The following is a 57671-nucleotide window of genomic DNA, read 5'->3' as shown; positions in this document are numbered from 1 at the left end:
ATTCTCTCTATCTTTAAGTTAAGACGTTACCATGCTCTTAGTGCATCACCTTTATACATTTCTTTAAACTTCAACTCGATTTGTCGTGAGTGAAGCACTGAAATCAACTTCTTTATATTTTCATCATCTTTGTTATCTTCACGGGTCACGATAACATTGGCATAAGGTGAGTTTTTATTTTCTAGAATTAATCCATCTCGAGTTGCAATTAACCCAATTTGAGACGAAAAATTATTATTAATAATGGCTATTGTGATTGCTGGATCATTTAGTGCTTCAGTGAGCTGTGGCGTATCAACTTCAATAAACTTAATTTCTTTGGGGTTATAGATAATGTCGTCTACTGTTGGGGTGAAACCTACGCCCTCATTGAGAGTAATAAGATGGTTTTCTGCTAATAATAGAAGTGCTCGGCCTCTCATACTAGCTTCATTTGAGATAGCAACAAGAGATCCTAATTGTAACTCATTTATATCGCTAATTTTTTTAGAGTATGCAGCTAAAGGAAAAATATAGGTTTTACCCGCGATATGAAATTTATAACCATTTTCTTTCATTTGTGTTTGAAGGTAAGGAATGGATTGGAATGCATTCGCATCAACTTCTTTATTATTTAATGCCTTATTAGGAAGTACATAGTCATTAAAAGCGACAACTTCAACGTCTAACCCTTCCGTTAATTTCGCTAAACGAATAACCTCATCCCAAATCACTTGATCAGGCCCTGTATTAATTGCCACTTTTACTTTATGCGTATCTTCTTGTGTACAAGATACAGTAAATAATGATATTGAGGCTAGAAGTAAACCTGTAATAATTTCCTTCATATCTCCCTCTAAAACAAACTTTGATAAAACAGTGCCATAAAAATTATTTTGATTAAGAATCATCCTAACAATAGATTAATAACAAGGAATAAGAAATGATACAAGTCCCAAATGCATATAAAGAAAAGAATATTGCTTATATTTTTACAATACATTGTTTTATAAAATAAAAAAATAACACATCATAATATGATGTGTTTGCAATTTAATTTGTAAATTTATTCATTAATGATTTTGTTTATACAATTATCAGAATATGCATCTTCTACGCTGAGATAGGCTGATTCAGTTACACAATAAGTATTAAATTGCCATTTAAACTGAGTTTCATCACTTTTTTTATTTTCTGAAATAGAATGGCTTGAAAAGCGAACTGGAGTGGGTTTTTGTAGATTGTTTCCTATCTTTTCAGCACTTAACAATATAATGTGTGTTTTTTTCTCAATAAATTTGAAATCAGAGATGGTGATATTTGTACCTTTAATCTTATTGTTAAAAAGACTCAAAGCGTTAGCATAGATAGACGGAACAATATAAACCTTTTGATCACTTCCTTTGATATAAACAGTTGTCATATCAACAGATGTTGAATCATCAAATGATCGTCTAGATTTAACAACAACATCAGGAATACCATCACCATTAAAATCGATAAGATTTACGCCATATTCGAGTTTAATATCTGATGATACTGAAGCAAATGGTAGCGATAAAAAAAGTAATCCTAGCCCAAGTTTTAATATCTTATTCATTATATTCTGTTCTTTTTTGCTTGTTACTTGCGCATCAGACTACTTTGTGATAATGATTAGTCAAGATTTTTTATGTTTCAAAATAATACAGAATTTACATTTTCACCATTTATAAAATATTTTTATGACGATCACTATATTTATTTAACCATTATAAAAAGAAGATATTTTTAATATATATTTTTTTAGGTTTAATGTTTCCAGTTAATATAGAGCAATGTAATTTTTAAGATCACTAATTCTTTCTGTTGTTTTATCTTTTAAACAACTGCTATACACCATTGGTGCTAAACTACCACCTTGATAATAATCAGCTTCATATTGGCAAGAGAGATCTCTAAAATTAATCCAAACCAACTGAGCTTGTTTAAGTTGATCTTTTCGAACACCTTCTAACTTAGCATAATATTGCTGATAAATATGGTTAAGCTCTTCATCTTTCTGCTGAAAATCTTGATATACACATTGGTTAATTTCAGTTTGAGTCGCAGCATTTCGACAATCAAAATTATCTGCTTGTAAATGTATAGACCAAAATAGTATACCGCCAGATATTGTACCGAATAGGATAAGTTTTTTCATCGCACCGTCCATTTTTTGATTAAAAACATAGTTTTAGAAGATAAAAAATAAGTTCTTTATCATTTTAACAAAGTTTTTATATGGCAATTAAGTAAAGACAAGGAAAAATAACTCTATTATTGGATAATAAGTATTAACGCTGAATAACCATGTTAATACTTTTAAATATTTATGTTTTTTAGAAATAAATATCGTTTGCAAAAAAAATTAAGCAAAATGTTTGATTATCATGATTCGTAGTCAGCATTCTGATTTTGAATTGAATACATCAACAATAACACCAATTAGCTTTTCTTCTAAAATAGACACATTATCTGGAACATTGATTTTATCTAATCAGAACTATCAAGGACGAGATAGTTATTCCCTTTATGCTCTATCCCTACTTGATGAATATTTATTTTTTGAGAGCCAAAAGTGAGTGCTTTGCGTACTTCTTTAAACGTAATAACGTTAAAGCCTGCTAATATGCGATGATAAAAATTACAGGTTATCTGAATACCAGCAACAGTTAATACTAAATTGATTGAGATATGTAATTTTTATCAAGCACCCACTTTTTATACATCAATTAAAGTTCACACTTCGTTTTTAAAACAGCCGTTTTTCTATGGTGGTCTAGTGCTAACTCAATTAATTTAGTAATTAATGATTGATAGCCTAAACCTGCACTCTGCCATAATTTAGGATACATGCTGATATTAGTAAAACCAGGCAGCGTGTTTATTTCATTAATCACAACACGATTATCTTGTGTTAAGAACACATCTACACGAGCCATACCTAAGCAATTAAGAACACGGTATGCTTTTAAGGCAACTTGGCGAATATGCAAACTTGTGTTTTCATCCATTACTGCAGGAACAACAACTTTAGCACCATCTTCATCAATATATTTTGTGTTATAAGCATAGAAAGCATCGTTTAATACGATTTCACCACAAGGACTAACTTCTGGATCTTCATTACCCAAAACAGCACACTCTATTTCACGACCTACAATAGCACTTTCAACAATTACTTTAAGATCGTATTCAAAAGCCATTTCTAATGCAGCGTTGAATTCTTCTTCATTATTAACTTTGCTAATTCCTACTGAAGAGCCTAGGTTCGCAGGTTTAATAAATAAAGGAAGTCCTAATTGACGCACCATTTCATTGTAATGAATATCATTAATTTGATGTGCCATAATGGTAATAAATGGTGCAACCGCTAATCCTGCACCATCAAGTAGACGTTTAGTAATATCTTTATCCATACAAGCTGCTGAACTCATGATATTAGGCCCCACATAAGGCATATCAATCATGTGTAATAAGCCTTGGAGTGTCCCATCTTCACCGTATGCACCATGGACAATTGGGAATACCACGTCGATTTGAGGTAATGCCTGACCATCTTCAAGTGAAATAAATTGTTTTTTTACACTACCTGGAATAATAGCAACTGCCCTTAAAGGTTTACTTAATGAAATAGTTTTAGGATTATCGCTATTTAGTAAATAATCAGTTTCTGAATATTCATGCCACTGACCTTGTTCATTAATACCGATTAAGCAAAGGTCGAATTTCGTTCGATCTAATTCATTAATAATATTTTTTGCTGACTGTAATGAAACTTGATGTTCTGTGGATTTACCACCAAAAATAATAGCGACTCTTAATTTACTCATTTTCTAACCTTTTATAGGACAGCTATAGCGAATAGGTAGCAATATATCATGATAAAAACCCCCAATGTAGGTAGATAGTTCTTATCTGAGAAAAATTACGATAAAATGATGAAATTCTATGATTTAGAGTGTTAAAACGTCACTATTTCAAGATATAGTGATGCAATAACAAGATCAATTCTATTGGTGTAAGGTAAACACCATGGCTGATGTAAACCAACCGAAATGAAAATTATTGATTATTCACACTTAAGATAATTTAAGAAGATTTTGCTTAAGCAAAAAGGATCACGATGCGATCCTTTCTTTTTTCTTATTTTATTAGCTGATATTCAATAAGATATAAAGATTGTGTCGTCGGATAAATATCTTTAATAAGCGCTTTCAATACTGGGAGTGTCATGCCTTCCTGTTGCGCGTGATACTCATTGATTTCGTCATAACGTAAAGGTGATACCGTTATGATTTTCAATTTTCCATAATAAGTACGATGTTCATTAGCAAATAATTCAACAATGCTTCCTGGCTTGTAATTACTTTCACTCTCATCTCGGATAGTAATCACTTTTTTTTCTTCAAGAATAGAAGGAATTAAACGCTCGAAAAAAGTAATTTCTGTTGGTATTGCCGACATAATATTGACTCATAAAATTATTGATAATCTGCTGATTATCTTATCATGCAATAATGACTTATTATTCTTTTTTGCCAAAATTAGGGTTATTCAACGCCTCTGTCTGAAGCAACTTAGCTTTGCGCTCAATTCCCCAACGATAACCTGATAATTCACCATTTTGTCGAATAACACGATGACACGGAATAGCAACTGCTAACTTATTAGCCGCACAGGCATTAGCGACAGCACGATATGCCTTAGGCGCCCCAATTTTATCGGCAATTTCCTGGTAAGTCATCGTGCTTCCAAAAGGAATATCTAATAATGCCCGCCAAACTTTCTGTTGAAATACAGTACCTTGGATATCAAGAGGTAAAGATAAGGGTTGTTTGGGTAACTCAATAAAGCCGATAACTTGTGCAATGACTTGCTCAAATTCTTCATTCGCACCAATTAATTCAGCCAGAGGGAATTGTTTTTGTAAATCGTCTAATAGCAACGCCGCATCATCACCTAACATAATGGCACAAATCCCCTTTTCACTTTGCGCCACAAGAATACTTCCTAAAGAACACTGCGCGATAGCAAAAAAGATAGCAATATTCTTGCCCCCTGTACGCCAATTCGTTGGCGTCATACCTAATATTGCTTTTGCATTTTCATAGAAACGACTATTAGCATTGAAGCCAGCTTGATAAATCGCATCTGTAATACTGCCATCTTGAACTAACGCCTTTTTTATTAATTTTTGACGATAAGCATTAGCATAATCTTTTGGAGTGATCCCCATCGTTGATTTAAATAAGCGATGGAAATGATATGGGCTTGCCATCACATGCTCTGCAATACTGCTTAGCGACACGTCACCGTTATTTTTTTCAATAAAACGGCAGGCTTGCTCAATAAGTTGGTTATGTTTATTTTCCATTATGGTAGTCCTTTAAATGCAGAATTATAGCTATTAGTAACAAAATATAATGAATAAAGAACTCCGTTTATTGCTCAATTACTCTGGTTCTTTAGATAGTGCCCATAGATAAAGCGATGCCGTAGAACCATAGGGTGAATAGCGTTTTCGATAACGAGCAAAGCGTATTTTATCTAATGTTTTATGACGATAAAGACGCATAATTCCACGTTGAATAGCTAAATCTCCCCAACTTAAAATATCTGGCCGATTAAGCGAAGAGATTAATAGCATTTCTGCAGTCCAAACCCCAATACCTTTTAATTGAATTAAAGTATCGATAACTTCTTTATCTGTCATATCAGGAATTTTATTTAGATTTAGTTTTTCTGAAATAACTGCGTCCGCAATACCGATAATATAACCGGCTTTGCGCATAGTCATTCCACACTGCTGTATCTCTTGTTCTGATAATTTTGCAATACGTTCTGGTGTGTAAATCCCCTCACATAATTTGAGTAATCGTAAATTAACGGTTTCGGCAGCAGAAACTGAAATTTGTTGTTCAATAATGTTTTTAACTAATGCTGTAAATAAATCAGGAGTAAGAGGCCGTTTAATATCCCCTATTCTTTCAATAAGCGCGGCTAAACGCTTATCACGATTTTTTAAAGTATTTATCTCTTTCTCGCCATATTGAAAATACATAGCTATCTCATATTAAAATATACTAGATGACAGTATAACTTGAGAAATAAGGTATTATGCACTCCATTTCTTGCTTTTTTATTTTCAGTTATTAATGGGTGATTTATTAAAAGAAGGGCCTAAAGATATAAATGAACTTGCAAAAAAACGAATTCAATTCCTTATGTTCTAAATAGAATATTAAGAATGTTAGCATCTGAAAGTATATTTTATGAATCGGAAGCTTCTCGTTATTCTCCTGCTCCAGCAAATAAAGTGATTAAAACAGAAACATACAACTCAATATTAGAAGTTGTATTAAATAATTTATTGAAATGAACATTTATTTTTAGCTAAAAAAAACCACTTTTTAAAGTGGCTTTTTTGTTTAATAAAATTATGCAGTTAATGCCAGTTTTGCACCAAAAAGCAAGAACACAGCACCGATACAACTATTTGATAATGAAGCTAACCGTTTGTTATGTTTTACTTTATTGGTAATTGCAACACCGCCAAAAATAAGGACTGATAAATAAAGCATACTGCATATTTCTAAAATAACACCTAATACAAAGAATGGTATACCTGCATTTTCATACTTAGGATCGATAAACTGAATAAAGAAAGAAACATAAAAAATGATCATTTTTGGGTTAAGCATGCTCAAAAATAACGCCTTAACATAAAGACCATCTTTTGCTTTTACTGTAACTTCAGTAACTTGCTCTGGTGTCTCATTTTTCTTTTGAAACGTTGTATATAACGTTTTTAATCCTAAATAGGTTAAGTAAAGAGCACCTGCATACTTAATAATAATAAAGAAAACGGGTGAAGTCTTGACTAATGAAGCAACCCCCAAAAATGCCAAAAAGATTAATAATGCATCACCCGTAAAAACACCAAGAGCGGCTTTATACCCCCCTTTTACGCCATGCTTCGCACTGGAAGTAAGAACGAAAATCGAGTTTGGACCTGGTACTAAGGTAATAAAAATAACGCCTAAAAGGTATGTCCAAATATTTGAAATACCGATACTTTCTAACATACGACGCCTTTTTCAAAAAAATAACATGCTGAATATGTGAGCCATCATATCCATAATAATATTTTTGTAAAACAATAATCTTCATAATCAATAAAGATAAGTTAATTAATCTACCTTCAAATATAAAAAGCAGTTTATAAGTCTTTTTTTATTTTATTTTTTAGAGTTAAAAACCAGTTTAAACATGCGTTATAGTATGATGCTGAAATTAAATTTTATACAGATTTAATAATTACCTAAAAACTAATATGTGGAATTATAATCTGTATTTTTGGTTATCTTTGGATGTAATATTCTATTGTTTGTTTTTTGTTATAGTTTATTATTCTTTTTGTGATCTTGAACCTATGTACTACTTTTAAAACCCAAACAATCTCACCTATTACATTGATAATAGTGATAAACATCACCCTGAACGTATTGTATGCCATGTATAAACGATTTTTTATGATAATTTTATGTAAACAGGTAAACTAACAATAAAACAGTTAGTGAAAGGTCTATGCCTAAAGATCAAATGCTAATTATTGGAGAAATGTCTCCTTATCTGAGGGGATATATTGTTACTATGCACGCTATCGTGACATTGTCACCTTTATTTTACAAATGCGTTGCACAACACGCATTTACAAAAAGCGGAACCTTTATTAACGCCATATCGCGTATCACGACTCAGCTAGAGAACCATTATGGATGCACAACTGTATAAAGAATTTAAAATAGTAGAAAAAGCTTTTTGGTCAGAAATTTGTGAAAACAATATTCGTATTGGTGATCATACTCATTGCTTTATGACACCTATGGATGCTGCCATTTTTAACTTTATTTATCTACGCCAAGGCGCAACAGAAAGCTCATTTCAGCAAGCCAGCATCCTTTTTACTTCACAGAAAAAAGACCATATTTTGGTATTACCAGAGGCATTATTACCTGAATTTGAAGGAATAATAAAAAATGCAGGTTATACTGGTGATGGTATGACAACAGCAATGTATTTAACATTATCGGAAGCAATATTCCCGTCTTATAGTAATAATCCTTGCGATATTATTTTAACCAATCACAATCTTGAGCAGTGGGCGCGCCCATTAAAAACAGCGTTTCCAGTGGGAGATGATAGTGATGATACGATTGTTAATGAATATATTCGCTATCACCAGAAAGCATTAGATAATGGTGCCACTATTTTCCATTATGCTTTATTAGTTGACGGTCAACCTGTATCGTCATTAACGCTAACATTACATGATAAATTAGCGCGATTTGACGATATTGGAACCGATATTGCTTATCAAGGCAATGGTTATGCAACTCATTTGATTAAGCATGTGTTAGAGTTTTGTCGTGAACAAGGTGTAGAACGCTGCTTTTTAGATGCATCAGCAGATGGTTTGGCACTCTATCGTAAATTTGGTTTTAAACCACTCTTTAACTATTTAAGCTTTATTAACAAATAATTTCATAAGAAGGTTCAATTACTCTATTGAGCCTTCTTTTTTAATGCACAAATTTACTTATAAAATACTACACATCTTACTTAACAATATAAAAATTTAACTAATTGATAATTCCATTAATAAACAGTGAACTACCTGCAAAGATCAACATGGCATCCAATAACCATTGAAAAAGCCTTGGTGTTAGTTTTAATACCAGTTTCTTGCCAAGATAATTTCCTACTGTTAAGCCACAACCTACTAATACCCCGCTAATTAAGATAAAGCTATTAACTGCACCAAGTTGGCTAAATGTCAGGGCTTTGGTGAGATAGATAACAAATGAGGCAGCAGCTTCAGTCGCAAGTAATGGCCCTAATGTTAGACCATATGCCGAGAATATGGGAATAGTTAATGGTCCTGTGGAAAACACCACTCCCGTTAAATAGCCGATAACAGCACCAGCCATAATAACTTGGTAGGTTTTCATTTGGATTTGATATTTGCGTAGTAAGTGGAGCACGGGGATCATCAAAATGAAGAACAGCCCCATCCCGACATTGAGCCATTTTTCAGGCATAACCCATAATGTATTGGCACCTAAAATAACCGCAGGAATACCAGGTAATAAATAATAAAAAAGTGGCTTAAAACGGATACTATGACGCCATAAGTATATGCGAGACAAATTTCCCATTACTGAAGCTAATGCCATGATAGGTACGGCTTCCTTGGCACCAAATACATAAGTCAAAGCAGGTATTAATAAAATAGAAGATCCCGTTCCCACAACGCCACTGATTAAACCAGACAAGATTGCCAATAAAATAACTGCGATAAAACTCATTATCATCCTTAAAGTTCAATAAGTTAAAGACGCTGTATCATACCTATCTTCTTTATTTTTACCTGTGATAAAATGTCACGGTATTGTGAATTTTAATCAGATAGTCGCTTTATTTATGATAAATAAACCATAATGAGAAATTATGATGAGAAATCTTCCTCCACTACCTTCATTGCGTGCTTTCTTAGTCGCTTGTCATAGCCAAAGTTATACTGAAGCCGCACAAACATTATGTGTCACTCATGGAGCGATCAGTCGCCATATCCAAGTTATAGAAAAATGGTTTGGTGTCACTTTATTCAATAAACAAGGTTTACGTCGAGTCCCCACTCCTTATGCATTGACACTGGCGCAAGAGTTAAGTGACGTTTTTGATAAATTAAATGATATTGGTTTTCGTTATGGTAATGGTGGAAAAAACGATATTTTAAATATCAGTGTTCCTACAACACTTTGTTTAAAATGGCTTATTCCGCGAATGGAGGATTTTTATCTTCAATACCCTAATGCAAATATCCAAATTGCCTCTGCAAATAGTGAACGATTTCATTTAATTAGTCATGATGATCTGATTATTCGCCCTCAACCTCAGCAACAAGAGTATTCATCTGTTGTTTTTTTAGAGGATAAGCATTGTTTAATTGCTTCTGAAAAACTCTTAAGACGTTACAGTGTCACTAAATTTGAAGATGTTTTTGACTGTCCTGTTATCGATACACTTACTCGTCCTGGTCATTGGCAGCAATGGTTAATGGCAACCCATCTTAATACACAACGCTCATTCTTACGTCACTATCGCTTTGATCACTTTCATATTTCTCTTCAAGCCATTATTGAAGGATTAGGTCTAGGTATTGGTCCTGTTTCTATTTTATCGAATGAAATAAATAACGGTACTTTAAAAGTATTATTTCCTGATATCCAAATTGCACCGATAAGTTACTACGCTTTAACACCATTAGGAGTACAAAAAAACAAAACACATCTTGATTTTGAACAATGGCTCACCCAACAGAAAAGTTAATAATTATTAATGAAATAATTGATTTTTTTTCATAAAAATGGCGATTTAAATCCTATTAATGACACTTTTTAGAACTATCCACCAGCCAATTTATTAAAAATACCTAATGATAACTTCTTTTTTTATGAATATCTGAAAAAGCTAATTGTGCTATTTTTATAATTCATCCCCCCTCTATACCAAATACATTAAAATTGTTTTAATTCAATTAAATATTGTCAATAAATAAGAAAATTAACCTATATAAATTATTTTAATTTTAAATAATCGGTTATAGACACTTATTGTTTAACTTAAATTAACGTTCTATGCTGATATCTAAATATAAATTTTATTAATTTATTTACTGACAACGAAGGACGATAAGATGTCTGTAGCTGTAACCAAAAAATCAGTAGAAAAACTAATTAATGGATATGAGCCTGATCCTTTTGCACTTCTTGGTATGCATGAAACATCAGTTGGCTTAGAGGTTCGTGCTTTTTTACCAGATGCAGCTGCAGTTAGTGTTATTGATAGAAAGAATGGACGAAAAGTCGCAACACTAGAGCGTATACACCCCAGTGTTTTTTTTTTGTGGCGCGATCCCTCGACGTAAACGTCGTTAAAGATGGCGAACAACATGAAGTTGCGGATAACTGGCTTGAAAAAGGTAATCCTTGGGAATTCCCTCGTTATGATCTGCAATTTGAAGTCGATTTTGGTGGGCGTTTACAACAGGAATATTTTTTAGTGAGTGCTTCTGTTCAAGATATTTTGCAACGTCTTACAGTTTCTAAAATAGATTCAAAAAGAGATGTTATATCTTCACTTCTTTTTTATTAATAAAATTTGTTTTATTTATGAAATATTTTATTATTTTTTCTGTCAAAATTTCTTTTAATAAAAAAAGGAGTTTTTATGAAAAGTATTTCAAATATCTTTTCAATTAAAAGACAAAATACAGAAAATGTTTTTAATAACGATAATTTAAAAGGTTATGTGAAACTTTTAAATAATATTAAAGATATTAAAAACACCCCTTTAATAGACATTCCTAGTGGTTGTAATGGAAAGAAAGTTAGTGTAAATATTACAGAAATTAGTCGCGCATTACTATCAAAAATACTAAAAACTTATACACCTACAGAAATATCTTCTTACAGAGTTAGTAAAGAAAACAAAGAAAAATCAATAAAACTATTAAATAAAGCTTATGAAAAAATAGATAAAGATATATCAGGCTGGTGGAAAGATGAAAAAAAAATTCTTCCTTCTTCTATAATTAATCGGACTATTGATAATTTATATAAAAAAGACAAAGTTATTATAAACAAAGAGACTAAACAAATTTTATTTTTTTTAATCTCTAAAAAATTTAATCTAAATTTAGATGAGAATGTTGCGCAAAGTACGATGATCCAACATTTACAAAATATCCCTGAAGTCGTAAAAGCAATAGATGACTTGGGGCTCTCTGAGAATTCATATTTAAAATATGAAACTTATTGTTTAATAGCTGAATATATTTATAATTTCTTATCAGAAAATAAAGTTGATTTTTCTAAAATAAAAGAAGCAGTTAAAGAAATAGCTGAACGAAAATTGGTTACTCCTAAAAATAAATTAACTCAATCTTCTCCTTATTCTAAACATACTCTTGCTTTTTTGTGAAAAATAAACCATTAATCTAATGATAGAGATTATGTACAGCCAGATGTACATTTTATCTACTTTAAGTAAAATAGGAAAACACAATGGCCTCACATCTTACACTACAAAATATTGAAACCCTTGCTAGGCTATTATACTTTTGAGATCATTCGTAACAATGTGAACGATATTTTAACCGTGACAGATGAAGAATTAATTTCGGCTATGCAGTTCTATGCCCAGCGAATGAAAATGATTGTAGAGCCAACGGGTTGTTTAAGTTTGGCGGCAGCTCGTCAATTTGGTGATAAATTAAAAGGTAAGAAAATAGGCATTATTATTAGTGGTGGTAATGTCGATATTGCGCAATATGGTCGTTTTTTAGCACAATAAAAAGATATTATTAACAATTAAAAAAAGCAGTATGGATTGTTTTTCATACTGCTTAAAATCATAAATATATTGCCATTCAATTAAGATAACGAAGGTGTTTTTTGCTTAGTCTTTTTTAATTAAGTGAAAAAGTGATCCCCGCGTCTTTACACAATTGCGTTAAATTCTCTTTTAATTTTTGATTTTCTTCAGGCAATAAATCGAGCTGTGGCAAACGCATATGACCGCCATCTAAACCACGCATAGTTAATGCTGATTTAAATATTGCCATATTCGCGCCAGACTTAAGTGCATCACTAAATTTCACACAAAATTGTTGCCAGTGTTTTGATTTTTGATGATCACCTGCAATATAGGCTTTATACATATTCACAAATGGCTCAGGGAATACACATGCACAACCTGAAACCGTACCGTCACAGCCTGCATCTAATAAACCTAAGAATAATTTATCGTAGCCATGAAGGACTGAAAAACCGTCTGCAATCGCAAGATAACTTAATGTTGTATTGTTATCAGCAAAACTGTATTTAATACCAATTACATTTTTACACTGTTGTTGTACTTTTGCCGCTAATTCTGGCTTGATATTATTTGCGGCACATTGTGGAATATTATACAAATAAACAGGAAAATCATCTGGTACGCTATTTGCCACTGTCACAAAATAGTTTTCTAATTCTCTATCTGTCGCACCAAAAAATTGTGGCGTCACCACACCAATACCATCGGCACCAATTTCAACGGCATGTTTCGCTAATTCAATGGTTTCGATTAATGTCATTGCGCCAACATGAATAAAGACCGGTAAACGCTTATTCACTGTTTCAACAACGGTTTTCGCAACATTTTTACGTTCTAATGCAGATAAACGCAACATTTCTCCTGTTGTACCACAAGGATAAAGGCAATCAACGCCTTTGGTGACTAGCATGTCAGTTAATGCAGATAATGCTTTAATATCGACTTGATCATTTGAATCAAACGGAGTAACCATTGCCACTGTAACGCCAAATAATTTTTTCATATTAAGACCTTTATTAAATCAGATTGCTTCAACAATAACTTTAATTGCCAACATGCCAGGATCATCTAAACCAATAGATTTTTCTGGAAACATACGCGCTCGACCTAATAAATTAGGTTTTTGACGAAATTCAGTAAGTGTACTTTCGACGCTTTGTAAGGCCGCTACTTTTAGATCATCGATAGCTAATGGTTTCAGTGCTTCAGATAAATGGTAAAGAATATCGAGTACGGATTTTTGTCCTAATTCCCCTTTTCCTCTCGCCATCATACTTTGATATGCAACGGTTAATAGTGGTGAAATGTCGGAAGACGATATTTCTTTAATTTGGTTTTCTTTGCAGTATTTTGCCATTGCCATAAAAGCGGTTGCTTGCAATGTGCCAAAAGAAGATGCACAAGCTTTTTGTAATGATTTACTGCATTGAAAAAGTGCTTTGCTTAGATCATCAGGCCAATCTTGTGAATCGTCTGCAATTTGTCGCCAGCCTTTTTGCATGGTGATCCCCAAATCTCCATCACCTAGGCGACTATCGGCTTCACACAACATTGGTTGAAATTTTTCGCAAGCGATAGCGATTCGGTTCACCGCTTGTTTGAGCATTTCAAGCGTAATAGTCATCGCTATACCCTCCAAAATGCACAATGAGCTGGTGCATTCATCAAAATTTCTAGCTCATCATCTAATTTGCACAACGTTAAGCTTGCTCCCGTCATTTCCATAGAAGTGGCATAACGGCCAACTAATGGATGCACAATTGTTGCACCCGCTTGATCAATCAGCTGTGCAATTTTGTTGTACAAAATATAAAGTTCTTCTAATGGTGTAGCGCCTAAAGAGTTAACTAATACAGAGACTTTATCACCAGTTTTTAATGATAATTCTGTTTGTAAGCGCTCAAACATCTCTTGTGCAATATCATCTGCACTGCGTAATTTATCACGCCAAATTCCCGGTTCGCCATGAATACCCATACCCATTTCCATTTCATCTTCACCAATTTCAAAAGTAGGATGCCCTACTGCGGGTAAGGTGCAAGATGTCAACGCACAACCAATAGTTCGGGTGTTTTCCATGGCTTTTTGAGCAATACGCGTGACTTCATCAAGTGTTGCCCCTTCTTCAGCTTTGGCGCCCGCCATTTTAAAACCATAAATCATCCCAGCAACACCACGGCGTTTGTGCGCTTCTTCTGGCTTTGCAGAAGCGACATCGTCAGTAGCTAAAACAGTTGTACAACGAATGTCATCTTCAAAATCAACCGTTTCAGTTGCCATATCAAAATTCATAATATCGCCACCATAATTGCCATAAAGTAGCAATACACCTAAGCCACTATTGGCTTCACGAATAGCATCTGCCATTAAATCGGCGGAAGGTGAAGCAAAAACATCTCCCACAGCAGCTGCATCTAATAAGCCTTTACCGACATATCCAGTGAATACTGGCAAATGACCAGAACCTCCGCCTGTTACAATACCCACTTTCGGCTTATCTGTTTTTTTTGAACGAGTAATCAATCTTGGCTGTGGTTGACGATAAATATCACTATGAGCAAGGCATAAACCTGCTAATGTTTCATCGACATAATTTTCTGGTTTATTTAATATTTTCTTCATGCGATCACCCGATATTTTTAGTTATCTACTGATTTCTGACATCTTAAATTAATTTTATTTAAGATGAGTTTTCCCTGATACTTAAAAAGTATCTCTCTATAAATAAATGCTTATTATTAAATAGTTAATATTAAATAGGTTATTTATTTAGCTTTAAATGCACCTCTAATTTGCATAATAACAATAAATAAAAACACACTGGCTAATACCATCGAAATAGGTCTATTAACAAAGTTAATTAAGTCACCATCAGCTTTCATTAATGATGAGAGTAAATTTTTTTCTAACATTGGTCCTAAGATCATGCCCAAAATAATAGGTGATATGGGGAATTTACGTTCTTGAAGGAAATAACCGATAACACCCATTACTAACATAACAATAATAGAAGACATCGTATTTGTGATTGCATATGAACCAACGATACTAAATAGAATGATTGCTGGGTAAATAATCGCATTATCAATAGCAACAATCTTCTTCAATAAATTGACAACAATAAAAGCAATCGGTAGTAAAACAATATTAGCAATAAAAAAGATAATAAAAACAGCATACAATTTATCGGGATTAAATAAGAATAGTGTTGGCCCTGGTTGCATATCTTTCATATACAGTACACCGATAATAATTGCAGCCGCAGAATCACCGGGAATACCGAAGACTAGAGATGGGATCCAACTTCCGGCTAAGCTTGCATTATTACTCGCTGAAGCATCAACAATACCTTCCTCAGAGCCATGACCATATTTCTCTGGTTTTTTAGAGAGTTTTTTTGAAACGGCATAAGAGATCCATGCTGCAATATCGGCCCCAGCACCGGGTAAAGCACCAATTAATGTTCCTATTATTCCGCTACGGAAAATACCGCCCTTACGTTGACGAACAACACTTCCCACACCTTTAAAGATATTGTAAGAGTTATTTTCCACATGCATTTCTGTTAATGTAATTTGTTTTTCTTTCCAACGTTCAACGTAATATTTGATAGCACCAGAAATAGCAAATAACCCTATCATTGCCGGAATAAAGCTGACTCCTTGCATTAAAGAAACTTCACCGAAAGTAAAGCGGGCTTGACCTGTAAACTCATCATAACCAATGGTGGCTAATGCAATACCAAAAAACAGTGCTAATAAGCTTTTTCGAATATGTGAACCTGAAACAATAGTTGCACAACTTAAACCGATTAAAGACAACCACATATATTCGTAAGAGCTAAATTTTAAAGCAAACTCAGCTAAAATGGGTGCTGTTGAGGCTAATATAATCGTGCCAATAACACCACCAATCACAGAGCTTGTTAACGACATACCTAATACACGGTTTGTTTTACCCTCTTTAACTAAGATATGAGCATCATTGGTATAAGCTGCCGATGCAGGCGTACCCGGAATATTTAATAAGGCTCCCGGAATATCCCCCGCAAATATAGAAGACGCTCCGACAGAAATCATTAAAGCTAATGCAGGAATGGGGTCAAGAAAAAAAGTAAATGGCACCATTAATGCGATAGCCATTGTTGATGTTAACCCAGGAATTGCACCAACAAATAAACCAAATAAACAAGCACCAATAACGACAAATATTGTTGTGTAATCAATATAAGCAAGTGCGCTAATTAATATATCCATACTGTTGTTCTCTATTTATGAAAATAGCTGAGGTAGCGGTACTAACAGTACAGCGGTAAATAAGTAATACACTCCTAACACCACACTGGCTGAAATAATAAAACTATATATAGGTTTTGTTGTTGCATATTTCATCATTAGTGGTGCTGTAATAATTAACCCAGTTAAAATAAATCCTAAATAATCAGATGCAAGCACATAAAAAAGAATAATGCCAATAACTAATAACACAAACTTTATTTCATGCCACGTCACTAATGGAATATCACTTTCTTGATTGCGTGAAAATATATCTATTAATGAAAATATAATCATGCCACCGCCAATAATAGAAGGCATAAATGCGGCACCATATTCACTAAAATCACCTAATGAATACGCACTATAAACAATAAGAAATAAACCAAAGCAACAAAATATGAGCGATAGAATATGACGATTTAGCATAGGCATAAAAACGGCTGTTGTTCAGCCGTTTCCTCAGTTATTTCTTTATAATTTCGCCAAACTTTTTATCTTCATTGGCCATAAATTGAGTGGCATCATCGCCATATAGTTCAATAACTTCAAATCCTTGTTTATTTGCAAACTCGGCTAATTCACCAGAGGCATACACTTTTTTCATTGCAGCAGTAAGTTTGTCTTGTACTTCTTTATCTAACCCTTTAGGTGCAACTAACATATTCCATGCTTGTAAATCCCAATTATAAGGTGTGGCTTCTTTAAATAATGGGACATCAGGATAAAAAGCGGATTTCTCATCGGACATAATGGCCATATGTTTTACTAATCCCGCTTTTACCATACTGTCGGCTTCACCTAATGAAGATGTCACTATATCAACACCCCCTGATGCTAATTCTTGTAATGCCGCACTCGCACCTTGAGAAGGAATAAAGCGAATAGCATTATCGGGTAATCCAGCTGCACGCAACATACCAATAGTATTCAAATGCCAGATTGAATTTAAACCACTACCGGAAGCTTTTAATTTACCCGGATTGGCTTTCGCGTAATCAATAATTTCCTGTGCATTTTTAAATGGCGAAGATTTCCCAACTTGTAATCCACCATAAATAACAGCAAGACGCGTAATCGGTGTGTAATCTTGATACGTTAAATTAGTCATCCCTTGATGATGCATCATGGTAATTTCAACCGTTGCAATTCCTAATGTGTAGCCATCAGGTTTTGCATTTTTAATGGCATCATGACCTACAACACCACTGCCACCTGTTTTATTAACCACATTAACAGTAACGCCCAACTCTTCTTGTAGCCCTTTTGCTGCTAAACGTGCAACCGTATCGGTATTACCGCCTGCAGCCCAAGGAACAACAATAGTAATCGGTTTTTCAGGATATTGAGCGAAAGCCGGAAGTGTAAAAATGGAACTGCATAGGGTAAATGCCAGAAGTGTTTTTTTCATTATATGCACCTTTTCTCATTGCAGATTATTTGTGGCCGAATATCTTCAAGCCTTGATTTAAGGCGAGCCTGAACTTGGGAAAGAACCGGCATTGCTGTTACGCCTTTTTGTTCTATAAATGCAGAGAGGAAAGCACTGGCAAATAATACACCCTCATGCATTGTGCCTCCTGCTGCTATCTTTGATGCAAATGCGCCATTAAACGCATCTGTTGCTGCCATCGTATCCACACGTAACGATGGCATAGGTGGAATATGGAATGTGGCTCGACCATCAAAATAAACCACACCAAGCTCATCCATATAAATAATGACTTTCTTGTTTTCATCACCTGAGATAACACCAATAGCCTGTTTAGCGTCATTAATATCATTTATTTCAATATCAGCCCAATGTGATGCTTGATTCGCATTTAAGGTAATAAAATCAAGATGTGAATAAAGTTGTTTTAAGTTTTCGTTATAAGGCGCAACATTCAATATGATGATCTTATTAACCGACTTAGCAAATAAGGCGGCTTTAATATTGGCATCTATATTAATTTCGCCTTGAAGCAATAACACATCGGCTTCACTGACATATGGCAATGAAATATCAATCTCTTGATCTGAGAATGTATTATTCGCCCCTAAATAAGTTGCTGTAATATTGTTTTGTGTTTTATCTGCTAAATAGCTAATTGAACTGCCTGTCGGCTCTATTTCTGTTTGAAAAATAGTGAAAGAATCAATGCCGCTTTCTTGTAAATATTTATAAGCATATTTACTAAAATGATCTTCACCGACTTTCGTTATTAAATGGACTTTGGCATCAGAAAAGCTGGCTGCCATCGCCTGATTTGTTCCTTTACCACCTGGGCCTATCGAATTGCTTTTTGAATTAATTAATTCACCGACTTTTGGAAAAGATTCGACATTAGCAATAATATCTACTACAAACGACCCAAGCACACAGACTTTGCCTTCAGGCTTTCTATCTTTTCGTTCTCTTACGATTAATAAATCGTGCAATAAACATGAAATATCAAAACTATCACTAAATTTACTTATTTTTTTAATTTCTTGTTTCCCTAGTATGGCGCCACCATGACAACGTTTGATCAACCCTTCTCCTTCAAGGTATTTCAAATCACTGCGAATAGTTTCCAATGTGACACTGAATTTTTCCGCAAGTTGAGCCACTTTAACTTTCTTTTGTTCCCTGATGATGGTGTAAATTTCCTGTCGCCGTTCTTCTGAAAACATATAAAGTGCCTCCGTATCATTGCTAACGAGAATAAGGAGATCAGGTCTGTGATTCTGCGATGGTATTCAAAACAAAAAACCAAAAACAGAAGCAAAACCAAATCGAAGCAATTTAGATCACATTTTTTTAACACGACATCAATTGGTATACGTTAAAAATGAGAGGTGAAACGAGTCGAATAAAGAATAGTGATTAAGAAAAGAGAGGTAAGATCAGCCGTTCAAAGACGGCTGATAAAATAACGACTTATATTATTACAAAAAATGATAGTTTTGAAATGTAAATATCATGTTAAATAAAATCACATTGGTATTTAGTTTAATAAGCCATTAAGCAGATAAAAGCCCACTAAGGTCAGTAAAACCACCATTAATGTACTGCGTATTTTAAGCGCTAATCCTACACATAATAAGGTTCCCCAAAGATAAGGATTATCTAAAATACCTTTAAATTCACCTTTTTCTAACAGTACAATGGGTGCACAAATGGCGGTTAATAAACAAGGTGCAGAATAGCCTAATGCTTGCCTGATCACTGACGGCAATTTGACGGGGATCGCCGGTTCAAGAAAGAAATAACGCAATAGGAAAATGACGAGTGCCAAAATTAATAATAACGACCATGTCATTTTTGTTCCCCTCTGACTCTAGCAACACAAACAGCAACAAACATGCCTGTTAACCCACCAATAACGACGCCACCTTCTATATTCAACCAACTGAAAATAATTGAGAGACAAAAAGAGACAATAACACCCACTAATGTACTGAATGTTTTTATTAACGGGATCACAATTGCCAATAACGTGGCAACAATAGAAAAATCAAGATGATAACGCGATAAATCAGAAACTTGGCTTGCCATAATAATGCCAACAATACTGACCGCCACCCATGCTAAATAAAAACATAATCCTGCACCGATCATATAAGCAGGTGTTAGTTTCACTTTAGGTTGTGCTGAAACCGCAAAAAGCTCATCCGTTAATAAGAAACCTATCGTAATACGTTGATACCATTTTAAATGAGCAACATGGGGGCGTAAGGTTAAACCATATAAAAGATGTTGGGCGGTAATAAAAAAGACAGAAACAATAATTGTCAGCATCCCTGCACCAGAAACAACTAACCCTAATGTTACTAATTGCGCCGCACCTGCAAAAATAATGGCAGACATTCCGATACTTTGTGCAAAAGTTAATCCTGCATCAACCGCCATTGAACCTGCGAGTATTCCCCAGGGGATCACCGCAAGGCATAAAGGCAAAACATGCAAAGCGCCTAAACCAAAGGCACGCATGGTTTGCTTATCTTCAGTGTTATTTTTGATTTTTTCCATTTACCTGTCTTCACGTCTAATACATTAATTCTATGGAGAATGATTATCAGTCAGTAAAGATAAATGGGATTGTATAAAATTGCTATTAAAAGCTTTCGTGTGTGTGGTGTAAAAAAGTTTGATGCAAATATTCAGCTTGCATAAAATTGCTTAACCTTACCCATGCCGTTGGTGTATTTTTGCTGGAACAAAAATTTGATGAACTTCTAAGTTTGTCTGGTTAATTAATCCCATAACCAGTCGGAAACAGTGTGATGCTAATTCAGGATTATTTTGTGCAACAGTATCTATTGGAATTGATAATGAATCATACAGATAGTGATCATCAAAACCCGCTAAATAGACTTCATTTTGCATAATTTTATTTTGACTTAGATAACGCAACACGCCATCCAATAAGCCACAAGCAGACGTAAAAACAAACTTAGGCGCGCGCCCTAAAGAGGCACACAAAGAGCCAAACATTTCATAACCGGAACTTGAGTGGTAATGTCCATGAATGATCCACTCTGATTTTAGATTGATTTGTGCTTGTGAAAGTCCTTGCGTAAAACCTAAAAGGCGATCTTTAGTTGGTGAAAGCGTTGATTGCCCACCTAGGAAAAAAAATTCATCAATACCTTTTGTTGAAGCAATCTCAGCAATAAGTTGTTGTGTCGTAGTTATTGAATCGGTGACAACAAAAGGCAGCGTTGTTCCTTCAAAATAACGGTCAAATAACACAACTGGAATTTGTTGACTCAAACGCTGATACTCAACATCACTTTGTAAACATGAGGCAACAATCAAACCATCGATTTGACGTGATAAGAGATGTTCTATCGCCAGCGTTTCTTGAGCCGCATTTTCATCTGTACAAGAAATAAGTAATTGAATACCCGCTTCTCTACATAATATTTCTAGTTCATACGCCACAGAAGCAAAACCATAGTTAGTAATATCAGGAATAACCAATCCTAATGCATAACTACGATTATCACGTAAAGAGCGAGCATGAATATTAGGCTGATACTGATATTGTTCAGCAATAGCCGTAATACGCGCAATAGTATCATCAGAAACGCGCATTTCTTTACCTCGGCCATTTAATACTAAACTTGCCGTTGTTTTTGAAACGCCTGCTAACTTTGCAATATTGGTGATCGTGATACGTTTTTGTTTTTTCACTATTATTCAACTTAATGTTACATTCGCTGAGCGTAGACTATTTTATCGTTTATATAATTGTATTTAACTAAGTCATGCATTCTTTAATTGCCAAGTTGTGAGGTTTATTGTGTCTTTTCCCAAGAAACAGATTGTCTGCTCTTCTGAAGGGAAAAAACGGCTACTCATCACACCGGCACCACCATTAAAGAAAATTTCCACACTAGAGTTATCACATAATATTTGAAGATGTTTTATATCACCAGACCAGAAACGTGATTGCCATTCTCCAGTTTTAACACTACGACGTTTTAACACGGCTTGGTTATTTTCAATAATTAAAGCAAGAGTATCAGAAAAATGAATAGTCAGAGAGCCGAATAGTTCTACTTCAAGTTCAAACGAAAATCCATTAATGTCTGGTGCATCATCAGCAATACCCTGCCAATATGCTGGATTTTGTCTGAGTTGCTGTAACTCTTTTACAGGTTGTTGATAAAGCTTATTTTCTTTTATATGTAATTCACGAGGGCAAGTCATTTGATGTATCCAACCATTAGCAATGGTTGGTTGATACATCTCTTCACCATCAGGAACTCCCATCCAACCAAATAATAGACGTCTGCCATTCGCTAATGTTGTTTGAGGCGCATAAAACTCAAAACCTGCATCTAGTTCGATTAGCTCACCATGCTGAAATTGTAATGTTGAATAATCAAAGCTTCCTATTAAATAAGCACTGGGATGCGAATTTAAAAATCGATGTTGCTCTCTTTTTATACCTTGGGGACAAGTTAATAAAATAAAATGTCCATTAAGCTCAAAGAGATCTGGGCATTCCCACATATAACCCGCATCCTTTAAGCCCCCTACATGACTTCCGGCTAACTCACCGACTAATTGCCATTGATATAAATGAGACGCACGATAGAGCAAAACCTTACCCTGTTTATCTAAGTTTTGTGCGCCTAATACCATGTACCAGATATCATTATATTGCCAAACCTTCGGATCACGGACATGACCACTATAGCCATCAGGAAGCCCTAATACAGGCCCTAACTTATCAAAACCTCCCTGCTGATTTTCAACGGCTAAACATTGCCATGCAGTACGAGAGCCATCCTCAAATTTGACGTTACCGGTATAACAAAGAGTTAATTGCCCTTGGTGGATCACAGCACTACCGGAATAACAGCCATCTTTGTCATAAATTTCATCAGGCAGTAAAGCAATAGGTTGATGCTGCCAAGTAATCAAATCCTTTGAACGCCAATGACCCCAACATTTATGTTTATGTTCACAAGACAAAGGGTTCCATTGATAAAACAGATGATAATATTCACCATCAAAACAAAACCCATTAGGATCATTTAATAACCCAGTTACTGGCGCTAAATGCCAATATGGATAATATTTATCTTTTATGGCTTTAGCGCTATTACGCATGACCGATTGTAAAATCGCAGATAACTCTTCGTTTGTGTTCATTTATGCAGACTCCACTTTGTATTTCAGCAAAAGAGAGATAACAAACGCAGTCACAAAAGCAATCACAAGGCCAATAATATAATTCATAATTGAACCAGCTTGCACGATTGCAATACCCGGAATAGCAGTCAATCCTACAGCTGTCATATAAACATGTGAGCCTACAACCCAAGCACCCCCAGCTGCACCACCAATTAACGCAGCAATAAAAGGTTTTCCATAACGCAAATTAATCCCGAAAATTGCCGCTTCAGTGATACCTAACATCGCGGAAAAACCTGATGGGATTGTGATTGCTTTAATTTTTGCATCTTTAGTTTTAAACCAAACAGCAATACAAGCACCTCCTTGAGCAATATTCGCCATTGCCCAAATCGGCAATAAAAAGTTAACGCCAATATTAGGGTTACCTAATAAACCCGCCTCGACAGCATGAAAACTGTGGTGAATACCCGTAATAACAATCACAGAATAAAGGCCACCAAAAATTAGCCCTGCTATCCAACCCGCTTGTGTAATTAAGGTGCTTAATAGTAATGAGATACCATCACCTAAAAGGCGACCAACAGGCCCTATGACTAATAACGCCACAAAGCCCGAAATAATAACGGTTAAAAATGGCGTGATAATTAAATCAAGAGCATTAGGAACAACTTTACGTAATTGTTTTTCCAATACACTCATAAACCAAACGGCAAGTAATACTGGGAAAACAGTACCTTGGTAACCAATCATGGCAACTTCTAACCCAAAGAAATTCATGGTGTTAAAGCCAGCGGCAACACCCCATGCATTAGTTAATGCAGGATGCGTTAAAATACCACCGAGTGTTGCACCAAGATAAGGGTTTCCGCCAAACTCTTTTGCCGCAGTAAAACCAATCAAAATAGGCAAAATAATAAATGCCGCAGAGCTACACATATCAAGCATGATATAGAGTGCATTATCAGGACTCACCCACTGGTTAGTTTTCATTAACCCAAGTAGCCCCATTAATAAACCTGACGCCACAATGGCAGGAATAATGGGCACAAAGATATTAGAGAGCAGTCTTGCTATTCGTTGAAATGGATTGAGCTTTTTAGCCGCAATATTAGCTGCTTCGGATTTGCTCGATTCACCAATGCCCGCCGCAGCAATAAAGGCAGCATGTACTTTATTGACTAAGCCAGTACCAAAGATAATTTGGATTTGCCCAGCATTACTAAAACACCCTTTCACCCCCTCTAATTTGTTTATTGCTTCTTTATCTGCTTTTGAGTCATCAACAAGAACAAGCCTTAGGCGTGTAGCGCAATGTGCTGCACTTGCGATGTTTTCCGCACCACCTAATAAAGGTACAAGCTGGTGAGCCACTTTTTCAATATTCATCATAGCCTCTGTGATTCTTTTTTATTTATGTAGCGAGTATTTAGTTTAATCAAAAAACTAAACCGGTTTAGCTAACAATTAGATTAAATAAAAATCAATTCAAGATAGCAATGAAAACTCAGTTAAAAGGCTTTTAATTGTGATCTAAGTTACAAAAAAGTACATTTATTAATCATATTTTGACTTTTAAAAATAGTTAAAAATAACGTTTAGCTAAACAAATTTTAATTTGTTGTTTAGCTAAACAGGTTAATCGGTTGTTAGATAATTATAGCTTCTAAAAATGACTTTTGAGTATTAGATAAAAATGACTATTGAACTAACAAAATCATATAGATAGAAATGAATAAGCAGACTTTAAAAATGTTACTGATAACATCAGAACACTTAACTAATCAATATATATTTATTTATACAAAGATGTTAATCAAATGATTAAATATAGCTAATACAAAAACTTAAGGTAACCTTTAAAAACTGGTAACTCTTGTTATAAATCACTTTTCTTTGATGTAAAGCAACTACAACTTTTAGGAAATACGTAGTATCCACATTAACAGTTGGGTTTTATTACCTACGTTAAAGTGGTTATTTTTTAACAACAATAACAATAATTATTTCTTTATAAGCTTGTTGGCTTCTGTTTCTTCTTAAAATGTGAATAATCAAGTGAGTAATGTATGAAAAACATCAAAGAGATGGCGTTACTTTCCACTCCCTTATCTCGCCGTCGTTTTGTAAAAACAGGTGCAGCGGGTGGTTTAGCAATAACTGCGGGTGGATTATCCCTTCCCTTTCATCAAGCTGTTGCCTCAGAAACACAATCAACAATAAACAGCGAAAAAGTAGTATGGAGTGCCTGTACAGTAAACTGTGGTAGCCGCTGCCCATTACGTATGCATGTGGTTGATGGCGAAATTAAATATGTAGAAACTGACAATACAGGCAATGATGTCTACGAAGAATTACACCAAGTTCGTGCCTGTTTACGTGGCCGCTCAATGCGTCGTCGTGTTTACAATCCTGACCGTTTACGCTACCCAATGAAACGTGTGGGTAAACGTGGCGAAGGTAAATTTGAACGTATTTCATGGGATGAAGCATTTGATACTATTTCAGATACCATGAAACGCTTAATCAAAGATTATGGTAATGAATCTATTTACCTAAACTACGGTACAGGAACTTTAGGTGGCACCATGACAAAATCTTGGCCACCAGGTGCAACGCTAATTGCACGTTTAATGAATTGTTGTGGCGGTTATCTTAATCACTACGGTGATTACAGTACGGCACAAATCGCAGCAGGTTTAAATTATACCTATGGTGGTTGGGCAGATGGTAATAGCCCTTCAGATATTGAAAACACCAAACTTGTCGTGATGTTCGGTAATAATCCAGGTGAAACACGTATGAGTGGTGGCGGTGTTACCTATTACGTTGAACAAGCTCGTGAGAAATCTGATGCACGAATGATTATCATCGATCCGCGTTATACCGATACAGGTGCAGGTCGTGAAGATGAGTGGATCCCTATTCGTCCAGGAACTGATGCCGCATTAGTTAATGCCTTAGCGTATGTCATGATCAAAGAAGACTTAGTTGATAAGCCTTTCCTAGATAAATATTGTGTTGGTTACGATGAAACGACGATGCCAGAAGGTGCGCCAAAAAATGGCCACTATAAAGCCTATATTTTAGGTGATGGCGCAGATGGTCAGCCTAAAACGCCAGAATGGGCAGCGCAAATTACCGGCATTCCTGCTTCACGCATTGTTAAATTAGCCCGTGAAATTGCAACAGCGAAACCTGCTTATATTACACAAGGCTGGGGGCCTCAACGCCGTTCTAACGGTGAGCTTGCTTCTCGTGCTATTGCAATGCTCTCTATTTTAACAGGGAATGTGGGCATCAATGGCGGTAACACTGGTGCTCGCGAAGGCTCTTACAGCATTCCTTTTGTTCGTATGCCTACATTCACTAACCCTGTCACCACCAGCATTTCCATGTTTATGTGGACGGATGCAATCTTACGTGGTCCAGAAATGACAGCAACTCGTGATGGTGTTCGTGGTAAAGACAAACTTGATGTGCCTATTAAAATGGTATGGAACTACGCAGGTAACTGTTTAGTAAACCAACATTCTGAAATCAATCGTACTCACGACATTTTGCAAGACGATAAAAAATGCGAAATGATTGTGGTGATCGATAACCATATGACAGCATCTGCTAAATATGCCGATATTCTACTTCCTGATTGCACTGCATCAGAACAGATGGATTTCTGTATGGATGCATCGGCGGGTAATATGGCGTATGTCATTTTTGCAGATCAAGCTATTAAACCTCGCTTTGAAAGCCGTAATATCTATGAAATGACCAGCGAAATTGCAAAACGCATGGGTGTAGGTGAAAAATTCACTGAAAATCGTACTCAAGAAGAATGGTTACGTCATCTTTACGAACAATCTCGTCAAAACTTACCAGAACTTCCAACTTTTGAAGAATTCCGTACTCAAGGGATCTTCAAAAAACGCGACCCAGAAGGTCACCATGTTGCTTATCGCAAATTCCGTGAAGATCCTGAAAATAACCCATTAACGACACCATCAGGCAAAATTGAGATTTATTCTTCTCAACTTGCTGACATTAAAGCGACATGGGAACTTGCATCTGACGATGTCATTGATCCACTGCCGATTTATTCTGCTGGTTTTGAAAGCTATGGTGATCCGGCAATGGAAAAATATCCATTACAAATGACGGGTTTCCACTATAAATCACGTACTCACTCAACTTATGGCAACGTAGATGTTTTAAAAGCGGCATGTCCACAAGAAATATGGATAAACCCTGTTGATGCATCAAAACGAGGTATTAAACACGGTGATTTAGTGCGTATTTATAACGATCGTGGTGAAGTTAGGATCAACGCAAAAGTGACACCTCGTATTTTACCCGGTGTAGTCGGTTTAAGTGAAGGTGCTTGGTATAACCCAGATAGTAACCGCATTGATCACGCAGGTAGCATTAACGTGTTAACGACACAACGCCCTTCGCCACTAGCCAAGGGTAATCCTTCTCACAGTAATCTTGTTGAAGTCGTCAAGGCGTAAGGAGTCTGGTTATGTCAACGCAATATGGTTTTTACATTGATTCAAGTCGTTGCACCGGCTGCAAAACCTGTGAACTGGCGTGCAAGGATTTTAAAAATTTATCCCCTGAAGTCAATTTCCGCCGTATCTATGAATATGCCGGTGGTGATTGGACAGAGCAAGATGGTGTTTATACACAGAACGTTTTTGCTTATTACTTATCTATTTCATGTAACCATTGTGACGATCCTGCTTGTGCAAAAGTTTGCCCAAGTGGTGCAATGCATAAACGTGAAGATGGTTTTGTTGTCGTTAATGAAGATATTTGTATCGGTTGTCGTTATTGTCACATGGCATGCCCTTATGGCGCACCACAATTTGATGAAGTTAAAGGTCATATGACCAAATGTGACGGTTGCTATGAACGTGTAGCTGAAGGCAAAAAACCGATTTGTGTTGAGTCTTGTCCACTACGCGCATTAGATATGGCACCAATTGAAGAATTACGCGCTAAATACGGTGATTTAGCTGAAATTGCCCCACTTCCTTCAGCAAAATACACCAAGCCAAATATTGTCCTTAAATTAAATGCCAATAGCCGTCCTGTGGGTGATACCACCGGTCATCTGGCAAACCCAGAGGAGGTGTAAGATGGTGGGATTGCATGAATGGCCACTGATGTTCTTTACAGTTATCGGTCAAAGTGTTGCTGGCGCTTTTATTATCATGGGATGCGCTATTCTTTCGGGTAAACTCTCCGCAGAAATGAACCGAAAAGTACATTACAGCATGTTTGGACTCTGGGCATTAATGGGAATTGGCTTCCTATTATCTATGATGCATATGGGAACCCCATTACGCGCATTTAACTCATTACTTCGTCTTGGTCACTCATCATTAAGTAATGAAATAGCCAGCGGTTCAATTTTCTTTGCCCTAGGGGGGATTTACTGGTTACTGGCTGTACTTAATAAAATGCCTGCTGCATTAGGCAAATTATGGGTCGCACTGGTTATGGTATTAGCCGCATTATTTATTATCGCGATCTCTCGTGTATACCAAATTGATACCGTGCCAACGTGGTACAACAGCTATACCACATTTAATTTTGTGCTGACAGCCTTTATCAGTGGTCCTATTTTAGCAGCGCTCTTAATGCGCATTGCAGGCTTTAACTTAAACTGCGTTAGTGCATTGCCATTATTAAGTGTTATCGCAATTGTTGTGAGTGCGATTGTGGCAACATCACAAGGCTTTGAATTAGGCGCTATTCAAACCTCTGTGCAAAAAGCAGTAGATTTAGTCCCTAACTATGGTGCGCTAATGGGAATTAAATTAGTGGCTTTAGTCTTAGGCTTAAGTTGCTGGATTGCACCACTTCTGCGTAAAAATAACCCTTCTGTTGCTTTATTAGCATTGGGCTTTATTTTAATGTTTGCCGGTGAGTTTATCGGACGCGGTGTATTCTATGGTTTACATATGACTGTCGGTATGGCGGTGGTTGGTTAATTAAAAACGCTGCCTTTAAACCGCTGTAATAGTTAAAAAGCCCGCACTTTTTATCTGTTATGGCGGTTTTCCTTTTATATTGCGGTATCACTCTTTTTTAATCTTCGTCATTATGTTTAGATAGAAAATCGCATATAGTAAAGACAATAAATCTAAGCGGATTATAAAAATATTATGGAACAACAACTTATTACTGATATTTCTCTCACTGCCCGTATTTTAGGTGCTGCGTTTTATTATACGCCTACTGAGAAAAGTGACATTGTCGAGCTGCTGTCGAGTCAAAAGTGGGTTGAAGAATGGCCATATGGCAATGAGGAAGAGAAGCAGCGCATTGCTAGCCTTCTTTCACAAACCACATTGACAGAAGAAACTTTAGCACAAGCATATCAACGTTTATTTATCGGCCCTTACGCACTACCTGCGCCACCTTGGGGCTCGGTTTACCTTGATCATGAAAATGTATTATTCGGTAACTCAACATTAGATTTACGCGAATGGATGCTAGAGAATGGCATTGATATTGCGTTAACTCAAAATGAGCCGGAAGATCACTTTGGTTTAATGGTGATGATGGTAGCTTGGATTGCAGAAACTCGTCCTGAAAAGCTCAATGAGCTATTAGCCGAACACCTTCTGCCGTGGGCTTATCGTTATTTAGAAAAGTTATCTTTACAAGGGGCATTCCCTTATTACGAAGGTTTAGCCATGTTGGCGACATTAACGCTCAAAAGTTGGCAATCGCAGTTAAATGTGACCCCTGCTGAAAAACAGTTATTTTGTTGATTTACAATAGACCATAAAAATGTGAAGCCCTAAAGACGAAAAAAACTCTCGCTTTTAGGGCTTTGATATATAAATAGTTAACGTTCTTAAGATTGTTTCGACCAAAACTGATAAAGCCTAGGTTGTGTTTCATCTTCGGTTTTTATCTGTGTAAATTGAAGGCCTTCTTGTTGTTCTGGTGCCTTTCTTAATGCTTTAGCAATGCTGGCTGTTGATAGTCCGTAAGGCTCGGCATCCTCATTAGAATAGGCATAAAAAATCTTAGAAATCCCCGCCATGCGCATAGCGGCAAGACACATTGGACAAGGTTGTCCACTGGCATAAACAATACAATCATCTAACTTTGTTCGCCCTAATACTTTACCGGCTTCCCGTAATGCTAATAATTCAGCATGGGCAGTGGGATCATTTGTCGTTACTATTTGATTGACTGCACTTGCAATTACTTGACCATTATTCACAATGACCGCGCCAAATGGCCTTCCCCCCACTTTCACATTATCCATTGCCAGCGATATGGCTTGTTGTATAAATTGATTATCTGACATTATTTTGCCCCCGCTTTTTCAAGTATATTAGCGATGTTTGTATAGCCTTTATCTTTAGCTAAGGTTAATGGTGTATGGCCAGAGCCATCGGCGAGGTTAACGTTAGCTCCACCTTCAATAAGTAAAGTCACAATCTCTTCATATTTTTGGCTACCATCACCTAAAATAATAGCTTCGATTAAAGCCGTCCAACCTAAACGATTAATATGATCAACATCCACACCCGCATCAATTAATGTTTTTACCGTTTTTACATGTCCTCGCTCAGAAGCTGGAATTAATGCTGTTCCACCATAACGATTAACACTTTTAAGAGAAGCACCATGTGATAACGTTAATTCTAAGATCTCCTGCAACCCTCTCGCTCCCGAATAAAGATAAGGTGAATCTTGAATAGCATCACGAGCATTAACATCGGCACCTTGTTCAATCAGATATTTTGCAACCTCAATTTGGTTAGCATGTGTGGCAGCCATTAAAGGAGTGCGCAATTTTAGATCTCGTTGTTCTATATTAGCACCTTGTTCTATCTGACGTTTCAATTCAGATAAATTTCCCTCTTGTGCCAATGTAACCAGATATGCTTTATCAGAATTAGCCATCACTTTAACCATAAAGATAGATGAAATTATTAATAGGCTTAAGAAGTATAAAAACCATTTGCTCTTTAAATAGAGAGTATTCATTCAATATCTCCTAGAAAATGCTAATTTTGACTTACTTAATTAGCATACTATTTGAACTCATAATTATATCTAACAAAGCGATGACATTATTTCAACAAATCAATGGGTAATAACTGCCTATCAAGTCATTTTTATACTTTTTTTACACTTCCCCTATCTCTTTTATCAACATCTTTACAGACCTTTAATTACGCTTACTGAATCTAAATAGATGAAGGATAGTTCTAATGTTGATATTTGGTGCTGTGACGTTAGTTATTTTGCTCACTGCTTATCTTATCTATGTGTTATTTAACGCAGAGGCATTTTAAAAATGGCAACAACAATGTTGATATATCTTGCTGTTTTTCTAATTACATTATTTGTGATAGGAAAAATGCTTGGGCATTATTTAGCTCGCCTTATCGAAGGTGACTTACCTCATTGGATTACTCAAACTGAACATGTTATTTGGCGTTGCTGTGGTTTCAAGCCCGCAGGCAAAGCAATCCAACCGATGAACTGGTATCACTATATGCTCGCCCTACTTATTTTTAATTTAATGGGCGCAATTCTATTATTTATCACACTGCTTAACCAAGGCTATTTACCTTTAAATCCTCAATTTGCCCCTAATATGAATTGGGATTTAGCGTTCAATACCACAATTAGCTTTGTCACAAATACTAATTGGCAAGCGTATAGCGGTGAAACGGCTGTCAGCTATTTAAGCCAAATGACGGGGCTTGCAGTGCAAAACTTCTTATCTGCAACAACAGGTATGGCTGTCGCTTTTGTTTTAATTAGAGCGCTAACTCAGTCATCTTGTACTTCATTAGGCAATGCTTGGGTTGATATTGGACGCATTACATTATATGTCCTACTCCCTTTATCTATTATTTGGTCACTGTTATTTGTCAGCCAAGGTGTGATACAAAACTTTCACCCAGCACTATTAAGTCAAGGCCTTGATGGGCAACAACAATGGTTACCAATGGGGCCTGTTGCGTCTCAAGAAGCAATTAAGTTATTAGGCACAAATGGCGGTGGTTATTTTGCGGCAAACTCTGCACATCCTTATGAAAATCCAACTTCATTAAGTAACTTCTTACAAATACTCGCTATTTTTCTTATTCCTACTGCCTTATGTTTTGCCTTTGGTCGTTTAAGTGGAACACAACGGCAAGGCCATACCTTGCTTTGGGCTATGACGTTAATTTTCATTGTTGCTGTTAGTGTGATCACTTGGGCTGAATGGCAAGGAAATCCAGAATTTATCTTTGCGGGTACAGATAGTTCGTTGAATATGGAAGGTAAAGAAACACGCTTTGGCATTATAGGTAGCGCTATTTTTGTTGCCGTCACAACAGCGGCATCTTGTGGTGCTGTTAATGCGATGCATGACTCACTAACAGCATTAGGTGGCATGGTACCAATGTGGTTAATGCAAACAGGCGAAGTAGTATTTGGCGGTGTAGGATCAGGATTTTACGGCATGATCCTCTATGTGTTATTAGCTGTATTTATCGCTGGATTAATGGTTGGTCGTGCGCCGGAATATCTCGGTAAAAAGATTGGTGTTGCTGAAATGAAATGGGTAGCTGTTGCCATTTTAATTTCTCCAGCCGTTGTTTTATTAGGTACAACTCTCGCTTTATTTACTGATGTTGGTCGTGAAGCCATTTTAAACCCAGGTCCTCATGGCTTTAGCGAAGTGTTATATGCTTTTACTTCTGCTGCGAACAATAACGGTAGTGCTTTTGCAGGGCTCAATGTTAATTCACCTTTTTATAATCTGTTATTAGGTATCGCAATGTTCATTGGTCGCTTTGGTGTCATGTTACCTGTTTTAGCTATCGCAGGTAGTTTAGCCGTGAAAAAGCGTCAGCCAGAAAGCTTGGCCACACTCTCTACCACTTCACCGCTATTTATTTTGTTATTGATCCTCACGGTATTAATGATTGGCGCTTTGACTTTTGTTCCGGCATTAGCCCTTGGCCCTATTGCAGAACACTTACAGCTGTTTTGGGCGAAATAAGGAAACGTATCATGAAAACAACTCAACTATTTGATAAAAAAACCGTGATATCGGCCTTCTTTGATGCGATAAAAAAATGTACACCTCAAGCGCAATGGCGTAACCCGGTGATGTTTATTGTTTATGTTGGTGCGCTTTTAACGACCAGTATTTGGATTGCTTCATTATTAGGTTATTTCCCTGATGATAATCACTTTACTTTACAAGTAATGTTTTGGTTATGGGTAACATTGTTATTTGCCAATTTTGCTGAGTCATTAGCAGAAAGTCGAAGCAAAGCACAAGCTGCTAGCTTACGTGGCGCTAAACGACAATCTAAAGCAGTACGTTTACATCACGCTGACATCAATGCACCGAAAGAAACCGTTGATTCTTTCTCATTACATAAAGGTGATATTGTTTTAGTTAACTCGGGTGAAGTTATTCCTTGTGATGGTGAAGTCATAGAAGGTGGTGCCTCTGTTGATGAAAGTGCGATTACGGGCGAATCAGCACCCGTGATCCGTGAGTCAGGTGGTGATTTTTCTTCTGTGACTGGCGGTACTCGAGTATTGTCCGATTGGCTAATTATTCGCTGTACTGCTGAGGCAGGTAATTCATTTCTCGACCGTATGATTGGAATGGTAGAAGGTGCGAAGCGTAGAAAAACGCCGAATGAAGTTGCTTTAACTATCTTATTAACAGCCCTGACACTTATTTTCTTATTGGCGTGTGTTACTCTTTATCCATTCAGTGTGTTTGCTGTCGAGTTTCAAGGACATGGCGATATTATTTCCGTTGTCACTTTAATCGCTTTATTAGTGTGTCTTATTCCCACTACGATTGGCGGTTTACTTTCATCAATTGGTGTGGCAGGCATGAGCCGAATGCTTGATGCCAATGTGATTGCAACCAGTGGGCGAGCGGTTGAGGCCGCAGGTGATGTTGATGTCTTACTACTTGATAAAACAGGCACAATTACACTGGGTAATCGCCAAGCTTCTCGTTTTATCCCTCTTTCAGGTATTAGTGAAAAACAGCTCGCCGATGCGGCACAGCTAAGCTCACTTGCAGATGAAACGCCTGAAGGCAGAAGCATTGTGATCCTCGCTAAACAGCATTTTAATTTGCGCGAACGTGATTTAGCGTCAATTGGAGCGTCTTTTATTCCCTTTTCTGCAATGACAAGAATGAGCGGCGTTAATTTAGGAGAACGCTTGATCCGCAAAGGCTCCGTTGATGCTATTCGTCGTCATATTGAAGTCAGTCACGGCCATTTTCCTGATGAAGTCACCGCGATAGTCGAACAAGTCGCCAGAACGGGTGGGACACCGCTGGTGGTAGTTGAAAATCAGAAAATCTTAGGTGTTGTTGAACTTAAAGATATTGTGAAAGGTGGAATTAAAGAGCGCTTTGCTCAACTTCGCCAAATGGGGATAAAAACCGTCATGATCACGGGTGATAATCATCTTACGGCGGCAGCTATCGCAGCAGAGTCTGGTGTAGATGATTTTCTGGCTGAAGCAACACCTGAGGCAAAATTAGCATTAATTCGTCAATATCAATCAGAAGGTCGATTAGTTGCAATGACAGGTGATGGTACTAATGATGCCCCTGCATTAGCACAAGCCGATGTTGCTGTTGCGATGAACTCAGGTACTCAAGCCGCCAAAGAAGCAGGCAATATGGTTGATTTAGACTCTAATCCAACAAAATTAATCGAAGTTGTACATATCGGTAAACAAATGCTAATGACACGAGGCGCTTTAACAACATTTAGTATTTCCAACGATATTGCTAAATACTTCGCTATTATTCCAGCTGCTTTTGCTGTCACCTATCCACAGCTCAACATGCTTAATATCATGAACTTACATTCACCCGCATCTGCAATGCTATCTGCGGTTATTTTTAACGCCTTAATTATTATCTTTTTGATCCCTCTTGCTCTTAAAGGTGTTCATTATCGTCCTGTCTCTGCGCACTCATTATTGCGTCGTAACCTCTCTTTATACGGGATCAGTGGATTATTAGTCCCTTTTATTGGCATTAAAATCATCGATATGATCTTAGCGTTTATTGGGTTTTAAGGAGTTCTATATGCATCTATTTCGTTCATCATTAGTGATGTTATTATTACTCACACTAATAACCGGACTCGCTTATCCTTTGTTTGTTACAGGATTAGCCAACCTTATTTTTCCATGGCAAGCGAACGGCTCACTGATTTATCAAGATAATAAACTTATTGGTTCTGAGTTGATTGGGCAACAATTTACGCGAGATGATTATTTTAAAAATCGCCCATCAATGACGTCCGAAATGCCCTATAACAGCATGGCATCAGGTGCCAGCCAACTAGCAACATCAAATCCATTATTACTTAATGAGATAACTCAACGTATTCAAATATGGAAGAAAGCAACGCATAATCAACATGTTGTTCCTGTTGATTTAGTCACAGCATCAGGAAGTGGACTTGATCCTCATATTTCATTACAAGCAGCTTATTATCAAATTGAAAATATTGCTTATTCTCGCCAACTCACTAAAAATGAAATTAAGCAGTTAATAAAAGACAATACTACATCACCGCTGATGTCATTTATGGGTGACCCTGTTGTGAATGTATTTATGCTAAATCAAGCACTTGATAAATTAAGTGCAGAAAAGCAGCAAAAAGTGAGTACTCAATAAAATGGAACTCGATCAGCAATGGCAACGCCCTTCTCCTGATGATTTACTCGCTTCAACGCGAACAACAACTCGTGGGCGTTTAAAAATATTTTTTGGTGCCTGTGCAGGTGTAGGGAAAACTTACGCCATGTTACAAGAAGCTCAACGCCTCCACCAGCAAGGTATTGATGTCCTTGCTGGTGTTGTTGAAACGCACCAAAGGCAAGAAACGGCTGCATTACTGCACGGATTACCTTTATTGCCACTACAACGTATTCACCATCACGGTAGAAAGCTTGTCGCGTTTGATTTAGATGCCGCATTAGCTAGGCATCCGGCGGTGATCTTAATGGATGAACTGGCATTTAGTAATCCTCATAAATGCCGACATCCTAAGCGCTGGCAAGATGTGGAAGAACTATTGGATGCAGGTATTGATGTCCTTGCCACAATAAATGTACAACACATTGAAAGTCTTAATGATATCGTCGGGAGTATTACAGGAATTCGAGTCCAAGAAACGATCCCTGACTATATTTTCGATAGTGCTGATGAAGTGGTTATGGTGGATTTACCACCTGATGATCTACAACAACGTTTACATGAAGGCAAAGTCTATCTAGCTGGACAAGCAGAACGTGCGATTGAACACTTTTTTCGTAAAGGTAATTTAATCGCACTACGAGAATTAGCCTTACGCCGTATGGCAGATAGAGTTGATACACAAGTTAAAGAGTTTCGAGATAGCCAAGGAACGGCTCCTGTTTGGCACACCACAGATAGTCTGATGGTTTGTCTCGGCGCTCATGGCGGTAACGACAAATTAGTTCGCACGGCAGCGCGTTATGCTGCCGCCTTTGGTTGCCAATGGCATGCTATTTATGTTGAAACGCCTAAGCTTCATCAAATTGGCGAGCATAAACGCCGAGCTATCTTACACTCTCTAAAATTAGCACAACATCTAGGAGCGAGAACGGCGATCCTTTCTGATAACCAAGCTGAAAAGGCCGTGATCCGTTACGCCAGAGAGCATAATCTTGGAAAAGTGGTTATTGGTCAACGCGCTTACCAAAAATGGCAATGGTTAAAACGCTGGATACGGATGCGTTTTGCAGAAAAATTAGCGCGTTATGCACCTGATCTCCATGTTATCAGTGTCGCCCTCAATGATGAGGACATACGTTATAAAACCAAAACAGCACCACTACAAAATGATAAATGGCGACAAGAGATAAAAGGTTATTTTACAGCGATTGGATTATGTTTAGCGATCACCTTATTCTCTCGCACATTTCTATTAGCACTTGATAAAGCCAATTTAGTCACACTCTATTTATTGGGTGTTGTATTAATTGCACTCTTTTTTGGTCGTCGCCCTTCTATTTTTGCGGCATTAATTAATGTTATTAGTTTTGACCTGTTTTTTGTACAGCCTCACTTTTCGCTCGCTGTACTCGATATGCAGTATTTGGTCACTTTTACAGTGATGCTTATTGTCGGATTAGTGGTTGGTAATTTAACTGCGGGTATGCGTTATCAAACCCGCGTCGCCCGTTATCGAGAACAGCGCACTCGCCACTTATTTGAAATGACGAGAGAACTGGGTCGAGCGGTAACGTTACAAGAAATTGTTCGCACTAGTTATCATTTTTTATCAAGTGCCTTTGATGCCAAAGTGTGTTTATTACTGCCCAACAAACAAGGTGAATTAACACCTTTTCATGCACAAGGCATGGGGCTTTTACCTATTGATAATGCCATTGCACGCTGGTGTTGTGATAAAGATCAAATTGCTGGTGCAGGCACAGATACTCTACCAAGTGTGCCTTACCAATTACATCCGATTACCGCCTCTCAACAAGTTTTAGCTATTTTAGCGATTGAACCGAATAATCTTCGTCAACTGCTTATCCCGGAGCAACAGCAGCTATTGCAAACTTTTAATGGTTTAATTGCTAATGCCCTTGAGCGATTACAACAGGCTGAAATTGCAGAACAATCTCGAATTAATATCGAAAGAGAGCAATTAAGAAATGCATTATTAGCCGCACTTTCTCATGATTTAAAAACACCGCTTACTGTGCTTTTTGGTCAATCAGAGATTTTGCTTCTCGATTTAAGTGCTGAAGGTTCATCCCATACAGCGCAAGTTAACCAAATTCGACAGCAGATCCTGACAACCTCACGGTTAGTCAATAATTTACTGGATATGGCACGTATTCAATCCGGTGGCATTCAAGTGAATTTACAATGGAATTCGCTACAAGAAATAACGGGAAGTGCCATTCGTTCTCTCTCTTATTTACTTGATAAACATCCATTACAAATTGATATTTCTGCTGATTTATTGCTTTATTGCGATGGTAATTTAATTGAACGAGTTATCACGAACTTACTTGAAAATGCAGTGAAATATACGACATCAAACACAAAAATCGGAGTAAAAGCCTATATTGATGTCGCTAAAATTCATGTTGAAGTATGGGATGAGGGTCATGGGATCCCAACCGACCAACTACAACTTATTTTTAATAAATTTTCACGTGCAGTAAAAGAATCCGCAATTCCTGGTGTTGGATTAGGTTTAGCCATATGTAGCGCCATTATTCACTTACATGAAGGTGAAATTTGGGCTGAAAACAATAAAAAAGGTGGAGCAAGCTTCCACTTTGTTTTACCTTTAAAATCACTCCCTGATATTGATGAGATTGAAATAAAACAGTGACTCCATATAACATTTTAATTATTGAAGATGAGAAAGAGATTCTACGCTTTGTTCGACTCGCTTTAGAGAGCGAAGGATTTCGTGTTTATGAAGCCAATGAATGCCAACGAGGATTAATTGAAGCCGCATCAAGAAAACCTGATTTAGTTATTCTTGATCTTGGTTTGCCAGACAAAGATGGTCTCTGTTTTATTCAAGATTTTCGCCAATGGAGTAGTACCCCCATTATCGTACTTTCAGCACGAGATTCAGAGCAAGATAAAGTGAAAGCACTTGATGCAGGAGCGGATGATTATCTGACGAAACCTTTTGGTATTAGTGAACTACTCGCCAGAATCAGAGCATCACTACGCCGTTTTGTTAAACAAGAAACACAAAGTACACAATTTACTTTTGGTGATATTACGATTGATTGGGTTAATCGTATTGTTACTCGTCAAAATGAACCCGTTCATTTAACGCCGACAGAATTTCGTTTACTAAGTGAATTAGTTAATAACAGTGGTAAAGTACTTACTCAACGGCATTTAATGCAACATGTTTGGGGGCCTAATTTCGTTGAACATAGTCACTATTTGCGCATTTATATGGGACATTTACGCCAAAAACTAGAAACCGATCCCGCATGTCCGGTGCATTTAATGACAGAAACGGGGATTGGCTATCGATTTATGCCTTAACTAAACTCAAAATCCCACCACAAGTGACATTTGAGTACACTTATCAACTCTTGCCACTACTCATGGCAGGAGATTCAAAAAAGGTAATTGAATCTCCTGATCATCAAGTAAATGCTAATCTACAATTTCAACGATAGCCGCACCCACCTTGGTATCATCCGAGTTAGTTACATTAACTCTGTAGTAGTAAAATGATCGTTCGGGTGCTTGAACGATAATCGTGTCATTGGGTTCAACCCAATATGTGGTATCGGGATAAAAAACATGTGACGGTGGTGCCCAGTAATTCACAACTTCTAATTTCGTTTCACCATTATTAGTCACAATGACACTTTTAGTAACTGTTGGAATGATAGGCTCAGCATCGTCCCATACTGTAACTGTTTCCAAAGGTTGAATAACATAATTAGTCGACATAACGCACCTCCTTAACTGTTTTTATATAGACTGCTGACATATTGCATCGCAAGTTCATTATTATATATTGCTGAAATCGCTATCCCACACATTTGATGGCCAGATGATTGTATATATCCTGCAACATCAGAGACCACATACATGGAGTTAATTGAAAATGGGCTGACTAAAGTGACTTCTTGTATAGGGTCATCATCAGGATGCTGACCTGCTACCATTGTATTATTAAGATTAGTGGTGAACTCAATTTGTGAAACAAAAGAGTCCGCTCTCACAGACACCTGATTAATGAACTCACCACCCTCAACATTAATACTCATAGTGTTTTGTCCAACATTGAATGAGTCATTGTTATTTGGCGTCATACCCATTTCATATTGTTCATCAGATCCACTACAGGTAAACATTAACCCAGTAGTTCGATGTGACACTGACAGGTCTGTATAAACATCGATAAAATTAATATAGCCATCTGGATAAGATGTTGGCTCCTGATATAAAGATCCCAGGATGTTTGTAGAAGGCATCATTGAGTTATCAGCTACTTCAGCAAATGCCATAGGCACTGAGAAATTTTGCCCGTCTAGGCTTATAAGCTTATAGAAAGATCCAGCTGCCATGACTGGAACGTAGTAATTTTCCAGCGGTGCAGGAGCATTATAGTCTTCATAATCCCCTGACCATAGTTCATTAAATAAAGACACGCTTGTTTCATAATATAACTTAACACTAAAGTAGGTCTGTATGTTGTTAAGATAAGTATTGCCTATTGCCGAATTTATCGGAGATAAATAACTCTTGGAGCTTTGAACATCTTTTTGAAGCAATGACTTTAATTGATTAACTTGATCTTGACTTAACCCTAAATCATTAGAGTATTTAATCCCTTCAAGATATAAGGCAATTTTTAAATTCACAGCGGCGACAAAAAGTGGAGCAAATGCATATTTGAAATTAGTCCCTTCTATTTTGAAGTTTTCTTCAATTCCAATTATATCTACAACCACTGTCATCAGTTCAGGGCCCGCAGTATCATACTGGGCATTAATTAACTGGTCATTGATAAATGATACTTTATCCTGAAGCTCGCTTACTGCAGCCACAAGGCGATTCCAGTCGTCCTCTTGAATATCTTCATTAATAAGGCTTTGCACTTCCTGTTTAATTGTACTCCATATATCTTCCTTATCTGTTGGCCATAAAAGGCCAAAAATGGTGCTTAGTACACCTCCAATCACTGGGATCTGACTGATACCATAATGTATTATCGAACCGATATCAGATAAACCATCATTAAGCTTAAGTGTAGATGACATATTTAGCCTCTTAAATTATAGCAATGATAAAAAAACAGAATGAGTGACTTAATGTGTTTTCTCTCGATTAGTTTCCGCCCTTGCCAGAAACTAATAAATCAAAAACCAATAAGAAAATCTTATCTTTTATAGTGCGGATGTATATGACTTTTCAAAGGGAAATGTAATAAATCTAACGCAAGGCAAGGTTTCGCAATTATTTCCTTATGTTTCAGTGACTTTTCCTAAAAATAGTCTATGCTTTGTTCAGGCAGTCTCTTAGCATATATATCCGACTGTATATCTATTATTTGATAAAACACCATCAGGATTAAAAATAAAATGCGATTTACTTCTACCTATTGTTAAACCAGTATTATTATCTAAAAAACGTTGATGCCCAAATAACAAATTATAATTTATCTCTAATGGGTTTCACATCCATTATATCTATGCCAATTTTTTCTTCCTTATTAAATTTCCTTTCTCTTATTACTTTTTTTAATATTTTCATTATTCTCATAAAATTAGCCTTATTAAAAATAAATTTAACTCAATCAATAAAAATATATAAACCATGTCATTCAAGTAATGGATAAAATCCTTTATTAATTAATTCTAATTAACGCCTTACCTTAAATAGATTATTTACCTTCGTGAATATTATTTATTGAAATATCATCGTTAAGTAAAAAATACCAACCTTAGATAATTAAATTAATAAAAAACCTATTCCCTTCTCTATTTAATAATAGAAGAAAATAGGTTAATTTATCGATTAATATTTAAATTTATTAGGCCATAGCCGAAATGGTTTTTCTAAAACGTAATAAAGCTAATAAAAAAAACACCGAGCCAATAACAATTAAGATAATGAATTGAGGCCACACAATTGAGAAGTCAGCACCACGATATAAAATAGCCTGAGCTAAGCTAACAAAGTGTGTAGTTGGCATTGTTTGCATAACATCCTGAACAAACTGAGGCATACTTTCCCGCGATGTCATCCCTCCTGATAACATATTTAATGGCAATAATACCATAATCATCAATAATCCAAATTGAGGCATTGATCGAGCCATTGTTCCTAAAAAAATACCTATCGAGGTTGTTGCAAATAAGCTTAAAGCAACACCACACATAAACAGTAGAACAGAGCCTTCAATAGGAACATGAAGTAAAGATTTCACGACTAATACCAGTGACATAGCTGATGCCAATAATACAACCAATCCCATTGACCATATCTTAGAGAGCATTATTTCAAAGGGAGTAACTGGCATAACCAGTAAGTGCTCAATAGTGCCATGCTCTCGTTCTCTTATTAATGCAGCTCCTGTTAATACTATCGATAACATGGTGATATTATTGATAATTGCCATAACAGAACCAAACCAAGATTGTGTCAGATTCGGGTTAAAACTCATCCTAACTTCCAAATCAACTGGCAGTGGATCATTGGTTCTATTTTTCGCTAAAAAGGTTTTTGCTTCCCCCATTACAATGTTTTGAATATAGCTATTACCTAAGAAAGCTTGGCTCATTCTCGTTGCATCAATATTAACTTGTATTTCCGGTTTTCGACCCGCTAAAAGATCACGCTGAAAATTAGGCGGGATATCAAGAGCAAAGGTATAAGTACCTCTATCTAACAAACCATCAATTTGCTCAGGCGTAATATCGGCTGGAGGTAAGAAATAAGGCATATAAAAACTATTTACAATACGTGCGGATAGCTGAGATTTGTCCTGATCAGCAACGGCAATCGGCGCATGATGTAACGAACCGGGTGTAACAGTCGCAGATGAGTAAATTGACACAGTAAAAGCAAATACAATTAATGCCAGCATCGCTTTATCACGAGAGAGACTGCGCAGTTCTTTTACACCTAAATTAAACACATTTTGAATTGTGCGCCACATTTAAGCCTCCTGCTTTTTCAAGAAAAAGATACTCAACCCAATAACAATTGGAATAGTGATAAGCATAGGAATAAAAGACCAAGGTAAATCAAAAAGGTTTAATCCCTTAGAGAATGTCCCTCTTGTGATAGTTAAAAAGTGAGATGTAGGATAAATATGCCCTATCCATTTACCTATACCTTCCAATGATGAAACAGGGTCAATCATTCCTGAAAATTGTGTTGCTGGAATTAAGGTAATAATTGAAGTACCAAAAATAGCGGCAATCTGACTTTTCATAAAGCAAGAAATAAGTAATCCCATTCCTGTAGCAATAGTGATATAGAGTAATGCACCTAAAGAAAGCGTTAACATACTTCCTTTAAAACTCACCCCAAACACAAAGACAGAAAGCGCGCAGAGCATAAAGAAGTTAAACATACCCAATAAGATATAAGGAAATTGCTTGCCTAACAAAAACTCTGCTTTAGTGACAGGTGTAACATAAAGATTGATAATAGAACCAAGCTCTTTTTCACGAACCACGCTCAACGCACTTAACATTGCGGGGATCATCATTAATAAAAGAGGAATAACAGCAGGTACAATTGCAGGTAAACTTTTTACATCAGGATTATAGCGATAGCGGGTTTCTATATTAATGGGTGATAATTTATCAACCACATTAGTTGGTTGGCGCATAGCCATATCAAGCATCCATGTTAAATGCATTGCCTGAATATAACCGCGAACTGTTTCAGCCCGATTAGGCATTGCGCCATCAATCCAAACACCTATTTTTACAGTATGACCTTTGGCAATATCCCGAGCAAAATTAGGCGGAATTTCAATCGCAACCGTAATATCTCCACTACGGAGTCTCCGTTCAAGTTGGTCATAATCTGTAATTGGTGCTTTTTCAATAAAGTAACGAGAACCAGAAAGGTTTTGGCTATATGCCTGACTTAACCCTGTTTGATCTCGATCCATAATACCAAAGCGTAAATTTTCAACATCCAAACTAATACCGTAACCCATAATAAACATCAGGATCACCGTACCTAATAGTGCTAAAGTAAGACGCACAGGATCTCGGCGTAACTCCATACCTTCACGAATACTATAACTAAATAGACGTCGTAGGCTAAAGCGCTGTTTTAACGCTTTTTCTGCACTTTCATCACTAGATACAGGAAGTTGTAGGCTTTTTTCATTAAGTTCAGAAGCTTCTTGTTCACCCGATGCCTTTTTAAGGTAATCAATAAAGACTTCTTCAAGTGTATCAAATTGGCTATTTTTAACTAAATTTGCCGGTGTATCTGTGACTAATACTTTACCAGCATGCATTAGTGACATTCTGTCACAACGTGCCGCTTCATTCATAAAGTGAGTTGAGATAAAAATAGTGACACCGTCACGTCTAGATAGGTCAACCATCAAGTTCCAAAACATATCTCGCGCAATGGGGTCAACCCCTGAAGTCGGTTCATCCAATATCAGCATTTCAGGTTTATGGATAACAGCAACTGCGAGTGACAAACGCTGACGAATACCTAATGGCAACCCATCGGGCATCATTTCTTCAACATCAGTTAAATTAAAACGCTCACTCATTTCCTTAACACGTTGAGGAATTTCTTCTTCTGGAATATGAAAAAGCTTGGCGTGTAATTCAAGATTCTGTCGTACAGTCAATTCACTATAAAGTGAAAATGCTTGAGACATATAGCCAACACGGCGACGAGTTTCAATATCTTTAGGATCAACTTCTTGACCAAATAACCAAGCTCGCCCTTCGCTCGCTTCAAGTAAACCTGTCAGCATTTTCATTGTGGTTGATTTACCACAACCATTCGATCCTAAAAACCCAAAAATTTCTCCTTTAGGGATACGGAAGCTTACGTGGTCTACTGCAACAAATTGCCCAAAACGCATAGTTAAATCTTGCGCTTCAATAGCGATGGTATCATCATCACTTTTATCTCTTGGTGGGATAATCACTTTTTGGTGATCTTTCTTTTTCTCTTCTGGCAATAATTCGATAAAGGCAGCTTCTAGTTCATCAGTATGTGTTTGGGCTTTTAATTCATCAGCATGGCCTGTTGCTAATATTTTTCCTGCATCCATCGCAACCAACCAGTCAAAACGCTCAGCTTCTTCCATATAAGCGGTCGCAACTAACACGCTCATATTTTTTTGACGCTTACGTATACGGTTAATTAATTCCCAAAATTGTGCTCGCGATAATGGGTCAACGCCAGTAGTCGGTTCATCAAGAATAAGTAATTCTGGATCATGAATAAGTGCACAACATAAACCCAATTTTTGTTTCATTCCCCCAGAAAGTTTACCCGCCGGTCTATCACGGAATGGGGCTAAGCCAGTACTTTCAAGTAAATCATTTATGCGTTCTGCCCGCTCTTGTTTTGATTGACCAAATAAACGGCCAAAAAAATCAACATTTTCAAAAACAGAAAGCGTGTGATAAAGGTTTTTACCTAACCCTTGAGGCATATAGGCAATACGAGGACAGACAGCTCTTCGGTGTTCAACATTATTCATATCACCGTTTAACACAATTACTTGCCCAGTTTGGATTTCTCTCGCACCAGAAATAAGCGAGATCAAGCTCGATTTCCCTACGCCATCTGGGCCAATTAACCCAACCATTTTCCCAGCAGGAATAGCCAATGTCACATCATCAAGCGCTTTGGTATCGCCATAATGTTGGGATACATGAGTCAATTCAATGATATGAGAATGACTTTTCGTTCTCATTGTTTGACTCATTGTGGTAATTTCACCTCTAAATCAGTTGGCCAAGATTGGTTGTTATCTAAGCGAATATAAGCACGACCGGGTAAACCTGTTTTTACATATTCAAGGTGTTTTTCAAGTAATTCAGGTGAAATACGCGCTCTTACACGGAACATAAGTTTTAATCGTTCATTATCAGTTTCAACGGTTTTCGGTGTAAATTGAGCGACACTAGCAACGTAGGTTGTTTTTGCAGGAATAACAATATGAGGGGCTGCATCTAAAATAATGTGAACGTCACTTCCTAATGCCGCTTTACCGGCAGCTTCTGTTGGTAAAAAGAAAGTCATATAAACATCACTTAAATCAACCATATTTAATACACGGCCGCCAGCACCTAAAACTTCACCAGGCTCTGCGACACGGTATTGAACTCGACCATTACGCGGTGCTTTTAAAATACTGTCATCCAATTCTGCCAAAATGCGTCTTTCGGTTGCTGTTGCTGCATCTACTTTTGTGTTAGCTTGAATGATCCCCGCTTTAGCCGATTCTATTGCTGCAATGGTGGCGGTTTCTTGAGCTTTAGCTGCTTCAACTGCAGCCCTTGCTCCTTCTGTTCTTGCTATATCATCATCTAATTGTTGAATAGAAATAGCATTAGTTTTTACTAATGCACGAGAACGATTAAGTCTTTTTTGTGCAGCATCAAGCTCAGCAATACGTTGACGAACAACGGCTTGGGCTGCAAGTTGTTCACTTTTACGCTGTGATAATGCAGATTGTGCAGTGACCACACTACTTTTCGCTTGGTTTAATTGGGCTTGAACTTCATGAAGTTGTTCTTTTAGTGTTCGAGTATCCATGTTTGCCAACACGTCCCCCGCTTTAACAAAATCTCCTTCTTGAACTAAAATAGAGTCTATTCTTTCTGGACTTTTCGTTGAAATATCAATTTCTGTTGCTTCTATTCTCCCATTACTTTGAGCAAATCCTGAAGGGAGTGTTGGTGTTTGAGATTTCCACCAAAAAATTCCCGCGGCAACAACCACGACAATAATAATGCTATAAACAAAAAAACGACTCTTGTTTTGATTTTTCATATAAATTATTTAACCTTCCTTTAGTCATAAAAGAACACCAAAAATATGTTTATCCACTGTATGTAAGAAAATAGTTAAATAATGAGACGTATTAATTTTTATTTTATATCTATTTAAAAATAGTTCATTTGTGTTGATAAAGCTAACGAACTCACTATAAAAAAATAAAATATTAAATGCTAACCTTATGAATTATAAATGTTATGTTATTATAATAGAGCTTTAACTCAAATTAATGTAGTACTTTTATCACAGAATCCGTTATCCCTTTTTGATTATTCGAGGAAACACACAAATTGTATATAGAAAACCCAATTTAGTTACATTAAAATACAGATGAAACAATAACAAAACGTTATCAAAGATAAATCAATATTAAAGATTACTTAGCTTTTTGATAAACATTTCAATACAAAATAGATTTATTTCCCTATTTAACATTATTAAAAATTTATTTATTGTACAATTGAGTAAATTTTATTTTTTTAAATTTAATCATATAAAATAAAAACAAAAAATAAAAACAACAATATTATTTTGTTTTTTAAAAAAATATTATTAACTACATTTTATATTTATTCCCTTCATTAAACCAAGAAACACAAAAAGAACACAACGTATTGATTATCATTTTAAAATGATAAAAAAGCAGGCTATAACACACGATAAATTAAAAAGAAAATTAAGTGTTCAGACCACTTATGTCTTAAACTTTTTATATAGTGATTATTGCAGTTAGTTATCAAAGTACATAGATGTAATTAATTAGAGTTTAAGATCAAGATCGTAAAATCCATATGATAATACCGCGTTAATTTTAATTAAAAAAGAAGGGTTATATATGAATAATATTAAGTATAAACTCGCCACAATGACACTTTGCACCCTATTTACTACCTCTGTTTTTTCAAATAACGCTCCTCCTATTCGCCTTGTCATTCATGGTGGTGCTGGGACAATCACTAAAGACACCATCACGCCAGAACAAGAAAAAGAATATAAAGAAAAACTAACTGAAGCACTAAATGCTGGATATGCTGTTCTAAATAGTGGAGGAACCAGTATAGAAGCGGTTCAAAAATCGATTAATATCATGGAAGATTCACCATTATTTAATGCGGGGAAAGGCGCCGTTTTTACCCATGATGGTCGTAATGAACTTGATGCTTCTATTATGGATGGTAAAACCCGTAAAGCTGGCGCTGTTGCAGGTGTAACTACGGTTAAAAATCCAATTAATGCCGCCATAGCTGTGATGGAAAAAAGCCCACATGTTATGATGGTTTCTACTGGTGCTGATCTTTTTGCTAAAGAACAAGGGCTTACTATTGTTGATCCGTCCTATTTTAGAACTGAACATCGTTGGCTACAGCTTCAAAAAGCAATAGAAAAAGAACAAGTCGTTTTAGACCATGATGGTAAAACGGCTGCTCTTTTTGTTGATCCTATGATGTACGATTATAAATATGGCACCGTTGGTGCAGTTGCTCTTGACCAACATGGCAACTTAGCTGCGGGAACTTCTACGGGAGGAATGACAAACAAGCGTTATGGCCGAGTTGGTGATTCCCCAATTATTGGGGCAGGTAATTATGCTGATAATGAAACTGTTGCTGTATCTGCAACAGGATCTGGTGAAATGTTTATCAGAACATTAACTGCCTTCAATATCGCAGCCCAAGTTAAATATAAAAATTTACCTTTAGAAGAAGCTGCTCAAAATGCACTTGATGAAGTTAAAGCGATCAATGGTAGCGGTGGTGTTATCGTATTAGATAAAACAGGTAACTACACAATGAGTTTTAATTCTGAAGGTATGTATCGTGGCACAATTGGTAATGATGGAAAACCTGTTGTCGCAATTTATAAAGATTAATTTAACTAACCATTGATTATTTCGCACCCATTTTTACTGTTATCTTCATTATTTTTAAGTTGATAAAAGGTGAAAATCTTGGGTGCGAAAACGATCTAAACGCCTTTTATCCCTTCTTATTCCCTATTCTTTTTCTTAACACTATTTACCCTATTTTTTCATTAATCTAATTTGACTGTTATTCGCACTAAAAAAGCTCATACAACAACCTTACTGACGATAAAACAAACAAGATCGTCTCTACTTATTAAAATGATCCTTTGAAAAAGTAGCTTTTTTCTTTTTTGGATCTGTTAGAATATTCGTCATGGTTATGTTGATTTAATAAGGAAATAGCAGTGGAATTTCACCACGACGATCAGGACTTAACACCTGAAACATCGCTAGTCTTGCCTGAAAAACAAGCATTATTGGATTTGAATGCAACATTCACCTCGCCCGCTCATACTAATCCAGCAATGGCTTATTTAATGAGTTTAGGTTCAAAACGTAGTCGTCAAACAATGGGATCATTTCTCACTATTGTTGCTAAGATGATCGGTTTTTCTTCTCTTAAAAATTGCCAATGGGGAGCTCTTCGTCGCCATCATATTCAAGCTATTATTGATATGTTATCTGATGCCAATAAAGCCCCTGCCACTATCAATACTTATCTTGCAGCATTAAAAGGTGTTGCTTTAGAAGCTTGGGCAATGAAACAAATGGATACTGAAAGTTATCAGCATATCCGCCAAGTTAAATCTGTAAGAGGAAGTCGATTACCTAAAGGCCGAGCACTCACTAGCAATGAAATTCGTGCTTTATTTAGAAGTTGTGAAAAAGACAATTCATCGAAAGGCTTAAGAGATGCCGCAATATTAAGTGTGTTATTAGGTTGTGGATTACGTCGTTCAGAAATAGTGGCACTTAATTACGAGCATATTCAATTTCGCGATCAAGCTTTTCTTGTTAGAGGTAAAGGTAATAAAGAACGAATGTCTTATATGCCTGATGATACTTGGGATCGCCTTCAATTATGGATTAATGAAATAAGAGGCACGCAAGATGGCCCTCTTTTCACTCGCATACGTCGATTCGATGATGTCACTGATGAACGGATCACCGATCAGGCCATTTACTATATTTTGGAAAATCGACAACAAGAAAGTTGTATTGATAAATTTGCTCCTCATGATCTAAGAAGAACATTTGCCTCTGCAATGCTTGATAACGGTGAAGATATTGTCACAGTAAAAGATGCCATGGGACATGCTAGTATTATGACGACTCAACGTTATGATAGGCGTGGAGATGATCGTTTAAGAAAAGCGGCGAGACATTTACGTTTTTAAATTTTATTTCCAAATATCGTATTATCAAAAATAGCTATTTTGATAATACTTCTTAAAAATCCCCAATTATCGGTTTCCGTTCATAATTAGGGATTTTTATTGCTTACTCTTTATCTGAACGGTGGCTCATTAAATGTTCTTAATTTACGAGAGTGTAAATTACTCTCTTCTTGTTTAAGTAATTCAATAGCTTGAATACCAATTTGCAGGTGTTCGGATACAGCCCCTTCATAAAAATGATTAGCCTGACCTGGTAATTTTATTTCACCATGCAATGGTTTATCTGATACACACAATAAAGTGCCATAAGGAACCCGAAAACGATAACCTTGTGCAGCAATTGTGGCACTTTCCATATCAACAGCGACAGCGCGACTTAAGTTAAATCTTCTTGCTGAAACCGAAAAACGTAATTCCCAGTTGCGATCATCCGTTGTAACAACAGTTCCTGTTCTTAATCTTTGTTTTATTTCATGCCCCGGCTTACCACTGATCATTTTCGTCGCATCATAAAGTGCACGTTGTACTTCAGCAATATTAGGGATAGGAATATCAGGAGGTAAAATGTCATCTAAAATATGATCATCGCGTAAATAAGCATGAGCCAAAACATAATCACCAAGTTGTTGGCTTTCACGTAATCCACCACAATGACCAATCATTAACCAAACATGAGGACGTAAAACAGCTAGGTGATCACAAATTGTCTTAGCATTTGAAGGGCCAACACCAATATTAACTAATGTTATTCCGGGACCTTCTTTAGCTATTAAATGATAGGCTGGCATTTGATATTTCTTCCAAGTTAAATCAGATATTAACTTTTCAGGATCAACAGTTTCTGCTGTAATTCGCTGAAACCCAGCACAGGAAAGTGCACAATATGGACTATTTTCATCCGCAACTTGATCGCAAGCCCAACGAACAAATTCATCAACATAACGATTATAATTCGTATATAAAATATAGGGTTGAACGTCTTCAGGTAATGTACCTGTATAATGTTTTAAACGCGCTAATGAGAAATCAGTACGTAACGCATCAAAATGAGAAAGTGGCAACATTTCCCTATCACAAATTAAACCATCAGTAATTTCATCACCGATTTTAGATAAATCAGTTGTTGGAAAATATGTTGCTAAAGAGGCACTCATCTTTCTATCAAAACCAATACCTGTTCCATCGATCACAAAAGGATAAGGAATTTCTTGTTTTGAAGCGGTTACTTCAAAAGTAGCATGATAAGCATCAGCAATAAGTTGAAGTTGTTCTGATAAGTAATTCTCAAATAAGGCAGGATTAGTAATCGTGGTAGAATAATGACCTGATTTTGATAATCGACCATAAGCGCGTGTTTTATCTTCTATTTTAACTTCACCATACCAATGTACAGTTAATTGAGGATAAGCAAATATACCTTCAGCTCTTTGTTTTATATCTGGTAATTTTCCATCTTGGGCATAATCAATAATTGCATTGCGTAAAGCATCAACAGCATTTTGATATTGTTGTTTTAATTGATTAATAATTTTTTGAATTTCTGGATCATGAGGTTGTGACATAAAAGAGCCTCTTGCTTATTATTGGTTTATCTACATGATAGCAAGAAGCTCTGTTTAGCCCAATAGTCAATATTTCAAGATCGCATATTCATATTTGCTTTTATTATCAAGAATAAGTGTTTTATTTTCAAAATCATATTCGAAAATTAATTTTGTATGATCTTCTAACGTACTTTTATCTCCGACTGATAATAACTCTGGAAGACTATCGTCAGATTCAGTAACCTTCGAATATTTATCCAATGAAAAAGGCTTTTCTACAAGCTCCTCACTAACGAGATTGACTAAATTATAGTGTTGTTCATTAACATACGCTAACTCTGTATTTATTAAATTATTTATATTTTCTATATCATTAGTACTTTTATCCTGTAATGATTTTTTATTTTCTATTTCAATTCTTATTTTATTTTTACTATCCTCTTTGATAACATTTATTGTTGTTTTTCCTGAATAAGGAACATTAATTAATCCAGAAAATGGATCTTGCTCTATCAAAAATAATTTAAATTCAAGAAGTCCTTTTTGATATAATAAGGAATAAATTATTTCTTTATCATTCCCATCCAAATTTTTAAATTCATTTTTTAATTTCTCGAATTCTAACTCCTTGAATTTTATCTCATCTAAATCTTGTGGTTTATTTTCTAGGTCAGCAATTGGAATAGTATTAATACTCAAGTTCATCCTTGATAGATCTTTAAATAATTCAAGTTCTATTTTTTCCAACAGATTATTATGTATTGATTTGTCTATTTCTTTTTTTTCATTTTCAATCAGATTTTTTAATTTATATGGAAATAGATCACAATCAAATTTGGATTCTTTATACAATTTATTTTTTAATATATAATCTCTATTGAAATTACTCTCACCCTTGAATCTATCAATATTATCTTTTATTAATCCAATGATAATTTCTTTTTTAATTTTATCATTTTCGTTATCTTTCACATCGATTTTTAAAAATTTATTTATAGCATCAATAAGTAAATCATTAAACCCATTCTTTTTCAATGCTATGATTATGTTCGCGATTAATTTTATCCCTTGAAATCCATCCTCATTAATATTATATGAAAACTCTATTTTTTCATCATTGTGAGTTTCATTCAAAAGAATAGAAAAAGTTACCCTATCCTCTTTTTTTTCAATGAAAAATCTCTCTTTATACAAATCAGATGAAAAATTCATTAATTGACAAAATCCTTTTATTTTATCCAATGCAGTTGTTTCAAGATTAAAAAAAGTATCTTTAATTAATAAAATAACAGTCACTTCTTGTCCAATACCAAACCAGTTTTTTATTTTTTCCCATAACGTTCGTGCCATTAATGGATCATCTGCATTTTTTATCTTCTCTATTCTGCAACGGGGAATTGAGACACCATTGATTTCCATAATTTTTATACCTAAGTCTAAATTTATCAAATTTAAAATATCAAGAAATAAAATTTATGATATAAAAAAAATACCATTTGATTTTAAAATGGTACTTTTTTAATAACGAGAATTTTTCTATGGTAATAAAAAACTTAAAATAATAGGTAATGTAATCGAAGCAAATATCGTTTGAGAAGTAATGATTCCCGCCATAAGTTCAGAATCCCCGCCTAATTGTCTAGTTAGAATATAAGAAGTAGGTGCCGTTGGTATCGAAAAAAATATAACCAAAAGCATCATAACTAATGGAGATAAAGCTAAAAAATAAGCAACGCTATATGCTACTATCGGCACAATAAGCAAACGAGTAACTGTATTTACTCCAATCATTTTACTTTCAGCTTTTAGCGTCGAAAGATGTAATGCAGCACCTATACAAATAAGCCCCAAAGGTAAACTGGTTGCGGCTAATAACTTCAAAAACTGATCGCTACCAAAAGGAAGCCCAACGCCTGACAGATTTATTATGATCCCCATAATACAAGAGATGATTAAAGGGTTTTTTATGATAGGTACTATTAGTTGACGCAATGTCACATTTTGCCCTGCGGTTAAACAAAGTACTGAAGTGACATTTGATAGAGGAACCAGTGTTGCTAATATCAAGGCGGCTATTCCTAATCCTTCAACACCAAATAAATCAGCAACAATAGCTAAACCTAAATAAGTGTTAAATCGAATATTGCCTTGAACGATCGCACCAAAGCGGCCAGCAGACCAGCTTGTTATTTTTTTCAAAATAATACACAAGAGAGTGACAATAATGACTACAGAAAAAATAGCTCCAGCAAGATGAGGTAATTGAGGATCAGATAAAGGTGCATTTGCTAAACTATTGAGCAATAAGGCAGGAAAAAGTAAAAAATAGTTAAGCTTTTCAGCCCCTACCCAAAATGCGGGTTCAAATGTTTTATTTTTTCTTAAAATTGCACCGAGCCCAATTAACGCAAATAACGGCCATAACGTTAATAACACATTTTGCATAGTCTTTATCCTAGAGATATTGTGATAGTTTACAATATCGCAACATCATGCGGATTGCTATTTTATGTTATTAATATAAAAGCTAATTCAAAAAATGATAACAATAAATTTATATCGCATTTTAAGAATAGCTTTTTTTATTCTTAGTCTATTATAAAAATCATCCTTTTGAGATGATTAAAATAAAAACAACTACTCTAAATCAATACACATGCGGTAACAATGTAAATTTGCTTTCGCTAAATCAGAATAATAATCACGTCCTTCTAATACTTTAAAGCCTTGCTTTAAATAAAATGATACTGCATTAGGGGTTGCATCTAAAAATAACTTGGATTGCCCTCTCTTAATTGCTTCATGTTTCAATTGTTTTAAAATGAGTCCTGCAAATCCCTTTCTCATGTATTCGGGTAATGTGAAAATAGCTTCAGCAAAACCAGTTTTAACATCTAAAAAACCCGAAGCAACAGGAATATTGTATTCTTGATAATCAATCACATAAAATGGATTACCAATAATGGCCTGCCGATATCCTTCAGGCATTTCATCAGGTGTCCAAGCAGCTAAAATCTCAGATGGATAAACATTCTTACAACCAAATCGCAGTGCTTGATTGCGTAAATACCACAATCGTTTAGCTTCTTGTGGTTCAGCGAGTCTAAGTTGAATCATACTCATTTCCATCTTATTCATTCTGTTCAAGAGTCTCAAATTAGTAAATACTGTTTAACCATTTACTTCATTATTATTTTCTTTTGAGTCTTTATTGATGTCAACTTTGTAGACTGATGGTGCAAGTAAAGCGATCAGCCCTGTTATTAATAAAATAGAAAGTAATACCATTAAAATAGATGGTGCATTAAATAATAAATATGGGGTTAATAAAATAGGACTAACTGTTAAAATAAGAGAAATGATAACGGGGTAGCTTATACCTATATCTCTTATTCGTTGAGATAAAATAAGTGTAAATATGTAGACTTGTGTTATTAAAAATATTATTTCTATTAAGCCATATGGTGTAAAAGAGAATAAGTAGTAAAAATCTCTTTCAGTGATTAACTCTACTTTATCAGGATAAAGCGATATATACCATCGATATGCTAAGTTCTCTGCAATAGAAAATAAAATTGTCCACGCAATTTCCAGTCCTAAAAAAGAAAGTCTCCCACGCCTTTGTTGTTTCCATTGATAAGCAAGTTTAGCTTGCATAATAAATCCCTTCATTTTAAATAGTAATTTTATAGTTTTTATCATGATACACTTATGTCATCATCTAATGAAAGCACAAAAATACCTTCAAATTTTGATATTTAATGTGATAATCTTCTCTCAATACTTTCCTTTATTTAACTAAAATATAAAATACATAAGGAGTTACGATGCTATCTATTCAGACAACCCGTTTTGCCCTTCTTCGTTAAAAACAAATTTATTACTTAACAAGAAGGGCTTTAAATATGAATTATAAAAAAGTCGATTTAGAACAATGGAATAGAAAAGAGCATTTCTTACATTATCGACACAACGTGCAGTGTGGCTTTAGCTTAACCACCAAAATAGATATTACTGTCTTAAAAATAGTATTAGATAAAAATAATCTTAAGCTTTATCCGGTAATGATCTATTTGATTGCAAAAACAGTTAATAGCTACCCTGAGTCTAGAATGGCGATCAAGGATAATGAATTAGTTATTTGGGATTATATCAATCCGGCATACACTATTTTTCATCCTAAAACGGAGACTTTCTCTGAGTTATGGAGTGAGTACTTTGAAGATTGGCATTCTTTTTCACAAGGATATAATCAAGATTATCAAAAATATAAAGATAATCTGAGTCTATCCGCAAAAGCTAATTTTCCCGAAAATCATTTCTGCATTTCGATGATCCCATGGGTAAGCTTTGATGGATTTAATTTAAATATAGCTAATGTAAAAGATTATTTTCCTCCTATTTTCACTATGGGAAAATACACCCTTCAAAGTGGCAAGTTTTTATTACCGATATCCATTCAAGTGCACCATGCTACATGTGATGGTTTCCACATAGCTAGAATGATCAACAAACTCCAAGAGTTATGTGATAATTTTTCAGGCTGACGAAAGGAAATTTTCAATAAGTAAAAAGTGTGAATATAGAAAAAGCATCTCAATATGAACTGCACCCCAAAAGTTGGACACCAACTTTGGGGTGTTTTTCTATGGCTAAATATTCTCTTGATTTTAAACTAAATGTGATTAATTTTTATCTCAAAGGCAATAGTCGTCTATCGACGGCTAAGCATTTTTCTATTAATGATTCTCAGGTTCGTTGCTGGTGCTCCGCTTATCAATTGCATGGTATTGAGGGAATTAAGCCTCGAAAATCCAAAGTAATCTATTCTCTTGAGCTAAAAATGCATATATTGTCTCACATGACAAAACATTCGCTTTCTGCCAGAGAAACAGCTGCTCTTTTTAATATTCCAGCCTTTACCACTATATTGGAATGGAAAAATATTATGGATATTCATGGTATTAAAGCACTAGTCCCCAAGAAAAAAGGAAGACCTACATTGACTAAAAAGAAAAAAGAATTACCTAAGGATGACAAAGATAAATCGGTTAAAGAACTTTTAAAGGAACTTGAGTATTTGCGTGCTGAGAATGCTTGCTTAAAAAAGTTACAAGAATTGCAGGAAACAAAACGACGGTAAAACAACGTGTTGCTGTCGTTAATCAATTAAAAATGATTTATCCGGTTTTGGTTTTATTACGTGCGCTTTCTTTATCAAAAAGTACGTTTTATTATCACCAAAAAAATAGTCATAATTCAAAAGACAAATTATTAAAAGATAAAATAAAGGAGATTTATCATCAACATAAAGGTCGATATGGTTATCGAAGGATCACTGCTGTACTGCGAAATGAAGTTGTTATTAACCATAAAAAAGTACAGCGGTTAATGCAGGTTCAGGGACTAAAATCTATTGTAAGACCTAAAAAATATCGCTCTTATAAAGGCCAATTAGGTCGAATTGCTGATAATCATCTCGAAAGAAATTTTAATGCCAGCAAGCCTAACGAAAAATGGGTTACTGATGTCACCGAATTTAAGGTAAAAGGTGAAAAGCTTTATCTTTCGCCTATTCTTGACTTATTTAATCAAGAAATTGTTTCCTATCAGATAGCTAGACGTCCTCATTACAACATGATTGAGCAGATGCTTACCCAAGCCTTTTCAAAATTGACTCAGAGAGGTGAGCTGATACTGCATTCAGATCAAGGATGGCAATACCAAATGAGCCATTATCAAAATAGCCTTAAGAAACAAGGAATTATTCAAAGTATGTCACGAAAAGGAAATTGTTTAGATAATGCAGTAATCGAGAATTTTTTTGGCATATTAAAAACAGAATGTTTTTATACAAAGCAATTTAGAGATTTGGATGAACTAGAAGAAGAGCTTCATGAATATATCAAGTATTACAATACTGAACGGATCAAGATAAAATTAAAAGGACTGAGCCCAGTTCAATACCGAACTCAGTCTTTACCTAACTAATTTAAACTGTCCAATAAATTGGGGTCAGTTCA

Annotated in this window: 51 protein-coding genes and 2 pseudogenes; 20 read left to right on the top strand and 33 right to left on the bottom strand. The window is 35.8% G+C overall.

Annotated elements, in window-relative coordinates; translation table 11 throughout:
• Window positions 1–26: 26 nt before the first annotated feature.
• The 8 genes from GWI59_RS00985 to leuE all read right to left on the bottom strand — a co-directional run bounded on the left by GWI59_RS00985 (window position 27) and on the right by leuE (window position 7088).
• Window positions 27–827, bottom strand: coding sequence for a MetQ/NlpA family lipoprotein (locus GWI59_RS00985; protein ID WP_161671537.1), 801 nt, complete (start codon window positions 825–827; stop codon window positions 27–29).
• A 218-nt stretch (window positions 828–1045) separates the two neighbouring features.
• On the bottom strand, window positions 1046–1579 hold the full coding sequence (locus GWI59_RS00980) for a carbapenem self-resistance protein CarG family protein (protein ID WP_109848466.1): 534 nt from the start codon (window positions 1577–1579) through the stop codon (window positions 1046–1048).
• A gap of 204 nt (window positions 1580–1783) precedes the next feature.
• On the bottom strand, window positions 1784–2161 hold the full coding sequence (locus GWI59_RS00975) for a lysozyme inhibitor LprI family protein (RefSeq protein WP_229096593.1): 378 nt from the start codon (window positions 2159–2161) through the stop codon (window positions 1784–1786).
• Window positions 2162–2732: 571 nt separating this feature from the next.
• Window positions 2733–3833: a D-alanine--D-alanine ligase gene (ddlA, locus tag GWI59_RS00970; RefSeq protein WP_006536812.1), complete on the bottom strand. Its 1101-nt coding sequence runs from the start codon at window positions 3831–3833 to the stop codon at window positions 2733–2735.
• A gap of 313 nt (window positions 3834–4146) precedes the next feature.
• A complete protein-coding gene (gene yqfB, locus GWI59_RS00965; RefSeq protein ID WP_006536811.1) occupies window positions 4147–4467 on the bottom strand; it encodes a N(4)-acetylcytidine aminohydrolase in 321 nt (106 codons plus the stop codon).
• A 61-nt stretch (window positions 4468–4528) separates the two neighbouring features.
• Window positions 4529–5377: a bifunctional DNA-binding transcriptional regulator/O6-methylguanine-DNA methyltransferase Ada gene (ada, locus tag GWI59_RS00960; protein ID WP_161671536.1), complete on the bottom strand. Its 849-nt coding sequence runs from the start codon at window positions 5375–5377 to the stop codon at window positions 4529–4531.
• Between the two features lie 78 nt (window positions 5378–5455).
• Window positions 5456–6064 carry a DNA-3-methyladenine glycosylase family protein gene (locus GWI59_RS00955; protein ID WP_161671535.1) on the bottom strand — a complete coding sequence of 203 codons (609 nt, stop codon included), beginning with the start codon at window positions 6062–6064 and terminating at the stop codon, window positions 5456–5458.
• A gap of 376 nt (window positions 6065–6440) precedes the next feature.
• Window positions 6441–7088, bottom strand: a complete 648-nt coding sequence (leuE, locus tag GWI59_RS00950; protein ID WP_072063941.1) for a leucine efflux protein LeuE — start codon at window positions 7086–7088, stop codon at window positions 6441–6443.
• Between the two features lie 689 nt (window positions 7089–7777).
• On the opposite strand from leuE, the gene GWI59_RS00945 reads away from it, so the two are divergent.
• Entirely contained in the window at window positions 7778–8545 is a 768-nt protein-coding gene (locus GWI59_RS00945; protein WP_161723794.1) for a GNAT family N-acetyltransferase, read from the top strand.
• A gap of 100 nt (window positions 8546–8645) precedes the next feature.
• Here GWI59_RS00945 and GWI59_RS00940 read toward each other — a convergent pair whose 3' ends face one another.
• Window positions 8646–9371 (bottom strand): sulfite exporter TauE/SafE family protein, encoded by a 726-nt coding sequence (locus tag GWI59_RS00940; RefSeq protein WP_311746278.1) that lies wholly within the window; start codon window positions 9369–9371, stop codon window positions 8646–8648.
• A 142-nt stretch (window positions 9372–9513) separates the two neighbouring features.
• Here GWI59_RS00940 and GWI59_RS00935 point away from each other — a divergent pair, with 142 nt between their 5' ends.
• The 5 genes and pseudogenes from GWI59_RS00935 to GWI59_RS00915 form a co-directional block, all read left to right on the top strand.
• The gene (locus GWI59_RS00935) at window positions 9514–10395 is read left to right on the top strand and encodes a LysR substrate-binding domain-containing protein (RefSeq protein ID WP_082147359.1); all 882 of its coding nucleotides are present in this window, start codon (window positions 9514–9516) and stop codon (window positions 10393–10395) included.
• 367 nt (window positions 10396–10762) lie between these two features.
• Window positions 10763–10993, top strand: coding sequence for a GlgB N-terminal domain-containing protein (locus GWI59_RS00930; RefSeq protein ID WP_202608807.1), 231 nt, complete (start codon window positions 10763–10765; stop codon window positions 10991–10993).
• 5 nt (window positions 10994–10998) lie between these two features.
• Window positions 10999–11160: pseudogene (locus GWI59_RS00925) on the top strand (glycogen/starch/alpha-glucan phosphorylase); the annotation flags it as partial.
• Window positions 11161–11295: 135 nt separating this feature from the next.
• Window positions 11296–12048, top strand: a complete 753-nt coding sequence (locus tag GWI59_RS00920) for a hypothetical protein (RefSeq protein WP_161671532.1) — start codon at window positions 11296–11298, stop codon at window positions 12046–12048.
• Window positions 12049–12171: 123 nt separating this feature from the next.
• Window positions 12172–12420, top strand: a pseudogene (locus GWI59_RS00915) (pyridoxal-phosphate dependent enzyme); the annotation flags it as partial.
• A gap of 115 nt (window positions 12421–12535) precedes the next feature.
• Here GWI59_RS00915 and GWI59_RS00910 read toward each other — a convergent pair.
• The 12 genes from GWI59_RS00910 to GWI59_RS00855 all read right to left on the bottom strand — a co-directional run bounded on the left by GWI59_RS00910 (window position 12536) and on the right by GWI59_RS00855 (window position 24720).
• Window positions 12536–13447 (bottom strand): dihydrodipicolinate synthase family protein, encoded by a 912-nt coding sequence (locus tag GWI59_RS00910; protein WP_109848475.1) that lies wholly within the window; start codon window positions 13445–13447, stop codon window positions 12536–12538.
• A gap of 18 nt (window positions 13448–13465) precedes the next feature.
• A complete protein-coding gene (locus tag GWI59_RS00905; protein ID WP_006536785.1) occupies window positions 13466–14068 on the bottom strand; it encodes a dihydroxyacetone kinase subunit L in 603 nt (200 codons plus the stop codon).
• Between the two features lie 2 nt (window positions 14069–14070).
• Window positions 14071–15066, bottom strand: coding sequence for a dihydroxyacetone kinase subunit DhaK (locus GWI59_RS00900; RefSeq protein ID WP_109848476.1), 996 nt, complete (start codon window positions 15064–15066; stop codon window positions 14071–14073).
• Between the two features lie 143 nt (window positions 15067–15209).
• Complete coding sequence (locus GWI59_RS00895; RefSeq protein WP_161669241.1) at window positions 15210–16700, bottom strand: tripartite tricarboxylate transporter permease; 1491 nt, start codon at window positions 16698–16700, stop codon at window positions 15210–15212.
• A 15-nt stretch (window positions 16701–16715) separates the two neighbouring features.
• On the bottom strand, window positions 16716–17153 hold the full coding sequence (locus GWI59_RS00890) for a tripartite tricarboxylate transporter TctB family protein (RefSeq protein ID WP_006536779.1): 438 nt from the start codon (window positions 17151–17153) through the stop codon (window positions 16716–16718).
• Window positions 17154–17184: 31 nt separating this feature from the next.
• A complete protein-coding gene (locus GWI59_RS00885) occupies window positions 17185–18129 on the bottom strand; it encodes a tripartite tricarboxylate transporter substrate binding protein (RefSeq protein WP_109848478.1) in 945 nt (314 codons plus the stop codon).
• A complete protein-coding gene (locus GWI59_RS00880; RefSeq protein WP_109848479.1) occupies window positions 18129–19373 on the bottom strand; it encodes a PfkB family carbohydrate kinase in 1245 nt (414 codons plus the stop codon). Before GWI59_RS00880 ends, GWI59_RS00885 begins: the two co-directional genes overlap by 1 nt.
• A 314-nt stretch (window positions 19374–19687) precedes the next feature.
• Entirely contained in the window at window positions 19688–20002 is a 315-nt protein-coding gene (locus tag GWI59_RS00875; protein ID WP_109400454.1) for an AzlD domain-containing protein, read from the bottom strand.
• Entirely contained in the window at window positions 19999–20712 is a 714-nt protein-coding gene (locus tag GWI59_RS00870) for an AzlC family ABC transporter permease (RefSeq protein ID WP_237612092.1), read from the bottom strand. Before GWI59_RS00870 ends, GWI59_RS00875 begins: the two co-directional genes overlap by 4 nt.
• A gap of 156 nt (window positions 20713–20868) precedes the next feature.
• Window positions 20869–21882, bottom strand: a complete 1014-nt coding sequence (locus tag GWI59_RS00865) for a LacI family DNA-binding transcriptional regulator (RefSeq protein WP_239452192.1) — start codon at window positions 21880–21882, stop codon at window positions 20869–20871.
• 69 nt (window positions 21883–21951) lie between these two features.
• On the bottom strand, window positions 21952–23349 hold the full coding sequence (locus tag GWI59_RS00860; protein WP_109400456.1) for a sucrose-6-phosphate hydrolase: 1398 nt from the start codon (window positions 23347–23349) through the stop codon (window positions 21952–21954).
• A complete protein-coding gene (locus GWI59_RS00855) occupies window positions 23350–24720 on the bottom strand; it encodes a sucrose-specific PTS transporter subunit IIBC (protein WP_109400457.1) in 1371 nt (456 codons plus the stop codon). It abuts the gene before it with no gap.
• 680 nt (window positions 24721–25400) lie between these two features.
• On the opposite strand from GWI59_RS00855, the gene dmsA reads away from it, so the two are divergent.
• The 4 genes from dmsA (at window position 25401) to dmsD (ending at window position 30113) form a co-directional block, all read left to right on the top strand.
• Complete coding sequence (gene dmsA / locus GWI59_RS00850; RefSeq protein WP_072063956.1) at window positions 25401–27839, top strand: dimethylsulfoxide reductase subunit A; 2439 nt, start codon at window positions 25401–25403, stop codon at window positions 27837–27839.
• Window positions 27840–27850: 11 nt separating this feature from the next.
• Window positions 27851–28468, top strand: coding sequence for a DMSO/selenate family reductase complex B subunit (locus tag GWI59_RS00845; RefSeq protein ID WP_023582154.1), 618 nt, complete (start codon window positions 27851–27853; stop codon window positions 28466–28468).
• 1 nt (window position 28469) lies between these two features.
• The gene (locus tag GWI59_RS00840) at window positions 28470–29327 is read left to right on the top strand and encodes a DmsC/YnfH family molybdoenzyme membrane anchor subunit (protein ID WP_006536762.1); all 858 of its coding nucleotides are present in this window, start codon (window positions 28470–28472) and stop codon (window positions 29325–29327) included.
• 174 nt (window positions 29328–29501) lie between these two features.
• A complete protein-coding gene (gene dmsD, locus GWI59_RS00835; RefSeq protein ID WP_161723788.1) occupies window positions 29502–30113 on the top strand; it encodes a Tat proofreading chaperone DmsD in 612 nt (203 codons plus the stop codon).
• Between the two features lie 86 nt (window positions 30114–30199).
• Here the strand turns inward: dmsD and GWI59_RS00830 are convergent, their stop codons facing one another.
• Together GWI59_RS00830 and GWI59_RS00825 are read right to left on the bottom strand one after the other, a co-directional pair.
• Window positions 30200–30661 carry a nucleoside deaminase gene (locus tag GWI59_RS00830; protein WP_109848481.1) on the bottom strand — a complete coding sequence of 154 codons (462 nt, stop codon included), beginning with the start codon at window positions 30659–30661 and terminating at the stop codon, window positions 30200–30202.
• Window positions 30661–31347: an ankyrin repeat domain-containing protein gene (locus GWI59_RS00825; protein WP_161671529.1), complete on the bottom strand. Its 687-nt coding sequence runs from the start codon at window positions 31345–31347 to the stop codon at window positions 30661–30663. Before GWI59_RS00825 ends, GWI59_RS00830 begins: the two co-directional genes overlap by 1 nt.
• A gap of 227 nt (window positions 31348–31574) precedes the next feature.
• Here GWI59_RS00825 and GWI59_RS17630 point away from each other — a divergent pair, with 227 nt between their 5' ends.
• From GWI59_RS17630 to kdpE, 6 genes are read left to right on the top strand one after another with little or no spacing between them, the layout of a single operon-like run.
• Entirely contained in the window at window positions 31575–31658 is an 84-nt protein-coding gene (locus GWI59_RS17630) for a potassium-transporting ATPase subunit F (RefSeq protein WP_109848483.1), read from the top strand.
• Window positions 31659–31660: 2 nt separating this feature from the next.
• Complete coding sequence (gene kdpA, locus GWI59_RS00815) at window positions 31661–33364, top strand: potassium-transporting ATPase subunit KdpA (protein ID WP_161723786.1); 1704 nt, start codon at window positions 31661–31663, stop codon at window positions 33362–33364.
• Between the two features lie 11 nt (window positions 33365–33375).
• The gene (gene kdpB, locus GWI59_RS00810; protein ID WP_161723784.1) at window positions 33376–35433 is read left to right on the top strand and encodes a potassium-transporting ATPase subunit KdpB; all 2058 of its coding nucleotides are present in this window, start codon (window positions 33376–33378) and stop codon (window positions 35431–35433) included.
• A 10-nt stretch (window positions 35434–35443) separates the two neighbouring features.
• Window positions 35444–36040, top strand: coding sequence for a potassium-transporting ATPase subunit KdpC (gene kdpC / locus GWI59_RS00805; RefSeq protein ID WP_161723782.1), 597 nt, complete (start codon window positions 35444–35446; stop codon window positions 36038–36040).
• Window position 36041: 1 nt separating this feature from the next.
• Window positions 36042–38744, top strand: a complete 2703-nt coding sequence (kdpD, locus tag GWI59_RS00800; RefSeq protein ID WP_161723780.1) for a two-component system sensor histidine kinase KdpD — start codon at window positions 36042–36044, stop codon at window positions 38742–38744.
• Window positions 38741–39424 (top strand): two-component system response regulator KdpE, encoded by a 684-nt coding sequence (gene kdpE / locus GWI59_RS00795; protein ID WP_161669237.1) that lies wholly within the window; start codon window positions 38741–38743, stop codon window positions 39422–39424. The genes kdpD and kdpE overlap by 4 nt, the downstream gene beginning before the upstream one ends.
• A 114-nt stretch (window positions 39425–39538) precedes the next feature.
• Here kdpE and GWI59_RS00790 read toward each other — a convergent pair whose 3' ends face one another.
• The 5 genes from GWI59_RS00790 to GWI59_RS00770 form a co-directional block, all read right to left on the bottom strand.
• Window positions 39539–39841 carry a hypothetical protein gene (locus tag GWI59_RS00790; protein WP_006536752.1) on the bottom strand — a complete coding sequence of 101 codons (303 nt, stop codon included), beginning with the start codon at window positions 39839–39841 and terminating at the stop codon, window positions 39539–39541.
• 11 nt (window positions 39842–39852) lie between these two features.
• Entirely contained in the window at window positions 39853–41157 is a 1305-nt protein-coding gene (locus tag GWI59_RS00785) for an insecticidal delta-endotoxin Cry8Ea1 family protein (protein ID WP_006536751.1), read from the bottom strand.
• Between the two features lie 773 nt (window positions 41158–41930).
• Window positions 41931–43058, bottom strand: coding sequence for an ABC transporter permease (locus GWI59_RS00780; protein ID WP_072063967.1), 1128 nt, complete (start codon window positions 43056–43058; stop codon window positions 41931–41933).
• Entirely contained in the window at window positions 43059–45815 is a 2757-nt protein-coding gene (rbbA, locus tag GWI59_RS00775) for a ribosome-associated ATPase/putative transporter RbbA (protein WP_202608811.1), read from the bottom strand.
• A gap of 8 nt (window positions 45816–45823) precedes the next feature.
• Window positions 45824–46897, bottom strand: a complete 1074-nt coding sequence (locus GWI59_RS00770) for an HlyD family secretion protein (protein WP_161723778.1) — start codon at window positions 46895–46897, stop codon at window positions 45824–45826.
• A gap of 841 nt (window positions 46898–47738) precedes the next feature.
• Here GWI59_RS00770 and GWI59_RS00765 point away from each other — a divergent pair.
• Window positions 47739–48773 (top strand): isoaspartyl peptidase/L-asparaginase family protein, encoded by a 1035-nt coding sequence (locus tag GWI59_RS00765; RefSeq protein WP_115065363.1) that lies wholly within the window; start codon window positions 47739–47741, stop codon window positions 48771–48773.
• Window positions 48774–49111: 338 nt separating this feature from the next.
• On the top strand, window positions 49112–50104 hold the full coding sequence (locus GWI59_RS00760; RefSeq protein WP_109848489.1) for a tyrosine-type recombinase/integrase: 993 nt from the start codon (window positions 49112–49114) through the stop codon (window positions 50102–50104).
• A 110-nt stretch (window positions 50105–50214) separates the two neighbouring features.
• Here the strand turns inward: GWI59_RS00760 and GWI59_RS00755 are convergent, their stop codons facing one another.
• The 5 genes from GWI59_RS00755 to GWI59_RS00735 form a co-directional block, all read right to left on the bottom strand.
• The gene (locus tag GWI59_RS00755; RefSeq protein ID WP_161723776.1) at window positions 50215–51666 is read right to left on the bottom strand and encodes an AMP nucleosidase; all 1452 of its coding nucleotides are present in this window, start codon (window positions 51664–51666) and stop codon (window positions 50215–50217) included.
• A gap of 66 nt (window positions 51667–51732) precedes the next feature.
• Window positions 51733–53067, bottom strand: coding sequence for a hypothetical protein (locus GWI59_RS00750; protein ID WP_161723774.1), 1335 nt, complete (start codon window positions 53065–53067; stop codon window positions 51733–51735).
• A 117-nt stretch (window positions 53068–53184) separates the two neighbouring features.
• Window positions 53185–54093, bottom strand: a complete 909-nt coding sequence (locus GWI59_RS00745; protein ID WP_161707084.1) for an AEC family transporter — start codon at window positions 54091–54093, stop codon at window positions 53185–53187.
• 192 nt (window positions 54094–54285) lie between these two features.
• On the bottom strand, window positions 54286–54771 hold the full coding sequence (locus GWI59_RS00740; protein WP_109400627.1) for a GNAT family N-acetyltransferase: 486 nt from the start codon (window positions 54769–54771) through the stop codon (window positions 54286–54288).
• 48 nt (window positions 54772–54819) lie between these two features.
• Complete coding sequence (locus tag GWI59_RS00735) at window positions 54820–55305, bottom strand: hypothetical protein (RefSeq protein WP_237585194.1); 486 nt, start codon at window positions 55303–55305, stop codon at window positions 54820–54822.
• Between the two features lie 248 nt (window positions 55306–55553).
• Here GWI59_RS00735 and catA point away from each other — a divergent pair, with 248 nt between their 5' ends.
• Together catA and GWI59_RS00725 are read left to right on the top strand one after the other, a co-directional pair.
• On the top strand, window positions 55554–56195 hold the full coding sequence (gene catA, locus GWI59_RS00730) for a type A chloramphenicol O-acetyltransferase (protein WP_006536734.1): 642 nt from the start codon (window positions 55554–55556) through the stop codon (window positions 56193–56195).
• Window positions 56196–56296: 101 nt separating this feature from the next.
• Window positions 56297–57639 (top strand): IS3 family transposase gene (locus GWI59_RS00725; RefSeq protein WP_442958892.1). Its coding sequence is split into 2 segments (ribosomal slippage): window positions 56297–56747 and window positions 56747–57639, totalling 1344 coding nucleotides; the frame shifts between segments, so codons are not numbered across the junction.
• Window positions 57640–57671 lie beyond the last annotated feature (32 nt).

Origin of the sequence: Proteus sp. G2673 (assembly GCF_009915125.1) — a bacterium.
Taxonomy (GTDB): domain Bacteria; phylum Pseudomonadota; class Gammaproteobacteria; order Enterobacterales; family Enterobacteriaceae; genus Proteus; species Proteus penneri.
This window is presented reverse-complemented; position numbering and strand designations above follow the sequence as displayed.

Bases quoted from the DNA above. Each gene is read 5' to 3' on its own strand.
- GWI59_RS00985 (WP_161671537.1), bottom strand. From the start codon at position 827: ATGAAGGAAATTATTACAGGTTTACTTCTAGCCTCAATATCATTATTT.
- GWI59_RS00980 (WP_109848466.1), bottom strand. From the start codon at position 1,579: ATGAATAAGATATTAAAACTTGGGCTAGGATTACTTTTTTTATCGCTA.
- GWI59_RS00975 (WP_229096593.1), bottom strand. From the start codon at position 2,161: ATGAAAAAACTTATCCTATTCGGTACAATATCTGGCGGTATACTATTT.
- ddlA (WP_006536812.1), bottom strand. From the start codon at position 3,833: ATGAGTAAATTAAGAGTCGCTATTATTTTTGGTGGTAAATCCACAGAA.
- yqfB (WP_006536811.1), bottom strand. From the start codon at position 4,467: ATGTCGGCAATACCAACAGAAATTACTTTTTTCGAGCGTTTAATTCCT.
- ada (WP_161671536.1), bottom strand. From the start codon at position 5,377: ATGGAAAATAAACATAACCAACTTATTGAGCAAGCCTGCCGTTTTATT.
- GWI59_RS00955 (WP_161671535.1), bottom strand. From the start codon at position 6,064: ATGTATTTTCAATATGGCGAGAAAGAGATAAATACTTTAAAAAATCGT.
- leuE (WP_072063941.1), bottom strand. From the start codon at position 7,088: ATGTTAGAAAGTATCGGTATTTCAAATATTTGGACATACCTTTTAGGC.
- GWI59_RS00945 (WP_161723794.1), top strand. From the start codon at position 7,778: ATGGATGCACAACTGTATAAAGAATTTAAAATAGTAGAAAAAGCTTTT.
- GWI59_RS00940 (WP_311746278.1), bottom strand. From the start codon at position 9,371: ATGAGTTTTATCGCAGTTATTTTATTGGCAATCTTGTCTGGTTTAATC.
- GWI59_RS00935 (WP_082147359.1), top strand. From the start codon at position 9,514: ATGATGAGAAATCTTCCTCCACTACCTTCATTGCGTGCTTTCTTAGTC.
- GWI59_RS00930 (WP_202608807.1), top strand. From the start codon at position 10,763: ATGTCTGTAGCTGTAACCAAAAAATCAGTAGAAAAACTAATTAATGGA.
- GWI59_RS00920 (WP_161671532.1), top strand. From the start codon at position 11,296: ATGAAAAGTATTTCAAATATCTTTTCAATTAAAAGACAAAATACAGAA.
- GWI59_RS00910 (WP_109848475.1), bottom strand. From the start codon at position 13,447: ATGAAAAAATTATTTGGCGTTACAGTGGCAATGGTTACTCCGTTTGAT.
- GWI59_RS00905 (WP_006536785.1), bottom strand. From the start codon at position 14,068: ATGACTATTACGCTTGAAATGCTCAAACAAGCGGTGAACCGAATCGCT.
- GWI59_RS00900 (WP_109848476.1), bottom strand. From the start codon at position 15,066: ATGAAGAAAATATTAAATAAACCAGAAAATTATGTCGATGAAACATTA.
- GWI59_RS00895 (WP_161669241.1), bottom strand. From the start codon at position 16,700: ATGGATATATTAATTAGCGCACTTGCTTATATTGATTACACAACAATA.
- GWI59_RS00890 (WP_006536779.1), bottom strand. From the start codon at position 17,153: ATGCCTATGCTAAATCGTCATATTCTATCGCTCATATTTTGTTGCTTT.
- GWI59_RS00885 (WP_109848478.1), bottom strand. From the start codon at position 18,129: ATGAAAAAAACACTTCTGGCATTTACCCTATGCAGTTCCATTTTTACA.
- GWI59_RS00880 (WP_109848479.1), bottom strand. From the start codon at position 19,373: ATGTTTTCAGAAGAACGGCGACAGGAAATTTACACCATCATCAGGGAA.
- GWI59_RS00875 (WP_109400454.1), bottom strand. From the start codon at position 20,002: ATGACATGGTCGTTATTATTAATTTTGGCACTCGTCATTTTCCTATTG.
- GWI59_RS00870 (WP_237612092.1), bottom strand. From the start codon at position 20,712: ATGGAAAAAATCAAAAATAACACTGAAGATAAGCAAACCATGCGTGCC.
- GWI59_RS00860 (WP_109400456.1), bottom strand. From the start codon at position 23,349: ATGAACACAAACGAAGAGTTATCTGCGATTTTACAATCGGTCATGCGT.
- GWI59_RS00855 (WP_109400457.1), bottom strand. From the start codon at position 24,720: ATGAATATTGAAAAAGTGGCTCACCAGCTTGTACCTTTATTAGGTGGT.
- dmsA (WP_072063956.1), top strand. From the start codon at position 25,401: ATGAAAAACATCAAAGAGATGGCGTTACTTTCCACTCCCTTATCTCGC.
- GWI59_RS00845 (WP_023582154.1), top strand. From the start codon at position 27,851: ATGTCAACGCAATATGGTTTTTACATTGATTCAAGTCGTTGCACCGGC.
- GWI59_RS00840 (WP_006536762.1), top strand. From the start codon at position 28,470: ATGGTGGGATTGCATGAATGGCCACTGATGTTCTTTACAGTTATCGGT.
- dmsD (WP_161723788.1), top strand. From the start codon at position 29,502: ATGGAACAACAACTTATTACTGATATTTCTCTCACTGCCCGTATTTTA.
- GWI59_RS00830 (WP_109848481.1), bottom strand. From the start codon at position 30,661: ATGTCAGATAATCAATTTATACAACAAGCCATATCGCTGGCAATGGAT.
- GWI59_RS00825 (WP_161671529.1), bottom strand. From the start codon at position 31,347: ATGAATACTCTCTATTTAAAGAGCAAATGGTTTTTATACTTCTTAAGC.
- GWI59_RS17630 (WP_109848483.1), top strand. From the start codon at position 31,575: ATGTTGATATTTGGTGCTGTGACGTTAGTTATTTTGCTCACTGCTTAT.
- kdpA (WP_161723786.1), top strand. From the start codon at position 31,661: ATGGCAACAACAATGTTGATATATCTTGCTGTTTTTCTAATTACATTA.
- kdpB (WP_161723784.1), top strand. From the start codon at position 33,376: ATGAAAACAACTCAACTATTTGATAAAAAAACCGTGATATCGGCCTTC.
- kdpC (WP_161723782.1), top strand. From the start codon at position 35,444: ATGCATCTATTTCGTTCATCATTAGTGATGTTATTATTACTCACACTA.
- kdpD (WP_161723780.1), top strand. From the start codon at position 36,042: ATGGAACTCGATCAGCAATGGCAACGCCCTTCTCCTGATGATTTACTC.
- GWI59_RS00790 (WP_006536752.1), bottom strand. From the start codon at position 39,841: ATGTCGACTAATTATGTTATTCAACCTTTGGAAACAGTTACAGTATGG.
- GWI59_RS00785 (WP_006536751.1), bottom strand. From the start codon at position 41,157: ATGTCATCTACACTTAAGCTTAATGATGGTTTATCTGATATCGGTTCG.
- GWI59_RS00780 (WP_072063967.1), bottom strand. From the start codon at position 43,058: ATGTGGCGCACAATTCAAAATGTGTTTAATTTAGGTGTAAAAGAACTG.
- rbbA (WP_202608811.1), bottom strand. From the start codon at position 45,815: ATGAGAACGAAAAGTCATTCTCATATCATTGAATTGACTCATGTATCC.
- GWI59_RS00770 (WP_161723778.1), bottom strand. From the start codon at position 46,897: ATGAAAAATCAAAACAAGAGTCGTTTTTTTGTTTATAGCATTATTATT.
- GWI59_RS00765 (WP_115065363.1), top strand. From the start codon at position 47,739: ATGAATAATATTAAGTATAAACTCGCCACAATGACACTTTGCACCCTA.
- GWI59_RS00755 (WP_161723776.1), bottom strand. From the start codon at position 51,666: ATGTCACAACCTCATGATCCAGAAATTCAAAAAATTATTAATCAATTA.
- GWI59_RS00750 (WP_161723774.1), bottom strand. From the start codon at position 53,067: ATGGAAATCAATGGTGTCTCAATTCCCCGTTGCAGAATAGAGAAGATA.
- GWI59_RS00745 (WP_161707084.1), bottom strand. From the start codon at position 54,093: ATGCAAAATGTGTTATTAACGTTATGGCCGTTATTTGCGTTAATTGGG.
- GWI59_RS00740 (WP_109400627.1), bottom strand. From the start codon at position 54,771: ATGAGTATGATTCAACTTAGACTCGCTGAACCACAAGAAGCTAAACGA.
- GWI59_RS00735 (WP_237585194.1), bottom strand. From the start codon at position 55,305: ATGCAAGCTAAACTTGCTTATCAATGGAAACAACAAAGGCGTGGGAGA.
- catA (WP_006536734.1), top strand. From the start codon at position 55,554: ATGAATTATAAAAAAGTCGATTTAGAACAATGGAATAGAAAAGAGCAT.